Below are 57,671 nucleotides of genomic sequence, written 5' to 3'. Positions count from 1 at the left end.
GAGGGTGACGGGGATCCGGTTGGAGTTTTCGTAGGGACTCAGCCGTTCGAGCATCATTTCGGTGCCCACCGCCGCGCATTCGGTGCCGAAGAGGGCACGGATGCTCAGCAGTGCCGTGGAGAAGCAGCTGATGACGACGTCGGGGCGCAGCAGGGCGACCGCTGTTTCGGCCAGCATCGGCTCCCCGAGTTGGGTGAACTGCAGTCCCAGGGCGGCGGCGTCGCGCTCGAGTTGGCGTCCGGAGGCCGGGCCGGCTGAGGGGTGGGGTTTGAAGATCACCGTGGTGGCCCCACGGCGTTCGGCTTCGCGCAGCATTTCGCGATGCAGAATCCGTTCCTCCTCGTCGTCCATGAGCCCCAGGTGGGCGAGGTACTGGCCGAGGACCACCGCTGTTTTGGGTGCTCCGATCTCCGGCGCCGGCCGGGCCTGGGCGGGCAGTGGCAGCACCAGCTCGGCGGAGTGGGCGAGATCGTTGATGATCTCAGCCAACGGCTGCGGCGGTACCGGGCTGAGCTGCGGGGAGAATTCGCGCAAGAGCAGCGGCTTCAGACCGGGAACCAGATCGAGGTAGACCAACCCGTCGAGACGTTGATGGATCGACGCTGGAAGCAGGTTGCGGGTGGGACCGTAGGACATCAGCCCGTCCGAATGGACCAGGAACGGTGAGTCGTGGAAAATCCGCAGGATCGCCCGGCTCGGATTGGTTTGGATCGAATCGACAACCAGCTGCAGCTCCTCGTCACCGAGCCCGAAGCACTGCCGGAGGAGACGCTGCCACAGATACAGCTCCTCCTCGCGCGGATTGAATTGGGCGGGCCGGCGCGGCAACAGCAGTTCACCGAAATCCAGCACCCGGTCAAACCGCGCGGCGAGGTCCCCGAATCCGGGGGTGTCGGCGATGCTGCCGGTCAGTTCGGGCTGCTGGGAACCGTCAACGAGCAGCAGCACGCGTTCCCCCTCGGGTTTCGGCAGCGCTCCAGCATCGACCATGGCCGCCAGGGAGGCCACCTGGAACAGTGTTGAAGCGGTGAGCAGTTGGATCATCTGGTTCCTCCGGGGACCAGGTCTCGGTCCCGTCCCGTGGGGTTTTCGGGGTGTGTGGTGGTGGGGTACAAGGGCAGCAGGAGGCGCCGTCGTCGGGCATCGAGTCCTGCGAAGGCCGCCGCGAGGAAGGCCTCGGGTGCTGCCGCCAACGTGGTGGTGATCGCCGCCTGAAGCTCCGCTGTCACCGTCGCGGTCATCCCCGCGCTGCGGGAGAGGTGGTGGCAGGAAACCGCCATGAATTGGCGGATCACTTTCGGCCAGTACGTCGAGGCTTCGCGGTCGGCGGCCACGATTGCGAAGGCGAGGGCGAAGGCCCGCGCGAAATCGAGTTGCCGACGATCCTGGATCTGCGTCAGGGAGGTGGTCACGCCGCGCCGATAGAGCACTCCGGGGGCCTCCACGACGGCAAAGGACTCGGCCTGCAAATGCAATCTCCAGATCCAGGGGCGGTCCTCGGCGGTGAACAACCCATCGGGGAACTGCAGGAGGCCGGCGTCGGCCAACCGACGATGGAATATTCCTGCCCATGCATACGGGTAATCGATCAGGGTGGTTTCGGTCTGCGGGAGGATCGAGGCCCGCGGGTCCAGGACCGTATTCCTCCGGGCCTGTGGGGCCCGGTGGATCGATCGACGCCCTGCGGTGACCCTGACATGGTCCACCCGCAAAAAGTCCACATCCAGCCGGTCCCTCGCTTCCCAACAGGCCTGTAGATGCCCGGGAGCCAACCAGTCGTCGCCGTCCAAGAAGGCCAGTGTGGTGCCGGTGGCGGCTTCGAGGCCCTGGTTCCGGGCGGTGGCCAGGCCCCTGGCCTCCTCGTTGCGGAGGATCCTCAGGCCAGGGAGCCGGCCGGCGAAGGCCTCGACCAGCTCCCCGGTGCCGTCCCGGGAGCCGTCGTCGACGAAGATGACTTCCAGTGCGCGCGGATCCTCGAACTGGTGCGTCAGGCTCGTCATCGTGTCGCGGATGAAGGGTGCCTGATCCTTCGCCGGAACGACGATGCTGAGCAAGGGGGTGTTCATCTCGACGGGCCGGGACTATGCGTCGACGCGGCGCAGGCGGGACAGCGGGGCGAGCTCGCCGGGGAAGACCTTCTTCACGCCGTCGCCCATGGCTTCCTGCAGGATGCGGATGTCACGGATGAGCGATTCGAAGCCCTTCGGTTCCAAGGAGGACGCCTGGTCGGAACCCCACATGGTGCGGTCCAGGGTGATATGCCGTTCCACGGTCACGGCGCCGAGGGCGACAGCGGCCAAGGAGATCTGGAGGCCGCGCTCGTGTCCCGAATAGCCCACCGGGACGCCGTAGCGTTCCTGCAGCGTCGGGATCATGCGCAGGTTCGCTTCCTCAGGGGGCAGGGGGTACGTGGAGGTGGCGTGCATCAGGACCAGGTTCTCGGTGCCCAGCGTCTCCACTGCCGTGTCGATCTGTTCGATCGTGGACATACCCGTGGACAGGATGATCGGCTTGCCGGTCTCGCGCAGGGCACGCAGCAACTCCAGGTCGGTTACCGAGGCGGAGGCCACCTTATGGGTTGCTGCGCCTTGCTCCTCCATGAATTCGACCGAGGGGACATCCCATGGGGAGGCGAAGGCCTCCAGACCCTGGCTGCGGGCGTAGGAGATGATGTCGCGGTACTGTGCGGCATCGAATTCGACCTTGTACCGGTAGTCCAAATAGGTCATCTCGCCCCAGGGGGTCGAACGGATCTTATCGCGCATATCCTGCGGGGTGGAGATCTCGGGGGTCCGCTTCTGGAACTTCACGGCGTTGGCGCCGGCAGCTGCGGAGATGTCGATGAGCTGCTTGGCAACGTCGACATCACCGTTGTGGTTGATCCCGATTTCGCCGATGACGTAGACCGGCTGGCCGGTGCCGATCTTCTCGGTGCCGATGCTCACGGGGGCGTCCTGCTTAATCGCTTCGGTGGTCATGGTGTTTCCCTTTCGTTGGAGGTGTTTCAGGGGGTTGAGACCAACAGCCGTGCGGCCGTTGGACGGTTGGGGGTTTCGAGGATGCGTTCGCAGACCTCACGGACGGCTCCACTGCCGCCGGGCTTCTGGAGCACGATGCGGGCAGCGGCCAGGGCTTCGGGGCGGGCGTCGGCGACGGCGATCGGCCATCCGACGGAGTCCATGGCCGCCACATCGTTCACGTCGTTTCCGACGTAGGCCACTCGGGCCGGATCCAGGCCGTGTTCAGCGATCCAGGCGTCGAGCCGGCTGGCCTTGTCCTGCACACCGTGGGCGACGTCGACGCCGAGCTTGGCGGCCCGGGTGGCGACCACGGTGTTGGTTTCGGTGGAGAGGATCAGCATCGGCACTCCCGCCCGGCGCAGCCGGGCGACGCCCAGCCCATCGGAGCGGGAAACGGTGACGGATTCGGAACCGTCGGAGGCCAGCAGGGCCGCATCGTTGGTGTGGACGCCATCGAAGTCGGTGACCAGCGCGTCGACGTCAATGCCCGGCAGTGGCGGGCCAGGCGGCCGGCCCGCGCGGCGGGCCGCCAGCGCGCACACCAGCTCCAGGTCCTCGGGCGAATCGACTTCGGGGGCGTCGGAGGCCGGGACCACCTGGAACTTCAACCTGCCGAAGAACCGGTGGTTGGCTCGGCGGAAACCCGAGGTGCGCATGGCGTAGAAGGCACCGGTTTCACGGTATTGGGGGGCCCGGTCTTGGCGTCGTGGGCGGTACCCGGCATCGTGGCCCACGGCATGAACGGTCCCCTGATTCGCCGACCAGATGAATGAATGGTCCTCGGTGACGCTGAAGCAGACATCCGCCTCGTTCTGAAGCACGGCCCTGACGGCGGCCTCCACATGGGCCGGGTTGATGAAGGGGGAGGTGCATTGCAAGAGGACGACGACGGCGGGAAGGGACTCGAGGGTGCCCAGGGCGTGGCCGAGAGCCGATTCGCTGCTGGCCCCGTCGGAGGCCAATGCCGCCGGACGGTCGATGACCCGGGCACCCTGGGCGTGGGCCTCATTGCGGATCTGCGAATGGTCGGTGCTGACCACGACATCGGTGACCGACGGGGCGGCCAGGGCGGCGTCGATGCCGCGGGCCAACAGCGACTTGCCGCCCACCGGACGGAGGTTCTTCAACGGGAGGCCCTTCGATCCGCCACGGGCCGGGATGACGACCAGGACGGTTTCACTCTGTGGCTTCTGCATGTCTTCGACGCTAGGGAGCCGAGGTGTCGTCAGACCGACCAGTGGGTTAACGCAAAGTGTGGTGTGCAATACATCCGGGGGCGATCCTCGGTGCGGTCGCGCCGGATAGGCTGATTCCATGAGCGAGAAGCCCAGGCCCCCGGCCCGCCACGGAACGGACCGGGGATCCTCCACGTCCCGGGGGTCCCGCCGTGGGCCGCTGCGGATCACCGTACCCAGCCGCAATGATCCGTTGCTGCGCCGGCTGACCGAGGTCATGGGCGGCCCCTTGGGACGATTCAGCTCCCCGGGGCGGGTGTCTCCGGGATTCTTCACCATCGAACGGGTCCTCGTGGCCCTGACGATCGTCGCCGCCATCGTGGCCATCCTCGCCAAAAACATGTGCCGCACCCTCGGGTGGGGCGGCTCCAACGCCTATATTTGGGCCTGCTATTCGGATTGGTCGGCCCTCTTTACCGCCCGCGGCTTCGACACCAACGCCTTCGCCCCCTTCGCCGACGGCGCCCACTTCGAATACCCGGTGCTCATGTCGGCGGTCGCCTCTTTCGCGGCACTACTGGTGGTACCCGGGGATTATGACCGGACGCTGGCCTTCTTCGACGTGAACCTGCTGATGGTGGTGGTGCTCTGGTTCATCATCGTCATTGCCACGTCCCGAGCCGCGGGGCGACGGCCCTGGGATGCTGCCATGGTCGCCCTGGCCCCCGGAATGATCCTGGCCTCCACCATCAACTGGGATCTGTGGGCGGTCGCGTTCCTGGCCCTCGCATTGCTGGCCTTCGCCCGGGAGAAACCGCTGCTGGCCGGAATTCTCATTGGTTTGGGCGCCTCCATGAAGGTCTACCCGATCCTCTTTTTGGGCGTCGTGCTGGTGTTGGCCCTGCGCACCGGGCGATGGCGCCCCCTGCTGATCGTCAGCGCCGGTACCGCGGGTTCCTGGCTGCTGGTGAACCTGCCGTTCATGATCGCCAACTTCGGGGCCTGGAGCTACTTCCTGGAATTCACGCGTGATCGCGGGGCGGGGTTGTCCTCCCTCTGGCATGCCTGGAACGTCACGGCCACCGTGCTTCCCGGTGCCCCCACCTTCACCTCGGAGGTCATCAACTCGGCAGCCTTCTGGCTCTTTGCCGCCAGTTGCGCAGGCATCGCGGTGCTGGGGCTGCTGGCGTCCCGGCGGCCACGGGTGGCCTCACTGCTCTTCCTCGTGGTCGCTGCCTTCGTGCTCTTCAATAAGGTCTACTCGCCCCAATTCGTGGTCTGGCTCATCCCGCTGGCTGCCTTGGCCTGGCCGCGCTGGCGCGATTTCCTGATCTGGCAGCTCGTTGAGGCCCTGCACTTCTGGGCGATCTGGATGTATCTGTATACGGGCAGTACCAGCGTCAAGGAGCAAAACACCTTCCCCGAGGCGTTCTACGTCCTGGCGGTAGCCGCCCATATGCTGGCCACCGCGTACCTGATGTATCGGGTCGCGCGCAGCATCTGGGATCCGCAGACCGATCCGGTGCGACGGGTCGGCCAGGACGACCCGCAGGCAGGACCCTATGCGGGGGCAGAACGTGATCCGCTGCCGGCCTTCCGGTGGATCGGCAGGCCGCGGCGGAAGCGGGTCCACCAAACGGTTGAACCACCTGCCGCTCAATCGCCCTAGGCTGGGAACGTGAACGCACCGAATCAGCAGGCCAACCCACCGGGCTCCGAGGCCACCGCGCTGCCGGCGACCCCCGGTGGTGTCGTCCTGCGCGTGCTGCGGGTGTCCTTGCATGTGGGCTTCGCCTTGCTGCTCGGCGTGGGCGTCATCAGGGTCCTGGTCACCGATACCAGCGCCTCCACGCGCCTGGCTTCGATTCTGCTGGCTGGGGTCCTGGCCGCGATCTACCTCTGGGGCACCACCTGGGAAAACCGGTTCGCCCGCGGCCTCACCTCGGACCCCAACCGGTTTTCACGGAGCTGGCTGCTCATCGTCGTCGTCCTCTGGTTGGCGCTGATGGCCCTGCACCCGGATTTCAGCTGGCTCGCTTTCCCGCTGTTCTTCCTGCAGATGCACCTGCTGCGCACCCGCACCGCACTTTTCGCCATTATCGGGCTGACCCTGGTCGTCATCGGCGCCCAATGGGCGCACGCCGGGTCGGTCACGGTCGCCGGCATCCTCGGGCCGGTCTTCGGGGCAACGTTCTCCGTGGTCATGGGATTCGCCTACCAGGCCCTCTACACCGAGGGCGTCAACCAGCGCCGGGCCCTGGATGAACTGCGCCGCACCCGGGCAGCGTTGGCCGGTGAACAGCACCGGGCCGGCGTCCTGGCCGAACGCGAGCGACTCGCCCGCGATATCCACGACACCCTCGCCCAGGGGTTCTCCAGCATTGTGTTGGTCTCCCGGTCGGCCCGCGCCGCCCTGGACGCCGGGGATACGGAACTGGCAGGCCAACGCCTCGAAACGGTGGCCACGACGGCCTCCGATAACCTGGGTGAGGCCCGCGACTTCGTCCGTGGACTGTCCGCAGGAACCGCCGAAGCTGCCGCCGGGGCACTCGCCGGACGCTTCGCCCGGCTCTGCGCCTCCACCGAACGCACCGCACAGGCCTCCGGGGATGAGCTGGAATGCCGGTTCCGGGAGGATGGCGAGGCACAGGCCCTCAGCCCCGACGTCGCCGGCGCCCTGCTGCGGGCCGCCCAATCCTGTCTGGCCAACGTCCTGGCCCACGCCCGCGCCTCGCGGGCCATCCTCAGTCTGGGCTACCTGGCCGGGGAGGTCACCTTGGATGTGTACGACGACGGGGTCGGCTTTGATCCCGACACGCTGCCCGCCGCGCCGAGGAACGATGGGACGGGATTCGGGCTCAGCGGACTCAAGGCGCGGATCGGTGCCCTCAACGGAACCGTGGAGGTCGAATCGGCGCCCGGGGAGGGCACCGTGGTGGCCGTAAGGATCCCCTGCGCAACGGAGGATGGACATGGATGAACTAAATCTGCTGCTGGTGGACGACCACCCGGTCGTCCGGGCCGGGCTCAAGGCAGTCCTGACCGAACAGGCAGGACTACACGTCGTGGCAGAGGCCGCCGACGGTGCGGCGGCGATCGCCCAATTGAACCGGTTGGAAACCCTCGGCGAACACGTGGACGTGGTGCTGATGGACCTGCAGATGGACGGAATGGACGGTGTCGAGGCCACCGGCAGGATCCGCACGGCCGGCGGACCGCCCGTCCTCATCCTCACGACCTATGACTCAGATTCCGATATCCGGACCGCCCTCGACGCCGGGGCCGCCGGCTACCTGCTCAAGGATGCCCCGCTGGAACGGCTGACCGCTGCTGTCAGGGATGCGGCCCGCGGGCGTCGGGTCCTCTCCGAAGACGTGGCCGCCAGAATGGACCCCGCGGCCCGCAACGCGGCCACCGATTTGAGCCCGCGCGAACTCGAACTGCTCGGCCTGCTCTCCCGAGGGCTGGTCAACCGACAGATCGCCAAGGAATTGTTCATCTCCGAATCGACGGTCAAGACCCACCTCATCCACATTTACGCCAAACTCGGGGTGGATACGCGCACCGCCGCCATCGACCAGGCCCGCACGCTACGGCTCATCAGGTGAAACCTTGAGCGGCCGGTCCGGGGAACTGACGGGAGACGGGGCATCCTCCTGAAGTCGTACACCGCCACGGCCGAAGATCATCCGTAGGGGCGGCGACGGCACCGGCGCGGGTGCGTAGCGTGGAAGCATGATCCAGGCAACTTCTCTCGCCAAGAACTATGGCTCGAAACGCGCGGTGGACGACGTGTCCTTCACCGTCCAGCCCGGTAAGGTCACGGGCTTCCTCGGCCCCAACGGTGCCGGCAAATCCACGACGATGCGCATGATCGTGGGCCTCGACCGCCCCTCGGGCGGCGACGTCACCGTCAACGGCAAACGCTATGCGGAGCACGCCGCCCCGCTGCGTGAAGTCGGGGCGCTGCTCGAGGCCAAGGCGGTGCATAAATCGCGCTCCGCCCGCAACCACCTGCGCACCCTGGCCGCCACCCACGGGATCGGCAACCGCCGGGTCGACGAGGTCATCGAACTCACCGGGCTGGCGCCCGTGGCCCGCAAACGCGTCGGCGGGTTCTCCCTGGGGATGGGCCAACGCCTCGGCATCGCCGCCGCCCTGCTGGGGGACCCCCACACCCTGATCCTTGACGAGCCGGTCAACGGGCTGGACCCCGAAGGCGTCCTCTGGGTCAGGAACATGGCCAAAGGCCTGGCCGCCGAGGGCCGCACCGTCTTCCTCTCCTCACATTTGATGAGCGAAATGGCGCAGACCGCAGACCACCTGATCGTCATCGGGCGCGGCAAATTATTGGCCGACGCCCCCATGGCCGACGTCCTTTCCGGGGCCGGCGGGGCCCGCACCAGGGTGCGCACCGACACCCCCGACGAACTGGTCAGATCGCTGGCAGCACCGGAAGTCACGGTCACCACCACGGGCCCCGATGCCCTCGAAATCCAGGGCATCACCCCCCGCGACATCGCCCGCAGGGCGCTGGATACCAACGTGCTGGTCTATGAACTCACCCCGCTGCAGGCCTCCCTGGAGGACGTCTACATGGATATGACCCGCGACGACGTCGAATACCATTCGGGTCCCGTCACCGGGGCCGAGCCAGAACGTGAAACCGGAAGGCGGGCCAGCAAATGAGCACCGAAACCCACCAGGCACCCGCGGCCCAGCAGTCCAGGGCCACCGAGGGCAAGGGAACTTCCTTCGGCAGGGCCGTCCGCTCGGAGACCATCAAATTCACCTCGGTGCCCTCCTCCCTCATCCTGCTGCTGACCACCCTGGTCATCATGATCGGCATCGCCGCAGTGGCAGCCTGGGGCATCGGCTCCTCGCAGGAGGCCCTCAGCGGTGATCCCGAGGCCGCGGCGGCCATGGGAGATATGGAAGCGCTCGGCAACTCGATTGCCTCCTCGGGGATCATGTTCTCCCAGCTCATCGTCGGCTCCATCGGCGTGCTGGTCATGAGTTCGGAATTCACCACCGGCATGGCCCGGGCCACCTTCGCCGCCATCCCGAAACGGTTCCCTGTCGTCCTGGCCAAGACCCTGCTGGTCGCGGTGGTGTCCCTCGTGGTCACCGTGGTCTCGACGTTGCTGGCGGCCCTGGTGATCATGCCGATCCTGTCCAACTATTCGCTGGAACAGGACCTTTCCAGTGAGACGTTCCAGCGCTACCTCTGGATCGGCGCCGCCTATGTGGCCGTCATTGCCCTGCTCGGCATGTCGCTGGGTGGTCTGCTGCGTAACTCGGCAGGGGCGATCGTCACGCTCGTCGGCATCGTCTTCGTCCTGCCGAACGTGTTGATGATCTTTGCCAACGACTTCATCCAGGACGCCAGCCGTTTCCTGCCGGATGCCGCCTTCGGCAACCTCGTCGGCGCCACGCCAGCCGAGGGCGCCCTAGAGCAGTGGCAGTCAGGGGTGGTCCTGGGGCTGTGGGCGCTGGTTCCGGTGGTCGTCACGCTGCTGGTCATTCGGCGTCGCGACGTCTAGACCGACACCGCCGCCCGGGGTTTCCCCGGCCGGCGCCACGAACCACCGCGGGTGGTGGCGGAACGAACGGCCGCCACCATCCGCGGTTCTCGTGGGCCCACCCACCTGCTGCGACCGAAAGCTAAGCTGAGAACATGAGCACAGCACCGCTGGGGGAGGCCCAGGACGCACCGGCGCAGACCTTTGCCGAGCTCACCGAACAACGGCGAGGTCCAGCGCGTCGTTTCATGCGTTCACACCGCACGCTCATGGATGTCCTGCTGGCCGTCACCTACTTCCTGGTCACCGCCGCCTCGGGGCTGGAATCGGCGCTCAACGGCCGGTGGGTGCCGTGGGCCGGAGTGCTGCTCATTGCGGTTCTGCTCGTCGTCCGGCGGCGCTGGCCGATGGCCGTCTTGGGGGTCGTCTTCCTGATTGAAATCGGGATGCAACTCGTGGACCCCTACTTTTCGGCGACCAGCATCGCCGTTTGGCTCGTCCTCTATACAACGGCAACCCTATATACCGCTCGGCGTATGTTCACGATGGCTGCGCTGCTGAGTGCCATGCAGCTCCTCGTGCAGTTCGTCGTCGTCCTGCCGGCCTTCCAAGTCCCCGAGGCGGCCACCCGGTTCCTGGTCGAAGACACCCCTCCGGCGGAAACGTTCGTCTGGATGATGGCTGCGCTGACCGTCCTGTCGAATTTCTCCGTGGTGGGCATCGGCGCCGCCATCCGCAATAAGCGGCTCCACGAAGCCGAGCTGGCCAACTGGGGTTCCCGGGTCCAACGACTGGCCCAAGTGGCAGAACGCAACCGCATAGCCCGGGAAATGCACGACGTCGTCGCCCACTCACTGTCGGTGATGATCGCCCTCTCCGACGGGGCGCGGGTCGTCTTGCGTCGCGACCCCGAACGGGCCGCCGAGGTGCTGGACGAACTCTCCTCCACGGGCCGTAGCGCCCTGGCCGATATGCGCCGGGTCATCGGTGTGCTCCGCGATGGCTCCAATGCCCCCTTGGCGCCCCAACCGGCGTCGTCCTCACTGAGCGACATGCTCGAGGGGTTCCGGGTCGCCGGGCTCCCCCTGCAGATCACTCATACCGGCTCCGCCCTGCCGGTGGATGCCGCATTCCAGCTGACCGTGTACCGGATCGTGCAGGAATCGTTGACCAACGTGCTGCGCTACGGGCGAGCGGTGACCCGGGTCCACGTAGATCTCTCCCGCGATGAGGACACCGTGCGGATCAAGGTCACCGATAATGGCCAACTGTTGGGCGCCAAACGTGATGCCATCGGCAGCGGCCAGGGCCTCAAGGGCATGAGCGAACGTGCAGCCATCTACGACGGGTCCGTGTACGCCGGCCCCGGACCACGCGGAGGGTGGGTCGTCCACGCGATTCTGACCGTTCCCGAACAGGCCACCGAACACCAGCCATCCCAGGGGGAAGCCACACGATGAACGAGAGCCCCGGACCATCCGGCACCGAAAAACCACAGCCTCAAGCCCAGACGCCCGAGGGGGAGGTTCCCGAACGTCGACCCGGGGACCCCATCCGCATCCTGCTGGTCGATGACCAGCCGCTACTGCGCATGGGATTCCGGCTCATCCTCGAAGGCGAAGATGACCTCTTCATCACCGGGGAGGCCTCCGATGGGGAGGAGGGGGTGGCCCTCGCGCTGGAAACCACCCCCGACGTGGTGCTCATGGACGTGCGGATGCCCAAGGTGGACGGGATCGAGGCCACCCGTCGCATCGCCGAGCAGGTCCCGTGCGCGAAGATCATCATCCTGACCACCTTCGACCTGGACGAATATGCCTTTGCCGGTCTGCGGGCCGGCGCCTCGGCGTTCCTGCTCAAGGACGTGGCCCCCGCCGAACTGGTCAACGCCGTCCGGCTGGTGGCCAGCGGTGATGCCGTCGTGGCCCCGCGGATCACCGCCCGGCTGCTCGAAACCTATGTCAGACGTCCCGATGGTGCGCCGTCGGATGGCACGAAGCAGCACGGGGCGGGAACGGGGGCGACGTCCGCCGGACACCCCGAACGCGACCCCCTCCTGCAGGATCTGACCCCCCGCGAACTCGAGGTCCTCGGAGCCATCTCCGAGGGTCTTTCCAATGCGGAGATCGCCCACCGGTTCTTCCTCTCCGAAGCCACGGTGAAGACCCATGTGCGGCGGATCCTCACGAAACTGCATCTACGCGATCGCGTCCAGGCCGTCGTCTACGCCTACGAGACCGGCCTGGTGGTCCCGAGCCAGGGTCTGGACTACTAGAACATGAACATAGAATTCCTGCGCAATCCGTGGTTCATGCTGGCCGTGGTGCTCTTTGCTTCGGGGGCCTTCCTCGTCGCGGTACTCCACCAGCCGGTGGCCGGACCGGTCGTGATGGGCGTCGGCGTGGTGGCGGTGGCATTTGCCGTTTATCGTCACGGCGGGTGGAATGGCAGGAACCGCGGATGAGTTACGGAACACACAACACCTAAGGATGGGTATGGCCACGTCGGAAGCACAGGAACACGCCAAGGATCTGGGGGCGTTCGTCACGGCATCGCCGTCGAGCTTCCATGCCGCCGCCGAGGTCGCCCGCCGGCTGGCCGCCGCCGGGTTCAGTGCCCGGGCAGAGTCCGATACCTGGGACCACACCCCCGGCGGCTACTACACGGTGCGTGACGGTGCGGTCATCGCCTGGTTCATTCCCGCAGGAGCCACCGCCACCACCGGATTCCACATCCTGGGTTCCCATACCGACTCCCCCGGGTTCAAACTCAAACCGAAACCGACGACCGGACGTGAAGGCTGGCTGCAGGCAGGAGTCGAGATCTACGGTGGACCCCTGCTGAATTCCTGGCTCGATCGAGAACTGATCCTCTCCGGCCGGGTGGTCACCTCCGACGGCGCCGAACACCTGGTGCGGACCGGCCCCCTGCTGCGCTTCCCGCAGCTGGCCATTCATTTGGACCGGGCGGTCAACGACGGGCTCACCCTGGATAAGCAGCAACATATGAACCCCGTGTGGGGGCTCGGGGACCCGAGCCAAGTGGACCTGCTCGCCATCCTGGCAGCGGATGCGGGGGTCGACCCGGAAACGATCACCGGATACGACATCGTCACCACCATTGCCCAGGAACCCGCATTCTTCGGTGGCCGGGGCGAGTTCCTGGCCTCCCAGCGGTTGGACAACCTCTCCTCGGTGCACGCCTCACTGGTCGCACTGATCGACCATGCAGAACACCGTGGCTGGGGTCCTGAAGCCACGTCGGAGAACGACGACGACGCAGGACATATTGCGGTGATGGCCGCCTTCGACCACGAAGAGGTCGGTTCGGCCTCGCGTTCGGGGGCCAGCGGGCCCTTCCTGCAGGATGTGCTTGAACGCATCGTGGACGCTGCCGGCGGTGGGGTCCAAGAACGGGCCCGGGCCTTCGCCGACTCCGTCTGCATTTCTGCCGATGCCGGTCATGCGGTCCACCCGAACTACCCAGAACGCCATGACCCGGCCAACCGCCCGGTTCTGGGAGGCGGCCCGTTGCTGAAGATCAACGCCAATCAGCGGTACACCACCGATGCGGTAGGCGCCGGCCTCTGGGCTGCCCTCTGCCAAGCCGTGAACGTCCCCTATCAGGAGTTCGTCTCAAATAACGTCATGCCCTGCGGATCGACCATCGGACCGCTGACCGCGACCCGCTTGGGCATCCGCACCGTCGATGTCGGCATCGCCCTGCTCTCGATGCACTCGGCACGTGAAATGTGTGCCGTCGAGGATCCGCTGGCCTTGGCCCGCGTCACCCGGGGATTCTTCGCCGGCTAAGTAGACGTATCCTGATGGCCGTCCGGTGGACACCGGATGGTCACGCGCGGGCCATCCGGGGATGGTGTGCTCACGGGCATGAGTTCACCATCCGCCGGCCCCAGGTCGTACCTCCCGGAAATCCAGGCATTGCGTGCCCTGGCCGTCCTCGTGGTCGTTGCCTACCACTTCGAACCACGGGTGGTTCCGGGTGGGTTCGTCGGGGTCGACGTGTTCTTCGTGATTTCCGGTTTCCTGATCACCGGCCATCTACTGCGCGAAGCACGTCGGACCGGAAGGATCAGCCTGCCGGCCTTCTGGGCGGCACGCGTCCGACGCATCCTGCCGGCCGCCCTCGTCACCATCGCCGCCGTCGTCACGGCCACCCTGGTCTTCGGCCCAGTCACCTTGTGGGGGACCATCGGTACCCAGGCGCTGGCCTCGGTCTTCTCGGTGCAGAACTGGGTTTTGGCCGCCGATTCGGTGGACTACCTCGCCGCCGAAAACCCTGCCACCGCATTGCAGCACTTCTGGTCGCTGGCTGTGGAGGAACAGTTCTATCTGCTGTGGCCGTTGTTGGTTCTGGCGGCCCTGGCGCTGGTCCGCAAACCCCGCGGGCAGGGCCGTAGGGTGTCGAGGAGCAGGGACGTGGTCCCCCTGCTGCTCGTCTTTTTCGGCGTCGTCTCGGCGGGATCCCTGATCTACAGCATTGAGCTGACCGCCTCCGGGGACGCTTCAGCCTATTTCGTGACTCCCGCCAGGATGTGGGAACTGGGAGTCGGCGGGATACTCGCCGTCGTGATGGCTCCGCGCGCGAAATCCTACCCGTGGCGTGCGGTACCGGCCCTCACCTCCCCCTTGGCCCGTTCGCTGCTGGCTCTGGGCGGGCTGGCAGCCATCTGCTGCTCGGTCTTCGGGTACGACGCCGAAACCTCCTTCCCCGGCTATGCGGCGCTTGTGCCGGTGTTGGGGACCGCGGCGATCATCCTGGCGGGCAGGACCTCGGGACCCTTGAGCCTGAACCGTCTCAGCGACCACCCGGCGATCCAGGCGGTCGGAAATCTTTCCTACTCGCTCTATTTATGGCATTGGCCGGTCTTCATCTTCTTCGTTCTCATCACCGGGAAGGAGCCCCGCCCGCTGGAAAGTATCGGACTCCTGGGCCTGAGCCTCGCCGCCGCTTGGATCAGTTACCGGTATGTCGAAACCCCGGCTCGCGCGTGGCGCCCTGTGGCCCAGAACAACATCCGGGCCTTGCTGGTCGGTGCCACCGCAGTACTCCTGGCCACCGTGTTGTCGCTGGTTCCCAGCATCGGCCAACAGCAGGTCATGGCAGCCCAGGACGGCGAGGTCCAAGAACTCAGGAATTCACCGCCGAAGGGTTTCGGGGCGGCATCCATTGCCACCGGCGCGGCGTTCGCGTCCGGGAACCATCAGATCATTCCGGTACCCGCCACCGCGGGTCAGGACTTCCCTGATCTGGGGAGCTGCGTTGCCAGCCCGGCGGCCCGCACGTCGGGGTCTTGCGAATTCGGGGCAGGGCCGGAAGCCGACTTCACCATTGCCCTGGTGGGCGACTCACATGCCACCCAGTGGTGGGAGGCCCTGGAGCCGCTGGCACGGCAGCATAACTGGCGGATTATCACCCATTTGAAGAATTCCTGCGCCTTTACCGGAGCCGTTCGCACCGCACAGAAGGAGGGCTTCATCGACTGCGTCGATGCCAACGGAGCCCGGCTCAACGAACTGACCGGGCGCCAGGATATCGATGTGGTCCTCACCGCAGGATGGACCGGTGCCGAGTTCGCAGGAGGGACGGTGGCCGCCGAAAAGGGGGCCGCCGACTATTGGAGGCAGCTGGAAGACTCCGGCACGGAGGTCATCGCCATCCGGGACACCCCCACCCCAAGCCAGAACATCATGGCCAGGGACTGCGTTGCCAAGAACTGGGACCGGTTGCGCCACTGCGGCCGAGACCGAGACGATGCGCTGGCCGGCGACGATTGGTTCGGCGCAGCACGGCAACGAGAACCGCGGGTGGAACTGTTGGATTTCACCGACCAGTTCTGTACGAAAAAACTTTGCCCGGCGGTGGTCGGCAACGTGCTGGTCTACCGGGACCAGAACCACATCTCGGATACCTATATGGCGACCGTCGCTCCGGAGTTCGAACGGCAGTTGACCGCTACCCTGCGTCAAGATGGTTTGGCGGCCCGTGCTGGCCTCTGAGGGCAGCGCTCACCGCTGTGGCCCGATGACGGGAGGAGATGATGGCTTCCGGACACCGGCAGCGGTGGTCATCCACAGCCTGCAGGGGCCTTGTCCGCTGCGCCGCAGACCCGGGTTAGGGTGGTCGAACAGACATCGGGTAGGATGTGTCAGGCTGTTTGTGCCGTTTCTGACCCCTGAAACGCCTGCGGCCAACGCACAGAACCTCCTGTTACGGAAAGACCGTGACCGTTTAGCCCAAAGGAGGTGGGTTCACATGCGTGCATACGAACTGATGGTACTGATCGACCCCGAGGTCGACGAACGTACCGTGGAACCGACTCTTGGCAAGTTCCTTGACGTCGTCCGCAACGATGGTGGCACCGTCGACAATGTTGATATCTGGGGCCGCCGCCGGCTGGCCTACGAGATCAAGAAGAAGGCAGAAGCCATCTACGCGGTGGTTAACTTCACCGCAACCCCGGCTACTTCCGCGGAACTTGACCGCCAGCTCTCGCTCAATGAGACGATCCTGCGCACCAAGATCACCCGCCCGGAAGACCAGAAGGTCGTCGCAGAGTAATCTGCGCCGACTGTTCGTAGAAACCGACTCAAGGAGGCACCATGGCAGGCGAAACCGTCATCACGGTCATCGGAAATCTCACCGCTGACCCGGAATTGCGTTTCACCCCGTCAGGTTCTGCAGTGGCGAACTTCACCATTGCCTCGACCCCGCGGACCTTCGACCGCCAGACCAATGAGTGGAAGGACGGCGAAACGCTGTTCCTGCGCGCATCGGTATGGCGCGATGCTGCCGAAAATGTCGCCGAGACGCTGACCAAGGGCATGCGAGTAGTCGCCCAGGGTCGGTTGAAGTCGCGTTCCTTCGAAACCAAGGAAGGCGAGAAGCGCACCGTCATGGAGTTGGATGCCGACGAGATCGGCCCCTCGCTTCGTTACGCTTCCGCCAAGGTCACCCGCACCCAGCGCAATAACTCGGGTGGTGGCGGCTTCGGTGGCGGTAATGCCGGAGGAAACTTCGGTGGCGGAAACCAGGGCGGCAACGCTGGCTTCGGTGGGGGCAACCCCGGCGGAAACCAGGGCGGTACCTGGAATGCTCCAGCTGAGGACCCTTGGGCTTCCTCCTCCAACAGTGGGGGATGGGGCAACGCCGGCGGGTCCGACGAACCTCCCTTCTAACGCAACACCATTTATTCACCATCCCGCGGAAAAATTCTGCGGGCTCCACCAGATAAAGGAGCTCCACGATGGCTAAGGCTGAACTCCGTAAGCCCAAACCAAAGTCCAATCCCTTGAAGGCCGCTGACATCACTGTCATCGACTACAAGGACGTAGCATTGCTGCGCAAGTTCATTTCCGACCGCGGAAAGATCCGTGCCCGTCGCGTGACAGGCGTCTCCGTCCAGGAGCAGCGCAAGATCGCCCAGGCCATCAAGAACGCGCGTGAAGTTGCCCTGCTGCCTTACTCCGGCGCTGGCCGCGGCTAGGAAGGGATAACACCATGGCAAAGCTGATTCTGACCCACGAAGTAACCGGTCTTGGTACCGCTGGCGAGGTCGTCGAGGTAAAGGATGGTTACGCACGTAACTACCTGCTGCCCCGCGGTTTCGCGCTGCTCTGGAGCAAGGGTGGTGAGAAGCAGGTCGAGTCCATCAAGGCTGCCCGCACTGCTCGCGCCATCGCATCCCTCGAGGATGCCCAGGCACTGGCCAAGAGCTTGTCCGCCCAGGCGGTCAAGATCACGGTCAAGGCCGGCCAGGGTGGTCGCCTCTTCGGCACCGTCAAGACCGCCGATATCGCCAACGCAGTCGAGGCCGCAGGCCTTGGCTCGATCGACAAGCGCACGGTGGAAATCCCCGAGCACATCAAGTCGACTGGCAACTACCAGGCAACCGTCCGTCTGCACGAGGACGTCTCCGCGACCATCGACCTGCAGGTCGTCGCCGCGAAGAAGTAGCCACCACCGGTAGCCGGCTTCGTCCAGGGGACGTGCGCCGGCCACAGTGGAACCGAGGGGCCCCACGCGTCAGCGTGGGGCCCCTCGGGCGTTTAAGGGTGCCCCCGAGTTCGCTCGCTTGCCCCACCGGTCACTGCCGGGGATGGACCTTGCGAAATATTGCGGAGATCTTTGACCCCGTGTACCTACCGGCTCTAGCGTGGAACGTGAATCAAGAGCGCCACCTTCCAAGCCCTGGCTCGGTGGCCGGCAACCCTCTCACGGTAGTGGGGTGCTCCAGGTGATGATTCGGCCGTTCGGCTTCCCGAACGGCAAGTACCGCACGCCGTTTGGATTCTTTGGACCCATGGGGCGTGCCAAACGCCGGAAGCAGAGCAGATGACACTGTCCCATGATCTTCAACACGACGCACTCCGTCAGGCCTTCGCCCGCCACCCCTCGGGGATCGCTGCACTGTGTGCGATCATCGACGGCGAGCCGCAGGGCCTGGTCGCCTCCTCCTTCACCGTCGGGGTCTCCATGGACCCTCCGTTGGTGATGTTCGCTGTACAAAACACCTCCCGTACCTGGCCGATTGTTCGGGGCGCGGGACGGATCGGTGTTTCGGTCCTCGGGGAGGCCCATGAGCGGGTCTGTCGGCAGATCGCCTCCAAATCCGGTGACCGGTTCGCCGGATTGAGGCTGGATTCCACCGACGAGGGGGCGCTTTTCCTGCAGGAGGCAGCGCTGTGGTTGGACTGCAGCGTGGAACACGAAATCCCGGCCGGGGACCACCATGTGGTCCTGTTGCGCGTCCACGGGCATGCCACCCACGATGGGGCTAACGACCCCCTGGTCTTCCACGGTTCGGCCTTCCGTACCCTGCAGGCAGACGCCCTCGTCTAAGGCCCGATGGTGCGGTTACAGGCCGCGCAGGGAGTCCACGTACCGTTTCGCTTCGAGCAGACCCAGACCGGTGTCCTGTCGGATCTTACGGACCGCGGAGACGTAGTTTCCTTCATTGACCAGCTGCATCACGCGTTCAAAGTTAGGATTTCCGGGCCCCGGTGCCATCCCCTGGGGGTGCTCGTGGTCGAATCCGGTGCTCTGGCCGGTACGTCCGGGGGAGGTGCTGGCTGCCTGGGCGGCGCGGGCCGTCGTGGCCGCTCGAATCTTCTCAGCCTTCTGGGTATCGATTTGCTGTTGGTGGGCTGCGGCGGCGTTCAGTCGGGCGATGTATTGGTCGGCGTCGTTGGGGTGACCCGAAGGCCGTGTCTTGAAGACCCATGTCAAGGCGCCAAAAGCCGCGAATAGGACAACGATGGCGATGATCGTGGTGAGCAGTTCCGAACCGCTGATCTCAAACATGTCCCCTCCTGGGGTTCAGGTGCCGCCGCCCGGACGACGGTCTTGCGTCCATCATGGCACTTGCCCGCCCCCCATGCTTGTTCAGGGCTGGTGGAGTTCGGACATCACGGAGTGATGTCCAGTATCCATGAGGTCACGCAGGATGCCGAGGTCGACGCCGACCAAGGTACTGACGTAGCGGCAGGAGGCGCCGCGTCGGTGCTTGCCCAGTGCGCCGCAGAGGTCCGCGGACACGAGGGGGCCCGTCAGCCCATAGGGGGTCCATGACGAGGCCCGGGGAGAGGACCCGATGGCCGGGGCATCTTCTTCGCGCCCGGCGGCGTAACGGAAATGGCAGGCACCGAAGCCGATGATGCGCGGTCCCCACATCACCGCAGGGCTGCCGCTGGCTGTTGGCATGCAGTGTGTCTGCCAGGTCGGCTGATCCGCGGCATGAGGCGTCCGGCCTCGGCCGGATATCGCTCATGTCAAAGCAACCCACAGCAGGCGGCGTGTCTGTGGAGAACTAGTACCAACTTGTGGATAAGTCGCTAAGGCACACAGGCGTGCTGGTTGGCAACCTGCAAGTACAGGGTGAATGTTGACCAAAAACATATTTCCATCAAATGTTATCCACAGATAAAACTCCTAGTCAGACCGTATTAATCAAGAAAAATCAAATGTAATCCACAGGCTCATCCCCAGTCTGTGCACACAACACGCCGCGTCACCCACAGGTTCTCCACATGGGCTGTGGATAACTCCCTTTGGTTCTACGGGTTGGGAGCATAGGGTGACAGGGTCCCCGGCTCCAACCGGGTCGATTTCCCCGGTCTGCAACCACCCCCGCCACCCTTGTGTTGGGAGGGCGCATTCACTGGGATACTGAAGGGACGTGGCGGGGCCGTATCACCGGCGCCGCGTTGAGAGGGAAGGAACCGGACGTGACGCTCACGCACACCGAATCAGGGTCGTCGAATTCATCTGACATGGGGCGGACTCCGCCCCAGGACCTCGTGGCGGAGCAGAGCGTGCTCGGTGGCATGATGCTCTCGAAGGACGCCATTGCCGACTGTGTCGAAGTCCTGCGGGGTGTCGATTTCTACCGTCCGGCACATGAAGCGATCTACGAGGCCGTCGTCGACCTCTATGGTCGGGGTGAACCAGCAGATGCGGTGACGGTCTCGGACCACTTGACCAAACGCGGCGAGATCTCTCGTGTCGGCGGCCCCGCGTACCTGCACACGCTGATCCAGTCGGTGCCGACCGCGGCAAACGCCGGCTTCTACGCGGAGATCGTCCGTGAACGGGCGGTCCTGCGCCGCTTGGTTGAAGCCGGCACCAAGATTGTGCAGATGGGCTATAGCCAAGACGGCGAGGTCGACGCGATCGTCAACGACGCGCAGGCCCAGATCTACGCCGTGGCCGAACGCCGCACCTCCGAAGACTACGTCCCACTGCGCGACATCATCGAAGGCACCGTCGACGAGATCGAATCGGCGGGCCAGCGCGGGGAGGGGATGATCGGGGTGCCGACCGGTCTCTATGAACTCGACGAACTGACCCAGGGCCTCCACGGCGGCCAGATGATCGTCGTCGCGGCACGCCCTGCCGTGGGCAAGTCGGTCTTCGCCCTGGATATCGCCCGTTCGGCCTCCATCAAGAACAACATGACCACCGTGGTCTTCTCCTTGGAGATGGGCCGCAATGAGATCGCCATGCGTTTGCTCTCCGCCGAAGCGAGCATCGGTTTGCAGGACCTCCGCAAGGGCACCATCAAGGACGAGCAGTGGGGAAAGATCGCCACCACCATGGGGCGGTTGAACGAGGCCCCGTTGTACATCGACGACTCCCCGAACATGTCGCTCATGGAAATTCGCGCTAAATGCCGCCGTTTGAAGCAGCGCCACGACCTCAAGCTCGTGGTGTTGGACTACTTGCAGCTGATGAGCTCGGGCAAGAAGGTGGAATCGCGCCAGCAAGAGGTCTCGGAGTTCTCCCGTGCACTCAAGCTGCTGGCCAAGGAACTCGACGTCCCCGTCGTGGCCCTCTCACAGCTCAACCGTGGTTCCGAGCAACGTACCGATAAGAAGCCGATGGTTTCGGACCTGCGTGAATCCGGCTCCATCGAGCAGGACGCCGACCTGGTGATCCTGTTGCACCGCGAGGATATCTACGACAAGGAATCCGCCCGCGCCGGCGAAGCCGACATCATCGTGGCCAAGAACCGTAACGGTCCGACCAAGAACATCGTCGTTGCGTTCCAGGGCCACTACCAGCGCTTCAACAACATGGCCACCGAAGGCGGCGGAGGGTTCTAACCGACGGAGCGGACTCGCTATCGGCGGCGTCTTCCTACGGTTGATTCTCGCCGACGTGGGTGGAGTCCGCCCACGCGGGACTCGGGCTGGGCTCCTGGGGCGGGTTGCGCAGCCATCGGATGGCAGCGGCCACCATGAGGATCACGGCGATGCTCCAGGCCGGGACCGCGACCCAGACGGTCACGTGGCCGATCTGGTCGATGATCTCGATCGACTGCCCCTGGCCGAACATCATGGACGATGTGGCTAGCATGCCCAGGGGGAAGACGATGGACCACAGGGCCGTCTCATAGCGCATGTTGTGGTGGTGGACGACGTGACGCCAGATGCCGAAGAGGATCAGCAGCGGTACCCACCACAGGCCCAGGGACCAGAGGATGAAGCTGGAACCGCGGACGAAGGAACGCATCGCAGCGATGGCCTCGAAGGTATCCGGCAGCTTCAACAGGGCGCTGCCGGCTAAAACCGAAATTGCTGTCGCGCCCATAAAGATCCAATAGGTGGGGCTCAGGTCCGCGGGCCGGTTGGCGCGGGTGATCAATCGCAGGGTGATTAGCGTGCCGATGAGGAGATACAGCATGACTCCGATGCCCCAGAAGGCCGCTGCCAGGGTCGCCAGACCCCCGCTGTCATGCGCCCCTGCCGCGGCGGCGGCCGCGGAGGCCATGGACTGGGTGGCCACGACCCAGAGGAACCAGCTGCCGTTGGCCGAATTAAGGATGGGGGTGCTCTGCGGGCGCAGTAACAGCACGCCAGGGATCAGGTAGGTCAGGACCAGCCATGCTGTTGCCGCCACACCGCCTAGCGCCAGGGCGATACCGGGGCGTCCGGTCATGACGTAGTGGAGCCCGAGGACATTGAGACCCGCCACGAAGCTGAAGAACCCGAAGGTTTTCGCGGGGGAGATGATGTCAGCAGCGAACCGTCCCGGATACGCAATAGCTCGCCAAATCGTGGCGACGATTAGGAGTACCAGCGCTGAGATCGCCACCCAGAAAAGGATTTCCGCCGGAACAGCCCGACCAGATTTCAACAGAGCGGCCGAGACGATTCCAGTGGCCATGACGAAGGCGAAGCACGACGACGGGAGGTCGGCAATCACTGCCTGGAACCTTCCGGCGACCCCGGGTGGCGGCGTGTCGTGGGGACTGTGCCGGGTCGAAGAGTGTGGAGCGGCTGGCATGGTCTGGATCCCTTCGGGCTGCTGGCGGGTGATGTCAGCTTATCCTCGGCTGTCGGATTCAGCCTCCGGCGACCGACTGGATGATCAGCACGCTGGCCCCGTCCGGGACCACCGTGGCCAAACCTTCCAAGGCCCTGGCGTTCTCACCGTCGATGAACACGTTGACGTAGCGGCGGACCGCCCCGGTCTCGTCGCGGATGCGTCGGGCGAATCGTGGGTGTCCCTGTGCGGCCTGATCCAGGAAGTCGGCCAGGGGGGCTCCGGTATCGAATTCGATCACGGCCCGGCGTTGCTCTCCCCACAGCGGTGCCAACGTCCCGGGAACTTCAAGGCTGGCACTGGCCACGCCCTCACCCCACCGATCCGGCGCGCAGGCTGAGAACGTCAGGCAGCCGGGACGCCACCTGGTGGAAGGTGTTGCCCTCGTCGTTGCTGGCGTGTATCTCGCCTCCGCGGGTGCCCAGGTACAGTCCGGCCGAGCCCTCGGGGTCCGGTGCGTCAATATCGGCGGCGTCTCGCAGAACGACGTTGTATTCGTTATCCGGTAGACCGTGGTGCTGTTCGGTCCACGAGGCGCCAGCGTCGCTGGTCCGGTAGAGGCTGAGGCGTCCGCCGGCCGGTACGCGCTGGATATCGGCCACGAGCGGCAATGTCCATGCCGTGTCCGGGGTGCGGGGATGGGCCAGGAAGGTGAAGCCGAAATCGGAGGGGAGGCCGGCGGCGATATCGTTCCATTGTTCGCCCGCGTCGTCGGTGCGATACACGCCACCATGGTTCTGGGCATAGAGCCTGTCGGGGTTGGCCGCATCGGCGGTGATGCGGTGCACGCATTGGCCGAACTCAGGCTCCTCGTCGGGCATGAAGCCCGCAGAGATTCCCCGGTTCCGTGGTTGCCAGGTGGTGCCTCCGTCATGGCTGCAGTAGACCCCGCCGGTGCTCATCGCCACGTGCACCGTCTGTGGGTCGACGCGATGAGGAATGATCGTGTGGACGGCAGCGCCTCCGAATCCCGCGCCCCAGTCCGGGCGGTGCGGGTGGTCCCAGAGCCCTCGGTTCAGTTCAAAGCTCTCCCCGCCGTCGGTCGATTTCCAGACGGAGGTCGGCTCACAGCCAGCCCAGATGACGCCGGGACGCTCGTCGGTATCCGGTTGAAGATGCCAAACCCGCTCCAGGGCGGCCCCGGTATCGGCGGGAAAGGCGATGGCTCCGTCCTCGGGTTCGGACCAGGTGACGCCCAGGTCGTCAGAGTGGACAACCGTCGGACCCCAATGCCAGTCATTGATGCCGGCAAGAATACGCGGTCGGGGGCCGCGGTTGTCGATGGCGACGGACGGCACTTCCAAATTCAGGAAATGCGGCTCGCCCAGGGTGAAGTCACGACGGTTCTCGCTCGTGGCGATCCAGAGGCCCTTCTTCGTGCCGATGGCAATCACTGTGGTGGTCATGGGAGAAGTGCATCACCGGATTCGGGCTCGGGCAATACTTATGATGCGAAGAATGGAGAATCAATATTTCGTGAACGGATTGACAGCGTGGCTGTGACCGCGTTCACTGGATATTGCTCTGTGAGAAGAAACTTCCACATGGCGAGATTCAATATGAATTGTGTTGACCGCGGAATGTCACCCGTTCCGGACACGTCAGAGAGGCATGCATGAGTATCATCGACGATTCCCCGACCACCGCTGGATCCGATCCGGAGGAGACCGCCGAATGGCTGGAGTCCTTTGACGGTCTGGTGGAGGCCAGGGGGACGAGGCATGCCTCGGACATCATGGGTAGCCTCTGGGAGCGCGCCTCCAACCGCAGCGTGGATGTTCCGCGGCCACTGACCACCGACTACGTCAATACCATTGCCGTGGATCGCGAGCCGGAGTTCCCCGGTGACGAGGAGGTCGAACGCCGCTACCGTGCCTGGATGCGCTGGAATGCCGCCATCATGGTCCACCGCGGCCAGCACCCCGATATCGGGGTCGGCGGGCATATCTCCACCTATGCCGGCGCAGCAACCATGTATGAGGTCGGGTTCAACCACTTCTGGCGTGGAAAAGACCACCCCAGTGGTGGTGACCAGGTCTTCTTCCAGGGCCACGCCTCCCCCGGCATGTACGCCCGCGCCTTCATGGAAGGCCGGCTGACCGAAGAAGACCTCAACGGGTTCCGCCAGGAAAAATCCAAGAAGGGCCATGCCCTTCCCTCGTACCCGCACCCACGCTCCATGCCCGACTTCTGGGAATTTCCCACGGTCTCCATGGGTATCGGTCCGGCAAATGCGATCTACCAGGCCCAGTCGAACCGCTACCTGCAGAACCGTGGCATTAAGGACACCTCCGATCAGCACGTGTGGGCCTTCCTGGGCGATGGCGAGATGGACGAGCCGGAGTCGCGCGGCTTCCTCCAGCTGGCGGCCAATGAAAAGCTGGACAACCTCACCTTCGTGATCAACTGCAACCTGCAGCGCCTTGATGGACCGGTGCGGGGCAACGGGAAGATCATGCAGGAGCTCGAAGCCTTCTTCCGCGGTGCCGGCTGGAACGTCATCAAGGTGGTCTGGGGTCGCGAGTGGGATGACCTGCTCGAGAAGGACTCTGACGGCTCGTTGGTGGACATCATGAACACCACCCCCGACGGGGATTACCAGACCTATAAGGCCGAGTCCGGCGGGTTCGTGCGGGAACACTTCTTTGGGAAGACCCCGGCGACCAAGGAAATGGTTGCGGATCTGACCGACGATCAGATCTGGAACCTGAAGCGTGGCGGCCACGATTACCACAAGGTCTACGCTGCCTATCAGGCGGCGACCGAGTTCAAGGGCAAGCCCACGGTCATTCTCACCAAGACGGTCAAGGGCTACGGCCTGGGCACCAGCTTCGAGGGGCGCAACGCGACCCACCAGATGAAGAAGCTCACGGCAGACAACCTGAAGGCCTTCCGTGATCTGCTGCGGATCCCGATCACCGATGAGCAGCTCGAAGCCGACCCGTACTCCCCGCCGTACTACCACCCGGGGATGGACGCCCCCGAGATCAAGTACATGATGGAACGTCGTGCGGCTTTGGGCGGAGCGGTCCCCGAACGTCGGACCAAGCATGAAGAACTCCACCTTCCCGAAGACAAGTCCTACGAGGTCGCCAAACGCGGCTCCGGCAAGCAACAGGCGGCCACCACGATGGCTTTCGTCCGCCTACTCAAGGACTTGATGCGGGATAAGAAATTCGGCAACCGCGTGGTGCCGATCGTTCCCGATGAGTCGCGGACCTTCGGGATGGATGCCTTCTTCCCCACGGCAAAGATCTACAACCCCGGCGGACAGGAATATCTGTCGGTGGACCGCGATCTGGTCCTGGCCTATAAGGAATCCCCGCAGGGCCAGCTGATCCACCCCGGCATCAACGAGGCCGGGGCGGTGGCTGCCTTCACCGCGGCAGGGACCTCCTATGCCACACATGGTGAGCCGTTGATCCCGGTGTACGTGTTCTACTCGATGTTCGGGTTCCAGCGCACCGGTGACGCCTTCTGGGCCGCCGGCGACCAAATGGCCCGCGGCTTCATCATCGGAGCAACCGCCGGTCGGACGACCTTGACCGGTGAAGGCCTGCAGCACGCGGACGGGCATTCCCCGATCCTTGCTTCCACCAACCCCGCAGTGGTGACCTACGATCCGGCCTACGGCTACGAGATCGGGCATATCATCAGGGACGGTTTGGAGCGCATGTATGGGGGCGAGCATGAAGACCCCAACGTCATGTACTACCTGACCGTTTACAACGAGGCCATTGCCCAGCCTGCAGAGCCCGAGGGCCTGGACGTGGAGGGACTGCTCAAGGGCATCTACCTGCTGTCGCCCGCTCAGAGCGAAGGCCCCAAGGCCCAGCTCTTGGCCTCCGGCGTTTCGGTTCCGTGGGCTCTGGAAGCCCAGCAGATCCTCGCCGAGGAGTGGGGCGTCTCGGCAGATGTCTGGTCGGTGACCAGCTGGAACGAGCTGCGCCGCGACGGCGTCGCCGCAGAGCGGGACGCCTTCCTGCACCCGGAAAAGGGAGTGCGGCAGGCCTACGTCACCGAGAAGCTCGCCGACGCCCAGGGGCCGGTGATCGCGGTGAGCGACTACGCCAGCCAGGTCCCTGACCAGATCCGCCAGTTCGTCCCGAACGACTTCGCGACCCTGGGCGCCGATGGTTTCGGTTTCTCGGACACCCGCCCGGCTGCCCGACGCTTCTTCGGGATTGATGCCCAGTCGGTGGTGGTGCGGACACTGCAGATGCTCGCGCGTCGCGGGGACGTCGAGGCCTCGGCGGCCCGCCAGGCCCACGAGCGTTACGGCTTCGGCCAGACCGCTCGGTAGATCACGTAGCTGTCCGCCGTCCATCCCCTGCCGGGGGCGGACGGCGGATTCATGTGGGGTGTCATGCGCAGGGGTGGGACATCGAATGCGCCAATATCAGCCCGGGTCCCGGAGGGCGGCTGTTGAGGCGGATCCCGAGGGCCGCAGGGTCTTCCGATGTGTCGCTGTGGACTTCCTGTCCGCAACGTTGCGGCAGCGGAACGCTGGGCCCGTCCCCGGAATCGCAAAAGCGCTGGACAGGGCCACATGCTCCCCGGCCAGCGCTGTGCTGTCCTGATTATTCTCTTGTGCCGCTCGGTCCCTGACGCGGGAGCACTCTGCCGTGCCAGTCATCCGCGGTCGGTTTGGAGCGTCTGGGAGCCCTGCTGAGGGCCCTTGCATCTCCTAGCGAAGAGTGGTGACCCGGCGCCAGCCGGCACCCAGGCGGGAGAAGAGCCCCGGCTTATTGGGAGTGTGCAACGGAGGGGCAAAGTCGGGATCCAAGCCCCCGACGGCGTAGAAGGGCTCGGTGCACGGACGTGGCGACGAGTGGCTGACCCGTGGCTGGTGCCCGGTGTCGTCCCGGCGATCCTGATCTGTGGTCATGCGGTCCTCCTCGATATACGAATTTCCGTCTGTCGGAAAAATACTTTTGGAATATGGAATAAGTATGGACGTGATTCACTGGGCTGGCAAGGGGTCCTGGGATTTTTTTGCTCCCAACAGAGGAGTGCCTCATGACAACCGCTCTACCGGCGAGTCAGAGAAGTGAAGAATCGCCACTCGGCGTCTTGACAATCGATATGTGAGCGGGGTTACAGTAGATAACGAAATAAAAATTCCACCATACAGAAACATCGAGTCAACTTGAGGGCTAGCCCTCGACGGTAAGGGTGTTCAGCGCCAAGGTGGATGCAGTCTGACTGTGAAAGAGCTGACACCAATGGATCTCCAGGACTTCAACAATGCCTCTGCCGATCAGGCCGTTGCCACGTTGCGCCCCTGCGCCGACATCGACCGCTGGATCCAGGGCGTCGTTGATCACCGGCCGTATGCCGGGGTCGAGGACCTCTTCTCACGCGCCGAACTGGAGGCCAACCCCTTCACTGCCGCGGAAGTTGATGCAGCCCTAGCCCACCACCCTCGTATCGGTGAGAAGGCAGAGGGCCAGTCGGCCGAAGCCACGCTCAGTCGCGACGAACAGTCGGCGGTTGATGCGCAGTCGGATACGGCACGCAAAATCCTGGAGGGAAATAAGGAGTACGAGCAGAAATTCGGTCGAGTGTTCCTCATCCGTGCTGCGGGACGCAGTGCGGAAGAGATCTTGGCCGAGTTGGAACGCCGGCAGGCGAATTCCGAGGAGGCCGAGAGCGCCGAGGTTGCCGTGCAATTGCGCGAGATCGCACTGCTCCGCCTACGCGGACTCTTCGCCACCACCTAAGCATTGGCGCCGGGCCCGGAGTCATTGGCCCCGCCCCGCACCTAGCGACCCATCCCAAGGAGTAATTCGATGAGCGCAGCAGCGTCCGAACGCAGTCACATCACTACCCACATTCTCGACACCGGGACCGGGAGGCCCGCCTCCGGTGTCAAGGCCACGCTGGAGGCCAAGCAGGCATCCGGCTGGCAAGAAATCGGCTCAGGAAGTACCGACCAGGATGGTCGGATCAACAATCTGGGGCCGGTCGCGGTTGAAGTAGGGCAGTACCGGATCACTTTTGATACCGGGGCCTACTTCGGGAAGACGGGAACGGAAACCTTCTTCCCCGAGGTCGCGCTGGGATTCGTCGTCGCCGACGAAACGCAGCACTACCACGTACCTCTTCTTATCAGCCCGTTTGCATATTCCACATACCGAGGGAGCTAGACATGACTACCACCGCTTCTCAGCCCAGTACCAAGATCGTCCTGGCCAAGAACCAATACGGCAAGGCCGAGGTCCGCCTGGTCAAGATCACCCGCGACACGGCTCGCCACGAGATCGAGGACCTGAACGTCTCCTCGCAGTTGCACGGCGACTTCGAAGCCGCCCACACCGAAGGCGACAACGGTCATGTCGTCCCGACCGACACGCAGAAGAACACCGTCTACGGCTTCGCCCGTGACGGAGTCGGTTCCCCGGAGAAGTTCATCAAGCGCCTCGGCGATCACTTCGTCTCCGAGTTCGACTGGGTAACCGGCGGACGTTGGGCGGCAGAACAGTACTTCTGGGACCGTATCCAGGACCACGATCACTCCTTCTCCCGCAATAAGAGCGAAGTTCGCACCGCGGTTTTGGAGATCGCAGACGGGAAGAAGAGCATCCTGGCCGGCATTTCCGGACTGACCGTGCTCAAGTCCACCGGCAGCGAATTCCACGGCTTCCCGGTCGATAAGTACACGACCCTGAAGGAAACTTCCGAGCGTGTTCTCGCCACGGACGTCAACACTCGTTGGCGCTACAACACCGAGGCTTCGACCTCGGAGGACACCGACTTCAACGGCATCTACGCCTCCGTGCGTGAATTGCTGCTGAAGGCCTTCGCCGAGACACACTCGATGGCTCTGCAGCAGACGATGTACGAAATGGGTCGCCTGGCTCTCGAGGCACACCCCGAGATCGAGGAGATCCGCTTCTCGCTGCCGAACAGCCACCACTTCCTGGTTGACCTGTCGCCGTTTGGCCAGGACAACCCCAATGAGGTCTTCTTCGCGGCGGATCGCCCGTACGGACTCATCGAAGCAACCATCCAGCGTGAAGGCGTTTCGCCCACGCACCCGATCTGGGAAAATGCCGCAGGCTTCTGCTAATCGGTAGTACGCGCCGGGCGTCCGCAGTATTGCGGGCGCCCGGCCTTCACGGAAGTGCACAAGGAGGTCAGCCGTGAAAGCCAAGCAACATCGAAGCGCCACAGCAGTAGTCCGTCCCGAAGACGAGAAACTGCCACTGGGACGCACCCTCGCCTACGGCTTGCAGCATGTGCTCACCATGTACGGCGGCATCATCGCTCCGCCCCTGATCATTGGTGCAGCTGCAGGCATGGACAGCACCGATCTAGCTCTGCTGGTCGCATCCTGTTTGTTCATCGGCGGCCTAGCCACGATCCTGCAGACGGTCGGAGTTCCCTTCTTCGGCGCACAGCTGCCCCTCGTTCAAGGCACGTCCTTCGCCTCTGTCGCGACGCTGGTCACGATCGTCAAGGGTGACGGTGGTATCCAAGCGGTCTTTGGCGCCGTCATGGTCGCCGCGGCCATCGGCTTCCTCATCGCCCCATTCTTTGCCCGCATCATCAGATTCTTCCCGCCGGTGGTCACCGGCGTGGTCATCACCATGATCGGTCTTTCGCTGACCCCCGTGGCGGCGAACTGGTCCATGGGTGGCAACGACTCGTCGGATGACTACGGTTCCTTGGCCAATATCGGCTTGGCCGCATTGACGCTGCTCATCGTGCTGCTGCTGAGCAAGGTCGGCAATGCCGCCATCTCACGCCTGTCCATCTTGTTGGCCATCGTCATCGGGACCCTGGTGGCCTGGGCCGTCGGCATCGCCGACTTCTCCACGGTCGGTGACGGTGCCATCTTCGAAATTCCGAAGCCGCTGGCCTTCGGCATGCCGGTCTTCGAGATCGGGGGCATCATCTCCATGACGATCGTGGTGCTGGTGATCCTGACCGAAACGACGGCCGACATCCTGGCCGTCGGAGAAATCGCCAAAACGCGTGTCGACTCCAAGCGCATCGGAGACGGCCTGCGGGCCGACATGATCTCCAGTTTCATTGCCCCCTTCTTCAACACGTTCACGCAGAGTGCCTTCGCCCAGAACGTTGGGCTGGTCGCCATCACCGGGGTCAAGAGCCGCTTCGTGGTCACTGCCGGCGGCGGCATCCTGGTGGTCCTGGGTCTGCTGCCCATCCTGGGGCGCGTCGTGGCAGCCATCCCGCTGCCAGTCCTCGGTGGAGCCGGCATCGTGCTCTTTGGCACGGTGGCAGCCAGTGGCATCCGCACCCTGTCGAAGGTCAACTACGACAAGGGGATGAACATGATCATCGTCTCCGCGTCGCTGGCTTTCGGCCTGATCCCCGTGGTCAAGGCAGACTTCTACGATGCCTTCCCCACCTGGCTGGCAACGATCCTGGATTCCGGGATCAGCTCCGCGGCCCTGATGGCCGTGCTGTTGAATATCTTGTTCAACGAACTCAAGCTGGGCAACCCGTCCAAGAACGCCTCGGTCTTCGCGGCCTCGCCGCCGCGTATGGTCCGCGAGGACCAGGTGCACAGCCTGCAGGACGGTGACCACTACGAGTCAGGCAAGCTGATCTCCGCCGACGGCGACGAGATCCCGGTGGTCAGCGTCGACGAGTACACCGTCGTCATGGCTGAGCACGTCAAGGCCTGTGAAGCGGAAGGCGTCCCTGCCGCCCTGCCAGATGGCATGGAACCGGAGGAGGTCAAACGACAAGCCGAAAACGTCAAGGCAGAGCGTGTGAACGGTGTTGCCGAAACGACGGCAGCTCAGCCGGAAGCAGCTGGCCAGGAACTGCGCGCCGACGCCCTGCGCGAGAACGATGACGCCGAACGCGAGGAAGGCTCCCCGGAACACGGAGCCCATCGGGCCTAGGGTCCGAACCTGCCAGCAACATCAACAGCCCGCCTCCCACCAGATTTCTGGGGGAAGGCGGGCTGTTTGGTTTCTCCGAAGACCGTGGTGCTGGTCCGCGGTCTCGGAGATGCGGTGTCATCCTGCCGTGGTGGAGGACTCCGCTGCCGGGCGCCGAGCGCCCGACTGCGGTCCCCAAGGGGCAGAGCGGCAGAGGGAGGGGCCGATGGCGACGCTGGTTCGCCTAGGAGCTCGTGGAGCCGCGCAGGGCGGTAGCGATGGCGTCGGCCACCCGCTGAAGTGCCGGGACGGCGCGGTCGCCGAAATCAAGATCGACCCGGGTGGTCGGTCCGGAAATGGAAACGGCCATGGGTGTCGGAGCGCCGGGTACTGCCATGGCAAAGCAACGCACTCCCAGTTCCTGCTCCTGTTCATCGACCGAATATCCTGCTGCGCGAATCCGGTCGAGCTCGGCATGGAGTTCCTTCAGGGTCCCGATGCTGTACGGCGTGGGGGTGGGCATCCCCGCCTGGCTGACCAGGCGGTCGACCCGTTCGCTGTCCATGACCGAGAGGATCGCCTTGCCAGCGCCGGTGTCGTGCAGATTGGCCCGGCGGCCCACTTCGGTGAACATCCGCACGCTGTGCGGGGAGGGGACCTGATTGATGTAGGTGATCATGTCGCCGTCGAGCACGGAAAGGTTCGCCGATTCACCCAGCTCATTGACGAGCGTCTTCAACAGCGGGGCGGCAACCGATCCCAGCTGGCGGTTTGCGACCTCCCCCAACCTGATCAGCCGAGGGCCCAGCGCATAGCGGCGGTTCGGCAGTTGGCGCACGTGCCCGATACCGACCAACGTGCGGAGCAGCCGGTGGATGGTCGGCAGCGGCATCGGGGTCTCGGCAGCTAATTCACTCAGGGTGCATTCGCCGCCGGCCCTGGCGATGAGTTCGAGCAAGTCGAAGGCGCGCTCCACGGATTGGACACCGGTGGCTGGCTTGGTGGGCATGGTTTCTCCTTGAAACATGGTTGCCGGCCGAAGACGTTGCACGGGGTGGCCGGATATGGAGCGGCATTTCGCTCCAGAGTACTTGAAGTATGAAAACTTTTTCCGTTGGTCGAGAAAGTTGCTCCGCAGTACGAGGAACAAATCTCAGGACTGACCTTGATTTTCCGTAGTACAAATAATATTATCCACTATACGGAAATTAATTTTATGACTGGTACTGCAACTGCAGGCCGATCGTCACTTCTAGTAGGAGGAATTCATGGCGAATCCCAGCCCCGGATATTCAATGACCCTGCGGGTCGAGGCACCGGCCAGCTTCACGGCCACGAGCGATCTTGCCGCAGCCGTCAGCGCTGCAGGCGGTGCGATCACGGCGCTGGACGTCACTGAGTCAACGCACAGCATCATGGTGATCGACGTCAGCTGCAATACGACGGATGCCGAGCATGGCGAACGCATCCGCGAAGCACTCGACGCCCTCGACGACGTCACGGTGCGCAATGTCAGCGACCGTACGTTCCTCATGCACCTCGGTGGCAAGCTCGAGGTGGTTCCGAAGGTGGCCCTGCGCAACCGCGACGACCTGTCCCGCGCCTACACGCCCGGCGTCGCCCGGGTTTGCCAGGCCATCGCCGATGACCGCTCAAAGGCGCGCAACCTGACGATCAAGCGCAACACCATCGCCGTGGTCACCGACGGCTCCGCAGTGCTGGGGCTGGGCAATATCGGCCCCGAAGCATCCCTGCCGGTTATGGAGGGCAAGGCAGCCCTGTTCAAGCAATTCGCCGACGTCGACGCCTGGCCGGTGTGCCTGGATACCCAGGACACCGATGAGATCGTCAACATCGTCAAGGCTCTCGCCCCGGTCTACGGTGGCGTGAACCTCGAGGACATTGCCGCACCGCGCTGCTTCGAAATCGAAGCCCGTCTGCGCGAGGAACTGGACATCCCGGTCTTCCACGACGACCAGCACGGCACCGCCATCGTCACCCTCGCTGCCCTGCAGAATGCGCTGCGTGTGGTGGATAAGAAGATCGAGGACGTGCGCATCGTCGTCTCGGGCGTCGGCGCTGCCGGTAACGCCATCGTCCAGCTGCTTCTGGCCCGCGGGGCGAAGAATGTCATCGCCTGCGGACGCAACGGTGCCATCGACCGCAACACCGAGTACACCGATTCGCACCGCGTCTGGTTGGCCGAGAACACCAACCCGGAGAACTTCAGCGGCACGCTCCACGAGGCCATGGTCGGATCCGATGTCTTCATCGGCGTCTCGGCCCCGAATATCCTCGAGGAGAAGCACATCGAGTCCATGAACGCCGACTCGATCGTCTTCGCGATGGCCAACCCCGACCCCGAGGTCGACCCGGTCGTCGCCGGTCGCCACGCAGCAGTGGTCGCCACCGGTCGCAGCGACTACCCGAACCAAATCAACAACGTTCTGGCGTTCCCGGGCTTCTTCCGTGGCCTGCTCGACGCCCACGCTGTTGATATCATCCCGGAAATGCTGGTTGCCGCAGCCGACGCGATTGCCGCGCGGGTTGACAGCAACGAGCTGAACTCCGGATTTATCATTCCCAGCGTGTTCGACCCGCACGTCGCCGGAGACGTGGCCGACGCCGTCGTCGCCGCAGCACGCGCCAGCAAGTAGGAGGATCATCATGAGCATTTCACTGACACACGTTCCCGACGTCAACGGGGCCCAGGAAGTTCTGAGCGACGAAGCTCTGGCCTTTGTGGAGAAGCTGCAGCACCGCTTCGCGGCGACTCGCGACGAGCTGTTGACGGCACGCGAGACGGCTCAGAAGGCTGCCTCCGAGAAGGGGTCCATCGATTTCCTTCCAGAGACCGCAGAGGTACGCGCCGGAGACTGGAAGGTCGCCGAAGCTCCCGAGAAGCTGCGTGACCGTCGGGTAGAAATCACCGGACCCGCCTCCCCGGCCAAGATGGCCATCAACGCATTGAACTCCGGCGCGAAGGTTTGGCTGGCTGACCTGGAGGACGCCTCGACCCCCACCTGGCATAACGTCGTCGACGCGCTGGTGAACTTGGGTGAGGTAGCTCGTGGAACCCTGTCGTTCCGCTCGCCCGAAGGTAAGGAATACAACCTCCGCAGCGATGCCGACCTAGCCACCGTCGTGGTGCGCCCCCGTGGCTGGCACCTGCCGGAGGCCAACGTCCTCGTTGACGGTGCTCCGACCGTGGGGGCCCTGGTCGATTTCGGTCTGCACTTCTTCCACAACGCGAAGGAACTCGCCGCCAAGGGCGACGGCCCGTTCTACTACCTGCCCAAGATGGAATCCCACCTTGAGGCACGGCTCTGGAACGATGTCTTCACCTTCGCCCAGGAGGAACTGGGCATCGAACACGGGACCATCCGTGCCACGGTGCTCATCGAGACGATCCCGGCAGCCTTTGAAATGGATGAGATCCTCTACGAACTGCGCGATCACGCCTCGGGCTTGAACGCCGGCCGCTGGGACTACTTGTTCAGCATCATCAAGTACTTCCGCTCCTCCGGCGATAAGTTCATCATGCCCGACCGTGCCGATGTCGCGATGACGGCACCGATGATGCGCGCCTACACCGACTTGCTGGTGCAGACCTGCCATAAGCGGGGAGCGTTCGCCATGGGCGGCATGGCCGCATTCATTCCGAACCGGCGCGAACCGGAAACGACGGAGGCGGCCTTCAAGAAGGTCCGGGCCGATAAGACCCGCGAAGCCGGCGACGGCTTTGACGGCTCCTGGGTGGCGCACCCTGATCTGGTCGAGGTCTGTGCAGAGGTCTTCGGTTCGGTGCTGGGCGATCGCCCCAACCAGCTGGATAAGCAGCGCCCGGAGGTCTCGGTCAGCGCTGAGGACCTGCTCGATGTCCCCTCGGCCCCCGGCCAGGTCACCGAGAAGGGCGTGCATGCGAACCTGTACGTCGCTGTCGCGTACACCGCCGTCTGGCTTTCTGGTAACGGCGCCGTGGCGATCCACAACCTGATGGAGGACGCGGCCACCGCCGAGATCTCCCGGTCACAGGTGTGGCAGCAGATCCGTAACGGAGTGGTCGCCGACGACACCGGAAACACCATCACCGCCGAACTGGTTCAGGCCGCACTGGCAGAGGAAATCGAACGCCTGCGTAACGAGGTCGCCGATCAGGAGGTCTTCGAGAACTACTACGTCCCGGCGGGTGAGCTTATTGGCCGTCTGGTCTCCGGTCGCGACGAGGACTTCGAAGAGTTCCTCACGCTGCCGGCGTACCGTCTGCTCTCCACCGAGCTGGTGAAACGATGAGCGTGAGCCCGGTGCTGGACGAGACCATCCTGAAGACGGTCGAAACCCGCCTCGCGGCCACCGATAAGCTCTTGGAACGCTCCTACCCGGGAGACAGCGGGGCCCGCCAGCCGGTGCATACCGCCTATGTTCCGGCGGATAAGTTCACCGCCGAAGTGGCCGGGCAATGGGGTCAGCAGGCCCTGGCCGCGGCCCGGGACTTCGGTGGGCTGGCCGTGCTGGCCCGCGCCGTGGGACTCGACGCCGAAGGTGGCGCCGACGCCAGTGGAGGTTCTCGCGCAGATCTGCTCGCCGAGCTCGTGGCGCAGAAGCTGGAACGGGAACCGATCGAGGATCTGCGCATCGACTTCGAAGACGGGCTGGGACACCGGCCCGACGACGAGGAAGATGCGCACGCCATCCGCACCGCCCAGGAAGTGAACCGTGCCGTCGCGGCGGGCATCGCCCCGCCCTTCATCGGGATCCGCTTCAAGTGCTTCGAGGTTCCCACCCGCAAGCGTGCGCTGCGCACCCTGGACCTGTTCATCGCCTCGCTGGTGGAGAGCGGGGGACTACCCGACGGGCTCGTGTTGACCCTGCCCAAGGTCAGCACGGTGGCGCAGGTCGAAGCCATGGTCTTCGTCTGCGAGAAGATGGAAGCCGCCCACGGGCTGCCCGCACGGCGGCTGCGCTTCGAGGTCCAGATGGAAACCCCGCAGCTGATCCTCTCCGCCGAAGGCACGGTGCCCTCGGCCCAGCTGATCCACGCCGGGCGGGGCAGGGTCTCCTCCCTGCACTACGGAACCTACGACTACTCCGCCTCCTTGGGCATCTCAGCCGAGTACCAGTCGATGGAGCACCCAGCGGCCGACCACGCCAAGAACGTGCTGCAGGTGGCCGTGGCCGGAACGGGGGTCCACCTCTCGGACGGGTCGACGAACATCCTGCCGATTGGTGAATCCGAGCATGTCAGCAAGGCCTTCGCCTTGCATGCCCGTCTGGTACGCCGCCATTTGGAACGTGGGATCTATCAGGGCTGGGATCTGCATCCCGCACAACTGGCGACCCGCTACCTGGCCACCTACGCCTTCTACCGCGACGGCTTCGATGCCGCTGCGAACCGGCTGCGCAACTACGTGCACCAGGTCGAGTCGTCCATCATGGACGAGCCGGCCACCGCGCGTGCCCTGGCCATGTTCATCTACCGCGGTCTGGTGTGCGGCGCGCTGACGGCCGGCGAGGTCGAGAACGGCGTCGAAATCACCCAGGAGCATCTGAGGGCCTTGGCCCTGGGGCGCCCCGCGATCAACGCAAAGGAATCCCATGTCTAAGACCAGCACCACTTCCGTGGAGGCCCCCTACTACACCGCGCAGGGTGGACACCCGCCTCAGACCGACCTGCTGACCGACCGGGCAGTGGTCACCGAGGCCTACACGGTCATCCCGCGCGGCGTGCTGCGCGATATCGTGACTTCGGTCCTTCCCGAGTGGACAGGGACCCGGTCCTGGGTGCTCAACCGCCCGGTCTCCGGAGGGGCGACGACGTTTTCGCAGACCATCGTCGAAGTCTCCCCGGGCGGGGGTTCGGAGAGCCCCGAGCCGCAGGCCGAGGTTGAGGGTTTCCTCTTCCTCATGCAGGGTTCCCTGCGCGTGGTCATCGACGGCGCGACGCACGAGCTGACCGCGGGTGCCTTCGCGTTCATCCCGGCGGGCACGGCGTACAGCGTCCACAATGACGGCGTGGAAGCCGCCAGCTTCCACTGGTTCCGTAAGCGCTACCAGCCGCTGGAAGGGCATACACCCCGCCCGGTGGTCGGCAACGAGCGCGATCTGGAGCCCAAGGCCATGCCGGGCACCGATAACAAGTGGCGGACCACGCGCATGCTCGATCCCGAGGATCTGGCCTTCGACATGCACGTGAACATCGTGACGTTCGAACCGGGCGCCTCGATCCCGTTCGCAGAAACCCACACCATGGAGCACGGGCTCTACGTCCTGGAAGGCAAGGCCGTCTACCGGCTGAACGCCGACTGGGTCGAGGTGCAGGAGGGCGACTACATGTCCCTCCGGGCCTTCTGCCCGCAGGCTTGCTACGCGGGTGGACCGGCGAACTTCCGCTACCTGCTCTATAAGGACGTCAATCGCCAGATTGCGCTGTAGTCAGGCTGGAGTAAAACAGTGATCTAGCCGGTCGGCGGGGAATCTTCCCCGCCGGCCGGTTTTTTCGTGTGGAACCGGTCTGGAAGGGGCAGCACGATTGGCTGCCACCGCCGGACCGAGCGCAAGGGAGGTAGCCGCCCGCTCGAATCACCGTGCCGATCGGCGATGGAATGCGCCGTGGCACCGGCAGAAGGCGCCGATCACGTTCCCCGGGGCAGCCTCGGTGCTCCCAGGAAGTCAGCTTTCCTTGACCGACGGAGGAAAGCGCATCCCTCATCAGTGTCGACGATGAAGTCTTGACAGGTGATGCGGGCCTCACCTAATGTTTTCAGTAGGCAGAAGTAAACTTCCACAATCTGGAAATAACCGTTCCGAAAGGAATCCACATGGCTTACACCGTCAACTGCTCCATCCTGCTGACCGAGCTTCCCTTGCTGGAACGCCCGGCGGCAGCGAAGAAGGCCGGTTTCGACAACGTCGAGTTCTGGTGGCCCTTCGCCGAGGCCGTTCCGGCCGACGCCGAGGTGGAAAAGTTCGTCAGCTCGCTCTCCGACGCAGGCGTCCAGCTGACCGGACTGAATTTCCTGGCCGGCGAAATGCCGGCCGGTGCCCGCGGGATCGTTTCTTGGGTCGGCCGCGAGAAGGAGTTCGCCGATAACATCGACGTCATCGCCGCCATCGGACAGGCCACGGGTTGCCGTGGCTTCAACGCCCTGTACGGCAATCGCCAGGACGGCCAGTCGGCCGCCGAGCAGGACGAGCTGGCCCTGACCAACCTCGTCGCCGCCGCCCGGGGAGTCGCCAAGATCGACGGCACGGTCCTGCTGGAGCCCGTTTCCGGCACCGAGGCCTACCCGCTGAAGACCGCCGCCGACGCCTTGGGCGTCATCGCGAAGACCCAGGAAGCCGGCGTGGACAACGTCAAGCTGCTGGCCGACTTCTACCACATGGCCGTCAACGGCGATGATGTCGCCGACGTCGTGAACAAGCATGCTGCCGACTTCGGGCACATCCAGATCGCTGACAACCCCGGACGTGGGGCCCCCGGAACCGGGAACCTGCCGCTGGGTGAGTGGATCGAGAGCAGTCGGGCCAAGGGCTACACCGGACCGATCGGTCTGGAATACAAGGCCTCCTCCGATTCCGCCTTCGACTGGTTGATTCGCCAGGGCGCCTAGGCCCCGACCGGTACGCATCACTAAGACTTCAAGGAGAACAACATGAGCGAAAACAAGAACGTTGCCTTCATCGGCCTGGGCATCATGGGACTGCCCATGGCCAAGAACCTGGTCAAGGCCGGCTTCCAGGTGACCGGTTACAACCGCAGCCCCGAAAAGGCCAAGGACCTCGCATCCGCCGGCGGCACCGCCGCAGCCAGCGTGGCCGAAGCCGTCGCCAATGCCGACGTCGTCATCACCATGGTCCCGGATTCCCCGGACGTGGAAGCAGTCGTGGGCGGGGCGGACGGTGTCTTCGCCAACGCCAAGAAGGGCGCCCTGTGGATCGATAACTCGACCATCCGCCCCGATGTCGCCGTGGTCCTGGCCGATGACGCCCGCGCCGCCGGCCTGCGCCCGCTCGACGGTCCGGTCTCCGGTGGCGAAGCAGGAGCCATTGATGGGGTGCTCTCCATCATGGTCGGTGGCGAGAAGGCCGATTTCGACGATGCCGAAACCGTGCTCAACGCCATTGGCAAGACCATCGTCCACGTCGGACCCTCAGGATCCGGCCAGACGGTCAAGGCAGCCAACCAGCTGATCGTGGCCTCCAACATCCAGGCACTCTCGGAGGCCGTGGTCTTCCTGGAGGCCTACGGCGTCGACACCCAGGCCGCGCTAGCGGTCCTCGGCGGCGGTCTAGCCGGCTCCAAGGTCCTGGATCAGAAGGGCCAGAAGATCCTGGACCGCAACTTCGACCCGGGATTCCGCCTGGCCCTGCACCACAAGGACATGGGCATCGTCACCTCCGCAGCCCGCGAAGCCGGAGTCGTCCTGCCGCTGGGAGCCCTCGTGGCCCAGCTAGTGGCCTCCACCGTCGCGACCGGCGATGGTTCGCTGGACCACTCGGGTCTGTTCCGCGGCGTCGAGCGCCTCTCCGGAAGCTCCGACAACAAGTAAGTAGTCCGGGGCCCTTGAAGGAGCCCCGCGACTGACCTGTCAGCCTCATGGCGTCCAGTGGATGTCATGCACTGGCCGGCTTCCGCCCCGCAAGAGGCGGTCCCCACAACCCGGCCGCCGGTACCTATGTTCGGTTCGTATCGGCGGCCGCTCCAACTTCACTATTTTCCGGCCCCGTCTCGGGGCCCTCCACCAAGGAGAACACCATGACCAAGATGCGCACCGTGGACGCGATCGTCCTCATCCTCGAGAAGGAGAACGCCACCGAGGCCTTCGGCCTTCCGGGGGCGGCCATCAACCCGCTGTACTCGGCCATCAAGGCCCACGGCGGCATCCGGCACACCCTCGCCCGCCACGTCGAAGGCGCCTCGCATATGGCCGACGGCTACTCGCGTGCCGCAGCCGGCAATATCGGCGTTTGCCTCGGCACCTCGGGCCCCGCCGGCACCGACATGATCACCGGGCTGTACGCAGCCCAGGCCGACTCCATCCCGATGCTGTGCATCACCGGACAGGCCCCGGTCGCCAAGCTGCATAAGGAAGACTTCCAGGCAGTGGACATCGAGTCCATCGCCAAGCCGCTGTGCAAGCTGGCCTCCACCGTCCTGGAGCCGGGCCAGATCCCGGGAACCTTCCAGAAGGCCTTCCAGCTCATGCGCTCCAGCCGCCCCGGCCCGGTGCTCATCGACCTGCCGATCGACGTCCAGATGGCACAGATCGAATTCGATATCGACGCGTACGAGCCCCTCGGTGTGGAAAAGCCCAAGGCCAGCCGCAAGCAGGCAGGAAAGATCCTGGACATGCTCTTCGCCTCGGAGCACCCGGTGATCATCGCCGGCGGTGGCATCATCAACGCCGACGCCTCCGATGACCTGGTTCGCCTGGCAGAGCTGCTCAACGTTCCCGTCCAGCCCACGCTCATGGGCTGGGGTGCCATCCCCGATGACCACCGCCTGATGGCCGGCATGGTGGGCCTGCAGACCCACCACCGCTACGGCAACGTGAACTACCTGGATTCGGACTTCGTGCTCGGCGTCGGCAACCGTTGGGCGAACCGCCACACCGGGGGCCTGGAAACCTACACCGCCGGACGCAAGTTCGTGCACGTGGACATCGAGCCCACTCAGATCGGCCGCGTGTTCTCTCCGGACCTCGGCGTCGTCTCCGACGCCGGTGAGGCCCTGCGGGTGCTGATTGAGGTGGCTACCGAGCGTCGTGACGCCGGCACGTTGCCTGACTACTCCGCGTGGGCGCAGACCACCGCCGACCGCAAGGGCGAGGGACACCGCAAGACCAACTTCGACAACGTCCCGGTCAAGCCGCAGCGTGTCTACCAGGAGATGAACTCGGCCTTCGGCCCGGAAACCACCTACGTTTCCACCATCGGCCTGAGCCAGATCCAGGGTGCACAGATGCTGCACGTCTTCGGTCCGCGTCGCTGGATCAACGCCGGACAGGCAGGCCCGTTGGGCTGGACCGGCCCGGCAGCACTCGGCGTCGTCCGCGGCAAGCCCGGCAAGCCGGTCGTCGCCCTCTCCGGTGACTACGACTTCCAGTTCATGATCGAGGAACTGGCTGTCGGCGCGCAGTTCAAGCTGCCGTACATCCACGTGGTCGTGAACAACTCCTACCTGGGCCTGATTCGTCAGTCGCAGCGCGGGTTCGAGATGGATTACCACGTGTCCCTGGCGTTTGAGAACATCAACTCCCCCGAGACCGACGGCTACGGCGTGGACCACGTCAAGGTCGCCGAAGGACTGGGCTGCAAGGCCGTACGCGTCAAGGACCCGAAGGACCTGGCCAAGGGCTTCGCGGAGGCCAAGAGCCTCATGGAGGAGCACTCGGTGCCGGTCGTCGTCGAGGTCATCCTCGAGCGTGTCACGAACATCTCGATGGGTACCGAGCTGAACAACGTCACCGAATTCGAGGATCTGGCCGAGACCGTGGCCGACGCCCCGACGGCTCTCGTTCCGCTGAAGCCTGCCCGCGAGGCGGCAACGGCTGGCGCCTAGCCACCTCAAGCGAAACGGCGGACGGAACCAGGAGCAGTGCTCCGGAGGGTCCGTCCGCCGTTCCGCGTGCACCGGCCGGTAGGACGCAGCTCCACGGCCGGTCCCACCCTCGCGCAAACGAGGGCGGATAATTGATAGGGAAGACATCGGGCACCACAGGGCCCAACAGCCAGGATTCGAGGAGGAATCGGCAGATGAGCAACGAGAACGGCACGGCAGCGGCAGGAAACGAACAGGAATTCGACTTGGTGGTCCGAGGCGAACGCGTCCTGACCGGCGAAGGTATCGCCGCGCACGAGGTCGGCATCCGTGATGGACGGATTGCGGCGATTGAGCCGCTGGGTCACGGCCTGGTGGGACGCAAGAGCATCGAGCTGAAGACCGAGGAAGTGATGATCCCCGGCCTGGTGGACTCACACGTCCACGTCAACGAGCCCGGGCGCACCGAATGGGAGGGCTTCGACTCCGCCACCCGTGCCGCCGCTGCCGGCGGCGTGACCACCATCATCGACATGCCACTGAACTCGATCCCTCCGACGGTGGACGTCGAGGCCCTGGCGCTCAAGCGCGAGGTCGCCGGCCGCAAGGCCTACATCGACGTCGGTTTCTGGGGCGGTGCCGTTCCGGGAAACCGTGAGGAGCTGCGCAAACTCCACGACGAGGGTGTTTATGGCTTCAAGTGCTTCCTCCTGCATTCGGGGGTGGATGAATTCCCCGCCCTGGAGCCGGAGGAGATGGAGGCCGACATGGCCGAACTCGCTACCTTCGATTCGCTGATGATCGTGCACGCCGAAGATGCGCACACCATCGAGGAGGCACCGCAGATCGGTGGCCGGGAATACTCCAACTTCCTGGCTTCACGTCCGCGTGTGGCCGAGAACCTGGCCATCCAGCGCGTCATCGACGCAGCACGTCGCACCGGGGGGCGGGCACATATCCTTCACCTGTCCTCCTCTGATTCGCTATCGGTGATCGCCGCGGCGAAGGCCGAAGGCGTTCGTCTGACCGTGGAAACCTGCCCGCACTACCTGACCCTGCTCGCCGAAGAGATCCCCGACGGGGCCACGGCGTTCAAATGCTGCCCGCCGATCCGTGAGGATGCCAACCGCGAGCTGCTCTGGCAGGGGCTCATCGATGGCACCATCGACTTCATCGTCTCCGACCACTCCCCGTCCACGGTGGAGCTGAAGTATCCAGAAGGCGGAGACTTCGGCACTGCGTGGGGCGGAGTCGCTTCCTTGCAGTTGGGTCTGTCGTTGATCTGGACCGAAGCGAAAAAACGGGGCATCGCCCTCGAACAGGTACTGGCCTGGATGTCCTCGGGGCCGGCAAAACTTGCCGGTTTGGAACGCAAGGGGCAGCTGGCGCCGGGATCCGACGCCGACTTTGCCATCTTCTCCCCGGAGGAAGACTTCGTGGTGGATGTTGCCAAGCTTCAGCACCGCAACCCGGTCTCAGCCTATGACGGTAAGACCCTGGACGGCGTCGTGGCAGGGACCTGGCTGCGCGGCGAAAAGGTCGACTTCACGACCCCGCGGGGCCAATTGCTGCGCCGCGGCGAATCCTAGGCCCTCCGATACCGCTCGATGCTCGTTGCGGTGCCGGTAGACTCCCGGGCCAACGAGCTCCTACCTCGCAGCCCGGGTCATCGCCCCGGACGGGATGGTCGATCCTTCCGGGGTGAGCATGACGGTGCCCCCTTCACCACTCTTCCCGATGGAGGGGGCACCGCGCTTTAAGGCCAGTGCCGGTCAGCCCAGCGGCGGAAAATACGGGCGTGCACCGAAGGGTGGTGGAGGGCCGGCGCGATGTGCCGCAGAAATAAAGTGGTCCAGCTCGGCAGCCTGCTGACCGCGCAGGAAGATTCCGAGCATGCTCAACAGTCCCTCGAAGACCTCGTCTCGGTGGGCGGTGGAGTCCAACAGTCGCCGGGCAGCGGGCTGATTGCCCTCGCGGATGGCTTGGAAGAGGGTGATCGCCTCGAGCCAGATGCCGTCTTTGTGCATAGGGCATCTCCTTTCGTCTTATTCGAACATCCTAATGTTAGGTGGTTCGAACTTTCAAGTACGGTAGTCCGTAAGCAAGGTGGATATCGCCCCTGAGGCGTGTGGTCTCTGGCGCCCGACCTTGCCGACACAACGTCTTGAAAGGACCCCCATCCATGACCAAGAACATCTCCGTCATCGTCGGCAGCCTGCGACGCGCTTCCTATGCACGCAAGATCGCCCTCAAGACCCTCGACCTCTTCCCGGTCGACTACCAGGCGCAGATCGTCGAAATCCGCGACCTGCCGCTCTATGATTTCGACTATGACACCCCCGAGGTCACCGATAAGCCCCGGCCCGAGGGGTATGCCCGTTTCCGTGCCACGATCAAGGCTTCAGATGGAGTCCTCTTCGTGACCCCGGAGAATAATCGCACCATCCCGGCCTGCCTGAAGAACGCGGTGGACATCGGCTCCAAGCCCCATGCCGACGTCGCGTGGAAGGACCTGCCGGCAGGGATTATCAGCCACTCGGTCGGGCGTATGGGCGGGTATAGCTCACAGAAGAACCTGCGGCTCGCGCTGTCCTACTTCGACATGCCGACCCCGGGACAACCGGAGGTGTTCCTCTCCCAGTCACCGGGGCTGATCGATGAGAAGGGAGAAATCCGTCAGGAGTCCACGCTGGATTTCCTGCAGGACTACATCAATCGCTTTGCCGAGTTGGTGGCCACGCGGCCCCGCCCCACGTCCTGAGCCTTGATATCCGACCGGCCCGAGGGCGGGCCGACGCTGCCACGAGTAATGCCCATGGGGACCGAAGTCCCCATGGGCATTGACGCGGAAGGTGCCTCGAGCTTGAGCGGGGCACCGCGGGCGGGAGTCTAGACCCCGAGCTCTTCGCGCAGACGGGCGACGTGACCCTGGGCGTCGACGTTGTATTCGGCGGACTTCACGGTGCCGTCGGGGTTGACCACGATCGTGGAGCGCAGGGTGCCGGTGATGATCTTTCCGCCGAGATCCTTGTCGCCGTAGGCGCCGTAGGCCTTGGCGATCGAGTGGTCCGGATCGGAGAGCAGCGGGAACGTCAGCGACTGGTCGTCGGCGAAGGACTGCAGCGACTCCTGGCCGTCCGAGGAGATGCCCACGACGTCGTAGCCGGCGCCGGCCAGGGAGTTCAGGTTGTCACGGAAATCGCAGGCCTCCGTGGTGCAGCCCGGGGTGGCGGCCTTGGGGTAGAAGTAGACGACGACCGAGCGGCCTGCGTAGTCGGCCAGGCTGACGGCGGAGCCTGCGGCGTCCTTCAGCGTGAAAGCAGGTGCGCGATCGCCGACGTTGAGCTGGGTGATGGCCTCTGACATGTGGGTCTCCTAGGTTTCTCGCAGAATGGTATTCCATTCCCATTATACGGATGTTGCGATCGTTGGACAGGGGCGAGGGCAAAATCATCCTGCTGCGGGATTGAAAGCTCCGAATCACCGAGTAAAGTTGCCAGTGCCCCGAACGGTCACAGCCGTCCGGGCCATCACCTGCCGACGCGAACCAGCCCCCGGTGTGGTTGTCCAGAAAGTCGCCCTGCATGCTCCTGCGCCTGATCCTCAAGTACTCCAAGCCTTATCTGCCGTGGATCATCGCGGTGCTGGTCTTCCAGCTGGGCACGACCATGGCCACCTTGTTCCTGCCGAGCCTGAACGCGCGCATTATTGATGAAGGCGTGACCCAGGGCGATACGGATTTCATCTGGCGCACCGGCGGGGTGATGCTGGCGGTGGCCTTCATCCAGGTCCTCACCGCGGTCGCCGCCGTCTACTTCGGGGCGAAGACCTCGATGGCCGTGGGCCGGGACATTCGCCGTGGTGTCTTCCACTCGGTCGCCGGCTTCTCGGCACGCGAGGTCAACGAGTTCGGTGCCCCGACCCTGATCACCCGGGGCACCAATGACGTCCAGCAGGTGCAGATGCTGGTGCTGATGGGTCTGAACTTCATGGTCTCCGCCCCGATCATGTGCGTGGGTGGGATCATCATGGCGCTGCGTGAGGATGCCGGACTGTCCTGGCTGGTGTGGGTCTCCGTGCCGCTGCTGGTGGTGATTGTCGGTTTCCTGATTCGGCTGCTGATGCCGCTGTTCCGCTTGATGCAGGAACGCATCGACTCCATCAACGGTGTCCTGCGCGAACAGATCATCGGCATTCGTGTGGTGCGCGCCTTCGTCCGGGAACCCTATGAAACCGAGCGTTTCCATACGGCCAACGAACGCCTGACCGATGTGGGGCTGCGGGTCGGACAGCTGTTCGTGCTGATGTTCCCGCTGATCGGGATGATCCTGCATCTGGCCACCGCTGCGGTGCTGTGGTTCGGAGGCCACCGGGTGGCCGACGGGAACATGGAGGTCGGCTCGTTGACCGCCTTCCTGCAGTACCTGCTGCAGATCCTCATGGCCGTGATGATGGGAACGTTCATGGCCATGATGATCCCGCGCGCGGCCGTCTGCGCCGAACGGATCGACGAGGTCCTGCAGGTCAAACCCTCGCTCAGGGACCCGGAAACCACCACGGCGGATGCCCCGCTGCACGGCACCGTCGAATTCCGCAACGTCTCTTTCGGCTACCCGGGCGCCGAGGAGCCGGTGCTCAAGAACCTGGACTTCACCGCCGAACCCGGGCGCATGACCGCGATCATCGGATCCACCGGTTCCGGTAAATCCACCCTGCTCAACCTCATCCCGCGCCTGTACGACGCCGATGCCGGGCAGGTGCTCATCGACGGGGTTCCCGTTGCGGCACTGACCCGCGAACAACTCTCCGAGCGGATCGCTGCCGTGCCCCAACGTCCCTACCTCTTCTCGGGCACCGTCGCCTCCAACCTGCGTTACGGCAACCGGGACGCGACGGATGCCCAACTGTGGGAAGCCCTGCGGATCGCCCAGGCCGAGGACTTCGTTTCCGAGAAGGAGGACGGACTGGAATCGGGGATCGCCCAGGGCGGCACGAACGTCTCCGGCGGACAACGCCAGCGCCTGTGCATCGCCCGCGCCCTGGCCGCCAACCCCAAGGTCTACCTTTTCGATGATTCGTTCTCCGCCCTCGATGTCACCACCGACTCCCGGCTGCGGGCGGCGTTGCAGGACACTACGCGTGAGGCCACGGTGATTGTCGTGGCCCAGCGGGTGTCCACCATCGTCGGGGCCGACCAGATCCTGGTGCTCGACGACGGCGAAATCGTCGATCGCGGCACCCATGAGCAGCTGTTGGAGAGCTCGGCGACCTACCAGGAAATCGTCGAATCCCAGATCAGCGCGGAGGAGGTGGCCTAGATGGCCGAGAAGAAACCGGCCGCCCAGGTCGAGGATCTCGAGGATTTCGCGGTCTCCGTGGATGACGGATTCGGTGACCAGATGCCGGTGCGCAAGGCCAAGGCGTTCTGGCCGGCAACCAAACGCCTCATGGGGCTCATGGCACCCGAAAAGGCGGGGATCGCCGTCGTCCTCTTCTTCGTGGCCGTCGGCGTGGTGCTCACCGTCATCGCCCCCAAGATCCTGGGCAAGGCCATGGACGTCATTTTCTCGGGAGTCATCGGTTCACAAATGGCCCCGGGCACCTCCAAGGCGGAGGCCGTCTCCGGACTGCGGGCGCAGGGCAAAAGCAATCTGGCCGATATGCTCGAGCGGATGGACCTGGTCCCCGGGACCGGCATCGACTTCCACCAGCTCGGGGTCATCATCTCCTTCGTCCTGGTCATGTATTTCGTGGCCAACGTTTTCATCTGGGGTCAGGGCTACTTGCTGAATAAGCTGGTCATGCGCGTGGTGTACCGGCTGCGCAAGGACGTGGAAGACAAGCTCAATGAGCTGCCACTGAACTACTTCGACACCCGTCAACGCGGGGACCTGCTCTCGCGGGTCACCAACGATGTGGACAACATCCAGACAGCCCTTCAGCAGGCGTTCTCACAATTGCTCCAGGCGCTGCTGACCGTCATCGGCATCGTGATCATGATGTTCATCGTCTCCTGGCAGCTGGCACTGATCGCCTTGATCGCCCTGCCGCTTTCCGGGGTGGCTGCCGCCCTCATCGGCACCAAGGCCCAGGGCCTGTTTGCCGCCCAGTGGAAATCCACGGGTTCACTGAACGGACAGATCGAGGAGTCCTTCTCCGGCCACGACCTCATGAAGGTCTTCGGCCGCGAAGAGGAATCGGTGGCCCGCTTCGACGAACGCAACGAGGAACTGTTCAGGGCTTCCTTCGGCGCCCAATTCGTCTCGGGAACCATCTTCCCGGTCATGCAATTCATCTCCTACCTGGCCTATGTGGGCATCGCCGTCGTCGGCGGCCTGCGGGTGGCCTCAGGCCAGATGAGCCTGGGTGATGCCACCGCATTCATCCAGTACTCGCGGGAATTCACGCAGCCGCTGGGCCAGATCGCCGGAATGGCGAACCAGGTCCAGTCGGGTGTCGCCTCCGCCGAGCGGACCTTCGAACTGCTGGACGCCGAGGAACAGGAGGCGGAAACGCCCACCGCCCATCTGGCGGCCCGCACCGAAGGCCACGTCCAGTTCAACGGCGTCACCTTCTCCTATGACCCGGCCACACCGTTGATCGACGATTTATCCTTCGAGGCGCATCCGGGCCATACGGTGGCGATCGTCGGGCCGACGGGGGCCGGGAAGACGACACTGGTGAACCTGGTGATGCGTTTCTATGAGCTCGACGGCGGGGCCATCACCCTGGACGGGGTCGACGTCACGGCACTGTCCCGGGCCGAACTGCGCTCCAAGGTCGGCATGGTGCTCCAGGACGCCTGGTTGTTCAACGGCTCGATCATCGAAAACATTCGGTACGGCCGGCTCGACGCCACCGACGAGGAAGTCCACCAAGCGGCCACCGCCACCTACGTCGACCGTTTCGTGAAGGCATTGCCCGAAGGCTACGACACCATCATCGACGACGAGGGCACCAACGTCTCGGCCGGCGAAAAACAGTTGATCACCATCGCCCGGGCCTTCTTGGCCAACCCCTCGCTACTCATCCTCGACGAGGCAACGTCCTCGGTCGATACCCGTACCGAAGTGCTGGTCCAGCACGCCATGGCAGCGTTGCGCACCGATCGGACGAGCTTCGTGATCGCCCACCGGCTTTCGACCATCCGTGACGCCGACACCATCCTGGTGATGGAATCGGGCAGGATCGTCGAACAAGGCAACCACGAAGTGCTGTTGGCGGCCCGGGGAGCGTACTACCGGTTGTACATGTCCCAGTTCGCCGGGCCCGCCGAAGACCCCGACACCGTGTCCGACGTCGGGGACGGGGCCGGCTCCGCGCCGGTTTCGGACCTCTGAGCCGGCCCCGGTAGTCTCGGCCCATGAACCAGACACCCGCTGAACCCCGACCGCCCAGGCTTCCCTCCTTCAACGCGGTGGAGAACCGCCCGTCGGGTGACCTCACGGGGCTGGATCTGGACGGACGCAGCGAGGGGCTGCTCTTCGATTCCGATGACGCCGATGGCCAGGACCTTGAAGACACCGTCTTCACCGACTGCACCTTCCGGCGGGTCTCGTTGATGGGGGCAGAACTGAACCGGGCCAGTTTCGGGAACTGCGATTTCACCGATCTGAGTGCCGCCGCCCTGCGCGCCCCGGACAGTGGGTGGTGGAACACCCGGCTGGCCCGTACCCGCATCGGCTCCGCAGAGCTCCATGGGGCGAGCCTGCGTGCGGTGCTCCTGGACGGCGGCAAGGTCGATCTGGTGAACCTGCGCGGAGCGAAGCTCAAGGACGTCATCTTCCGCTCGATGATCATCGACGAGCTCGATCTCGGAGCGGTCCAGGCCGAACGCGTGGCGTTCCAGGACTGCCGGATCGGCATGCTGTCCCTGCACGGGGCCAAGCTCAAGGACGTGGACCTGCGGGGGGCCGCGCTCGCTGGCCTGTCCGGGGTGGGTGGTTTGCGGGGAGCGACCATCGGGGAACTGCAGCTGCAGGACCTGGCCCCGCTGCTCGCCTCCGAGGCGGGGCTACGAGTGCTGTGAACCGGGGGACCGACACAAACGCAATGAGCAACTTTGATTACTAGACATAGTGAACGCTCATAAGCGATCATAGGGGGAGACCAATACCGAAGCCCGCCATGCGGAGCCACCCCAGGAGAGTATCGATGACCACGAACGCATCACTTGGCCACCACATGGACGAAGAGCTGCGCAGCCAGCCCGACGTCTGGCAGCGCGCCGTCGCCCAGGCGGGTTCCGAGGACCTGCTGCCCGCCCACGGGGCCCGCGTGGCCGTCGTTGGCTGTGGCACCTCCTGGTTCATGGCGGAGTCCTACGCCGCGGCCCGTGAGGCCGCAGGACATGGCGTGACCGACGCCTTCGCCGCCTCAGAGGCCCGCATCGCCGGCCGCGGCTACGACGCAGTCGTGGCCATCACCCGTTCGGGCACCACCTCCGAGGTCCTGACGCTGCTCAAGGGCCTCGAGCCAGGCATCGCCACCGTCGCACTCATCGGGGATACCTCTTCCCCGATCGTCGAACTCGTGGACCGCGTCGTGGAACTGCCCTACGCCGACGAACAATCCGTCGTGCAGACCCGCTTTGCCACCACGGCGCTGGCCTACCTGCTCTCCAGCGTGGGCCTGGACCTGAGCGAGGCCATCGAAGAGGCGCGCACCGCCGTCGACCAGGAAACCGGGACCGATCTGCTCGAGGCCGAACAGTTCACCTTCCTCGGCCAGGGCTGGACCGTCGGGCTCGCCCACGAGGCGGCCCTGAAGATGCGCGAAGCCGTCCAGGGCTGGACCGAGGCCTACCCGGCCATGGACTACCGCCACGGCCCCATCGCCATCGCCGCCCCGGGCCGCGTGACCTGGTCCTTCGGGCCGGCCCCCGAAGGGCTGGCCGCCGACGTCGAACGCACCGGTGCCCTCTACCTCGAGTCGGGACGCCACCCACTGGCCGAACTGGCTCGCCTGCACCGCGTGACCCTGGACCGGGCCCGCCACCGCGGCCTGGACCCGGACGCCCCGCGCAACCTGTCGCGTTCGGTGATCCTCGAGGAGCAGGCCTAGGCCCCGCCCCGGCCTGGCACACCCCACCATGGAACCGGCATACCTGCTCTTCGATATCGGCGGCACGGACATCAAGGCCGCGCTGGCCGCAGTCGATGGCACCCTCCACACGGTGCTGCGGTCCCCGACGCCGCAGGCCGGGGACCCGGGGGCCGGCGCCGTCCTGGCCGAACTCGACGTGTTGCGCGGGCGGCTACAAGCCGAACACCCGTCGCTGACACCGGTCGCTGCCGGTGTCGTGGTGTGCGGAACCGTTGATGAGCACGCAGGAACCGGGGTTTTCTCCTCGAACCTGGGCTGGCGTAATGTGCCCTTCCGCAGGCTGTGCACCGAACGTTTCGGAATCCCCACCGGTTTCGGCCACGACGTCGGTACCGCAGGAGAAGCCGAACTCGCCCTGGGGGCTGGCCGGTTGCTGGGGGAACAGGCGCGCAACACGGCGGTCCTCGTCATCGGCACCGGCATTGCCGGGGCACTCTTTGTTGATGGTCGTCGGCTCGAAGCCGGGGGATTCGCCGGGGAGATCGGACACGCTGCCGTGCCTGGCGGGGGCGACTGTCCCTGCGGTGCCCACGGCTGCCTCGAAACGGTGGGCTCCGCAGCGGCCATCGCCCGGAACTATGCGCGGGCCACGGGAACGCAGGTCAACGGTGCGCGCGAGGTGCTCGAACGCCTCCATGCGGGAGATGCGGAGGCCCAGCGCTGCTGGAATGAGGCCATCGAAGCCCTTTCCTTCTCCATCGCCCAGCTGTGTGCCTCCGTGGGCCCCGAAGCAGTCATTATCGGCGGCGGGCTCGCCCAGGCGGGGGAAGATCTCCTGGCCCCGCTCCGCGCCGCAGTGGAGGCCCGGTTGTCTTTCCACCGCAAACCACGGATTCTCGCCGCCGAACTCGGTCAGGACGCCGGACTACGCGGGGCCTACCTGCGTGCCGAGGCCGCCCGGACCGCCGGAACTGAGGAGACCCCGTGATCCTGACCATCACCCCCAATCCAGCACTGGATGAAACCTACGACGTCGACCATCTTGCGGTGGGCGGAACCAACCGGGTGCCGGCCCCGAGCGTCAGGGCCGGAGGCAAGGGGCTGAACGTCGCTCGGGTCCTGCACGCTGAAGGCCGGCCCGTCGATGCCATCGCGACCTGTGGAGGCGGGGCGGGGGAGACCTTCGCCGCCGAACTGGCCGCCTCGGGGATCGAGAACACGCTGGTCCCCGTGGGGCCATCCACCCGGCGCAGCTTTGCGTTGGTGGACCGCAGCACGGGGGAGACGACGATCTTCAACGAACATGGTGGGGGGCTGGAGGCCGCCGAATGGAATGCCCTGCAACGTGCCGTCCAGGAGGCGCTCCACGATGCCGACGTCGTCGTGGGATCCGGTTCGCTGCCCGGCGGGGCCGCCGGGCCGGAGGGCGCGGCGGTCGACGAAGGGGCAGGGCATGGTCCGGGCTTCTACCCGTGGCTGGTCAGTGCCGCCCAGTCAGCAGGGGTTCCGTGCGTTATTGACACCTCGGGGGCCGGCCTGTTGGCCGCCGCGCGGGCCGGAGCCGACGTACTCAAACCCAATCATCATGAACTTCTCGAGGCCACCGGGACATCCGATATTGCCCGCGGTGCCGCCGTCCTGTTGGAGCTGGGTGCGCGCCGCGTCGTCGTCAGCTCCGGAGAGGAGGGCCTGAGTCTCTTCGACGGTGCGACCCCGGGGTCGCAGGTGTCGGCCCGACTGCCGGAACCCCTTGAGGGTAACCCCACGGGGGCCGGCGATGCCTGCGTGGCAGCCCTGGCCTCGGGCCTGGCCGAAGGCCTCGACGCCGAGGCGCTGGTCTGCCGTGCCGCGGCATGGTCCGCCTCGGCCGTGCTGATGCCAGCGGCAGGAGAACTGCACCCCAGCCACCCGCAGCTGGCCCACCGTCTGCTCGTCACCCGGCACTAGAAACCGCAAAGACCCAGCCCAACCCCCAACTGAAAGCCGGATCCGCCATGGCCTTGAGCACTACCCGCGAACTGATGACCACTGCAGCCGATGCTTCACGAGGGCAGGGCGCCTTCAATGTCATTCACCTGGAAACCGCAGAGGCGCTCGTGGCCGGGGCCGAGCAGGCGGGGCTGCCGGTGATCTTGCAGATCTCCGAGAACTGCGTCGCCTACCACGGTGCACTGGAGCCGATCGGCCTGGCCTGCCTGGCTATCGCCCGTCGGGCTTCCGTTCCGGTTTCGGTGCATCTGGACCACGCGGAAAGCGAGGATCTGGCCTTGGAAGCCGTGGATCTGGGCTTCGGCTCGGTCATGTACGACGGCGCCCATCTGGACTACGACGAGAATGTTGCCGCCACGGCCCGGGTGGCCCGTTACGCGCATGACCGGGGGGTCTACATCGAGGCCGAATTGGGCAAGGTCGGTGGCAAAGGTGGCGCCCACGCCCCGGGGGTGCGCACCGACCCCGCCGAGGCGGCTGCCTTCGTCGCCGCCACGGGGGTCGACGCCCTGGCGGTCGCCGTCGGCTCCTCCCATGCGATGACCAGCAGGTCAGCCGAGTTGGACGTGGAGTTGATCTACCGGCTTGCGGCAGCCGTTGGGGTGCCCCTGGTTTTACATGGGTCCTCGGGGGTCTCCGATGAGAACATCGTGGCGGCCATTCGAGCGGGGATGCGCAAAATCAACGTCTCCACCCATCTCAACGGTTTCTTCACCGCAGGCATCCGCGACTATTTGCGCGCGGACGAGGCGGTCGTGGACTCCCGTAAATACGTCGGAGCCGGCCGCAGCCGGATGGCGGCCGAAGCCGGCCGCATGCTCGGGCTGTTTGCCCTGCAGCAGGGGCCAAGCAGCTCGCACTAGCCGTATGTGGGCGTTTCCTCACCCCCCGACAAAGGGGTTGAAAGCAGTTGACAAGGAGACTTGACGACGAGACCTCGGTCACATTACTGTCATAATCATGTTCTTTATTGATCGACTTACGGTCAATTAGAGCATTTTCAGTTAGGAATTAGCTTCGGGTCACTCGCCGACGCATACCTTTGAGATGGGGAATCATGCAGAAACGTTCACTACGCGCAACACTGCTGGCCGGCGTGGCCGCCGGTTCGCTGGTCCTGACCGGCTGCGGCTTCGGCGGCGGCGATGATGGCAGCGATGCGTCCGGCGACACCACGACCTTGAGCATGTTGGTGCCCAGCTACTCCGATGGCACCAAGGCACTCTGGCAAGACGTGATCGAAGGCTTCGAGAAGGAGAACCCCGACGTCAAGGTGGATCTGGAGATCCAGTCCTGGGAGAACATCGAAAGTGTTCTGAAGACCAAGCTGCAGGGCGATAAGGCCCCGGATATCTACGGTGGCGGCGCCTTCGCCGGCTTCGCCGAGGAGGAACTGCTGGCCCCGGCCGAGGATATCGCCTCCGCCGAGACGCTGGAGAACTTCCAGACGTCCTTTGCCGATAACGAGAAATTCGATGGCACCCAGTACGGTCTGCCGCTGATCGCCTCGGCCCGCGCCCTGGCCTATAACGAAGACCTCATGAAGGAGGCCGGCGTCAAGGAGGTGCCCAAGACCTGGGATGAACTGCTGACCGCCTCCAAGGCCATTAGCAAGGACACCAAGGCCGACGGCTACGGTATGCCCCTGGGGTCCGAGGAAGCCCAGGGCGAATCGCTGATCTGGTTCGCCGGCAACGGCGGAAACTTGGGCGATGAGAAGTCCATCGAGGTCGACACCCCGAAGAACGTCGAAGCCGCCGAGTTCATGCAGAAGATGATCAAGGACGGCGCAACGCAGAAGAACCCGGGTTCCACCCAGCGCACCCCGATGTTGAACACCTTCATCCAGGGCAAGCTCGGTTTCGCCTACGTGTTGCCGCAGACCGTCGGCCAGATTGAGAAGGAAAACCCCGATCTGAAGTATGGGATCGCCCCCGTGGCCACCAACACCGGCGAGCCGGCAACGCTGGGCGTTGCCGACCGGATGCTCTCCTTCAAGAACGATGGCAGCAAGACCGAATCGGTCAAGAAGTTCATGGACTACTTCTTCACCGACGAGGTCTACAGCAACTGGGTGCAGACCGAAGGCTTCCTGCCCACCACCACCTCGGTGTCCGAGGAGATGTCTTCCGACGAAACGCTGAAGCCGTTCCTGGAACTGCTGCCCAACGCCGTCTTCTACCCGACGACGAACCCTGCCTGGAACGCCACCGATGGTGCCTTCAAATCGCTGATGGGTCAGATCGGCACCGGTAAGTCCGCCTCAGACGTACTGGCCGAGATTCAGAAGAAGGCCGACGCGGCCAAGTAGCCCGCGCTCGACCCCGTCGTGCGCGGCGGGTAGCCCCACCGACTCCGCGGCCCGCTGGCATCAGCCGGCGGGCCGCGGAGCCTCGTCGGGGCCCGGAATAGACGAAGATCAGGTCAGGAGACCAGTATGAGCACCACCGCACCGGCCCGGACCGGGGTGGCCGAGCCCCCCGAGACTCCGAAACGCCGCGGCTCCAAGCGGCGCACTGCGGCTGAAGGGTCCTCCTTCACCTCCGCCCTTCCCTGGATTTCCCCGGCACTGATCCTGATCCTGGTGATCGTGGTGTTCCCCGCCGGATACATGATCTATAACTCCACCCGCAAAATCAGCCAGATCGGCACCGATCTGGGTTCGGTGGGGATGGCGAACTTCGCCCAGGTCTTCAGCGACCCGAACATCCCCAAGATCATGCTGAACTCGGTGCTCTGGGTGGTGGTCGTGGTGTTCTTCACCGTGCTGATCTCCCTGGGTCTCGCCCAGTTCCTGTCCAAGCCCTTCCCTGGCCGCACGCTCGTTCGCATGGCGGTGATCGTCCCCTGGGCGGCCAGCGTCGTGATGACGACCACGCTGTTCTACTACTCGATGGACCCGAACTACGGGATCTTCAATAAGTTCCTCGCCGATATCGGCTTGCTGGACTCCCCCTACGGGTTCACCCAAAACGCCAGCTCGGCGCTGATGGTGGCCATGGCGGTGGCCGTTTTCGTGTCCATCCCCTTCACGACCTATACGATCCTGGCCGGTATCCAGGCCATCCCCGGAGACACGCTGGAGGCAGCAAAGGTCGACGGCGCCGGACGCTGGCGGACCTACCTCTTCGTCATCCTTCCGCAGCTGCGTGGCGCCCTGGCGGTTTCGGTGCTGATCAACATCATCAACGTTTTCAACAACCTGCCGATCCTCAAGGTCATGACCGGTTCGATCCCCGGCTACGGCGCCGACACCCTGATGACCTACATTTTCAAGGTCCTGCAGTTCGACCGCCAGATCGACATCGCCAGCGCGCTATCGGTGGTCAACTTCGGCATCGTCATCGTCATCGTCGCGATTTACGTGTGGGCGGTCAAGCCCATGAAGGAGGTCTAGACCGTGGCACTACTAGCTACCGAAGACCACGCGAGTCGACGGGTAGTCATCGGCCGGATGACGGTCGGACTCGTCGTGGCCGCCGTGTTCCTCATCCCCTATGCCGTGATGTTCATCGGGTCCTTGAAGACCCGGTCGGAGATTCTCTCGGTCCCGCCGGACTACCTGCCGCGCGACGGTGCCCAGTGGTCGAACTACCTGACCATGTGGGACACCCCCGAGACCCCGGTGGCCTACAACCTGATCTCCACGGTCGTGATCGCCGTCGCGGCGACCCTGCTGGTGCTCCTGGTGGCCATGCCCGCCGCCTACTACAGCGCCCGGTTCAAATACCGCGGAAAAATGGCCTTCATGTTCCTGGTCATCGTGACCCAGATGCTCCAACCGGCGATCCTCACGGTCGGACTCTTCAAGGAAATGCTGGTCTTCAACCTCTACGACACCTGGTTGGCGATGATCCTGATCAACGCGGCCTTCAACCTGGCCTTCGCCGTGTGGATCATGCACACCTTCTTCGCGGGGGTCCCCAAGGAGGTCGACGAAGCGGCCCAACTCGACGGTGCCGGCAAACTCAGGGTGCTGTTCACGATCAACCTCCCGCTGGTCTGGCCGGGGATCGTCACCGCGTTGATCTTCACCTTCGTCGCCTGCTGGAACGAATTCGCCGCCTCCCTGGTCATCCTCTCCACCGCGGAGAACCAGCCGTTGTCGGTGGCCTTGACCCGCTTCGTCGGCCAGTACTCCACCGCCTGGCAGTACGTCTTCGGTGTCTCGATCGTCGCCATCGTGCCGGTGATCATCCTGTTCATGCTCATCGAGAAGCGTCTCATCGGCGGTTTGGCCGCCGGGGCAACGAAGTAGTGCCGGCATGACGCGCAATGAGCGGCTCAGTTCGATCCTGGCCCTGCTGGCCGAGGATGGCCAAGTGGAAGTCGACGAAATCGTTGACAAGTTGGGGGTTTCCCCGGCCACGGCCCGCAGGGACCTGGACTCGTTGGACTCCCAACGGCTGCTGACCCGCACCCACGGTGGGGCCACGACCAACGCGCTGGCCTATGACCTGCCCGGGAAATACAACAGGGATCCGGCAGCCACGCGAAAACGGTGGATTGGTGCCTACGCGGCAGCCCTGGTCGAACCCGATATGAGCATCGGGCTCTCCGGGGGGACGACCAGTTCGGCGATCGCCACGGCACTGGGTCTGCGGGCGGACCTGCAACAGGAACCGGCCCGCCCGACCCTGACGGTGGTGACGAATGCCGTGAATATCGCCTCGGCC

General features: G+C 64.7%; 54 protein-coding genes and 1 riboswitch (2 of these 55 running past the window's edge). Of the genes, 41 read left to right on the top strand and 13 right to left on the bottom strand.

All coding sequences use genetic code 11. The annotated features are described in order from the left end of the window. The 4 genes in view from CIK75_RS14415 to CIK75_RS14400 are tightly spaced (at most 26 nt apart) and all read right to left on the bottom strand, a layout consistent with a single transcriptional unit that may run on beyond the window. Positions 1-1,044 carry the 5' portion of a polysialyltransferase family glycosyltransferase gene (locus CIK75_RS14415; RefSeq protein WP_096224545.1) on the bottom strand. It extends 366 nt beyond the left edge of the window, so only the first 1,044 of its 1,410 coding nucleotides appear in the window; the start codon lies at positions 1,042-1,044; its stop codon lies off the left edge, out of view. After that, the gene (locus CIK75_RS14410) at positions 1,041-2,066 is read right to left on the bottom strand and encodes a glycosyltransferase family 2 protein (protein WP_086994917.1); all 1,026 of its coding nucleotides are present in this window, start codon (positions 2,064-2,066) and stop codon (positions 1,041-1,043) included. Before CIK75_RS14410 ends, CIK75_RS14415 begins: the two co-directional genes overlap by 4 nt. A gap of 15 nt (positions 2,067-2,081) precedes the next feature. Next, complete coding sequence (locus CIK75_RS14405; RefSeq protein ID WP_096224544.1) at positions 2,082-2,978, bottom strand: N-acetylneuraminate synthase family protein; 897 nt, start codon at positions 2,976-2,978, stop codon at positions 2,082-2,084. Between the two features lie 26 nt (positions 2,979-3,004). Continuing rightward, entirely contained in the window at positions 3,005-4,216 is a 1,212-nt protein-coding gene (locus tag CIK75_RS14400) for an acylneuraminate cytidylyltransferase (RefSeq protein ID WP_096224543.1), read from the bottom strand. 118 nt (positions 4,217-4,334) lie between these two features. On the opposite strand from CIK75_RS14400, the gene CIK75_RS14395 reads away from it, so the two are divergent. The 15 genes from CIK75_RS14395 (at position 4,335) to CIK75_RS14325 (ending at position 18,579) form a co-directional block, all read left to right on the top strand. Continuing rightward, the gene (locus CIK75_RS14395; protein WP_096224542.1) at positions 4,335-5,864 is read left to right on the top strand and encodes a glycosyltransferase 87 family protein; all 1,530 of its coding nucleotides are present in this window, start codon (positions 4,335-4,337) and stop codon (positions 5,862-5,864) included. Between the two features lie 9 nt (positions 5,865-5,873). Then, positions 5,874-7,175: a sensor histidine kinase gene (locus CIK75_RS14390; RefSeq protein ID WP_343251906.1), complete on the top strand. Its 1,302-nt coding sequence runs from the start codon at positions 5,874-5,876 to the stop codon at positions 7,173-7,175. Beyond that, positions 7,168-7,803: a response regulator transcription factor gene (locus tag CIK75_RS14385; protein ID WP_086994991.1), complete on the top strand. Its 636-nt coding sequence runs from the start codon at positions 7,168-7,170 to the stop codon at positions 7,801-7,803. The genes CIK75_RS14390 and CIK75_RS14385 overlap by 8 nt, the downstream gene beginning before the upstream one ends. Positions 7,804-7,930: 127 nt before the next feature. Beyond that, positions 7,931-8,884, top strand: a complete 954-nt coding sequence (locus CIK75_RS14380; RefSeq protein WP_086994929.1) for an ABC transporter ATP-binding protein — start codon at positions 7,931-7,933, stop codon at positions 8,882-8,884. Continuing rightward, positions 8,881-9,738: an ABC transporter permease gene (locus CIK75_RS14375; protein WP_096224541.1), complete on the top strand. Its 858-nt coding sequence runs from the start codon at positions 8,881-8,883 to the stop codon at positions 9,736-9,738. Before CIK75_RS14380 ends, CIK75_RS14375 begins: the two co-directional genes overlap by 4 nt. Before the next feature lie 134 nt (positions 9,739-9,872). Further along, the gene (locus CIK75_RS14370; protein ID WP_096224540.1) at positions 9,873-11,177 is read left to right on the top strand and encodes a sensor histidine kinase; all 1,305 of its coding nucleotides are present in this window, start codon (positions 9,873-9,875) and stop codon (positions 11,175-11,177) included. Further along, complete coding sequence (locus CIK75_RS14365; RefSeq protein ID WP_086994937.1) at positions 11,174-11,992, top strand: response regulator transcription factor; 819 nt, start codon at positions 11,174-11,176, stop codon at positions 11,990-11,992. The genes CIK75_RS14370 and CIK75_RS14365 overlap by 4 nt, the downstream gene beginning before the upstream one ends. 3 nt (positions 11,993-11,995) lie before the next feature. Beyond that, positions 11,996-12,181 carry a hypothetical protein gene (locus CIK75_RS14360; RefSeq protein ID WP_086994940.1) on the top strand — a complete coding sequence of 62 codons (186 nt, stop codon included), beginning with the start codon at positions 11,996-11,998 and terminating at the stop codon, positions 12,179-12,181. Between the two features lie 31 nt (positions 12,182-12,212). Beyond that, positions 12,213-13,529 carry a M18 family aminopeptidase gene (locus CIK75_RS14355; RefSeq protein ID WP_096224539.1) on the top strand — a complete coding sequence of 439 codons (1,317 nt, stop codon included), beginning with the start codon at positions 12,213-12,215 and terminating at the stop codon, positions 13,527-13,529. Between the two features lie 78 nt (positions 13,530-13,607). After that, positions 13,608-15,737, top strand: coding sequence for an acyltransferase family protein (locus CIK75_RS14350; RefSeq protein ID WP_096224538.1), 2,130 nt, complete (start codon positions 13,608-13,610; stop codon positions 15,735-15,737). 256 nt (positions 15,738-15,993) lie between these two features. Then, positions 15,994-16,299, top strand: a complete 306-nt coding sequence (gene rpsF / locus CIK75_RS14345; RefSeq protein ID WP_086994949.1) for a 30S ribosomal protein S6 — start codon at positions 15,994-15,996, stop codon at positions 16,297-16,299. A gap of 41 nt (positions 16,300-16,340) precedes the next feature. Further along, on the top strand, positions 16,341-16,916 hold the full coding sequence (locus CIK75_RS14340; RefSeq protein ID WP_086994952.1) for a single-stranded DNA-binding protein: 576 nt from the start codon (positions 16,341-16,343) through the stop codon (positions 16,914-16,916). A gap of 68 nt (positions 16,917-16,984) precedes the next feature. After that, the gene (rpsR, locus tag CIK75_RS14335) at positions 16,985-17,224 is read left to right on the top strand and encodes a 30S ribosomal protein S18 (protein ID WP_007269381.1); all 240 of its coding nucleotides are present in this window, start codon (positions 16,985-16,987) and stop codon (positions 17,222-17,224) included. Positions 17,225-17,238: 14 nt separating this feature from the next. Continuing rightward, entirely contained in the window at positions 17,239-17,694 is a 456-nt protein-coding gene (gene rplI / locus CIK75_RS14330; protein ID WP_086994955.1) for a 50S ribosomal protein L9, read from the top strand. A gap of 209 nt (positions 17,695-17,903) precedes the next feature. After that, positions 17,904-18,018: riboswitch (SAM riboswitch) on the top strand. Between the two features lie 54 nt (positions 18,019-18,072). Next, a complete protein-coding gene (locus CIK75_RS14325; protein WP_096224537.1) occupies positions 18,073-18,579 on the top strand; it encodes a flavin reductase family protein in 507 nt (168 codons plus the stop codon). A 15-nt stretch (positions 18,580-18,594) separates the two neighbouring features. Here the strand turns inward: CIK75_RS14325 and CIK75_RS14320 are convergent, their stop codons facing one another. Both CIK75_RS14320 and CIK75_RS14315 read right to left on the bottom strand, forming a co-directional pair. After that, complete coding sequence (locus CIK75_RS14320) at positions 18,595-19,041, bottom strand: hypothetical protein (RefSeq protein WP_086994961.1); 447 nt, start codon at positions 19,039-19,041, stop codon at positions 18,595-18,597. Positions 19,042-19,122: 81 nt separating this feature from the next. Beyond that, positions 19,123-19,440, bottom strand: coding sequence for a DUF1801 domain-containing protein (locus tag CIK75_RS14315; RefSeq protein WP_143413356.1), 318 nt, complete (start codon positions 19,438-19,440; stop codon positions 19,123-19,125). A gap of 524 nt (positions 19,441-19,964) precedes the next feature. Between CIK75_RS14315 and dnaB the strand changes: the two genes are divergently transcribed. Next, positions 19,965-21,341, top strand: coding sequence for a replicative DNA helicase (gene dnaB / locus CIK75_RS14310; protein WP_086994966.1), 1,377 nt, complete (start codon positions 19,965-19,967; stop codon positions 21,339-21,341). Between the two features lie 34 nt (positions 21,342-21,375). On the opposite strand, the gene CIK75_RS14305 is transcribed toward dnaB, so the two are convergent. The 3 genes from CIK75_RS14305 to CIK75_RS14295 form a co-directional block, all read right to left on the bottom strand. Next, a complete protein-coding gene (locus tag CIK75_RS14305; protein ID WP_158225977.1) occupies positions 21,376-22,443 on the bottom strand; it encodes a tellurite resistance/C4-dicarboxylate transporter family protein in 1,068 nt (355 codons plus the stop codon). 139 nt (positions 22,444-22,582) lie between these two features. Next, complete coding sequence (locus tag CIK75_RS14300) at positions 22,583-22,870, bottom strand: MoaD/ThiS family protein (protein ID WP_198962456.1); 288 nt, start codon at positions 22,868-22,870, stop codon at positions 22,583-22,585. Between the two features lie 4 nt (positions 22,871-22,874). Continuing rightward, on the bottom strand, positions 22,875-23,969 hold the full coding sequence (locus CIK75_RS14295; RefSeq protein WP_086994972.1) for a glycosyl hydrolase: 1,095 nt from the start codon (positions 23,967-23,969) through the stop codon (positions 22,875-22,877). Positions 23,970-24,178: 209 nt separating this feature from the next. Between CIK75_RS14295 and aceE the strand changes: the two genes are divergently transcribed. Then, a complete protein-coding gene (gene aceE / locus CIK75_RS14290; protein WP_086994975.1) occupies positions 24,179-26,866 on the top strand; it encodes a pyruvate dehydrogenase (acetyl-transferring), homodimeric type in 2,688 nt (895 codons plus the stop codon). A gap of 384 nt (positions 26,867-27,250) precedes the next feature. Here the strand turns inward: aceE and CIK75_RS14285 are convergent, their stop codons facing one another. Continuing rightward, the gene (locus CIK75_RS14285) at positions 27,251-27,451 is read right to left on the bottom strand and encodes a hypothetical protein (protein ID WP_086994978.1); all 201 of its coding nucleotides are present in this window, start codon (positions 27,449-27,451) and stop codon (positions 27,251-27,253) included. A gap of 337 nt (positions 27,452-27,788) precedes the next feature. Here CIK75_RS14285 and uraD point away from each other — a divergent pair, with 337 nt between their 5' ends. From uraD to CIK75_RS14265, 4 genes are all read left to right on the top strand, one after another. Then, positions 27,789-28,286: a 2-oxo-4-hydroxy-4-carboxy-5-ureidoimidazoline decarboxylase gene (uraD, locus tag CIK75_RS14280; protein ID WP_086993898.1), complete on the top strand. Its 498-nt coding sequence runs from the start codon at positions 27,789-27,791 to the stop codon at positions 28,284-28,286. A gap of 69 nt (positions 28,287-28,355) precedes the next feature. Beyond that, a complete protein-coding gene (gene uraH, locus CIK75_RS14275) occupies positions 28,356-28,712 on the top strand; it encodes a hydroxyisourate hydrolase (RefSeq protein WP_086993901.1) in 357 nt (118 codons plus the stop codon). 2 nt (positions 28,713-28,714) lie between these two features. Continuing rightward, positions 28,715-29,635, top strand: coding sequence for a factor-independent urate hydroxylase (pucL, locus tag CIK75_RS14270; RefSeq protein ID WP_086993903.1), 921 nt, complete (start codon positions 28,715-28,717; stop codon positions 29,633-29,635). Positions 29,636-29,708: 73 nt separating this feature from the next. Next, on the top strand, positions 29,709-31,442 hold the full coding sequence (locus CIK75_RS14265; RefSeq protein ID WP_241895473.1) for a nucleobase:cation symporter-2 family protein: 1,734 nt from the start codon (positions 29,709-29,711) through the stop codon (positions 31,440-31,442). Positions 31,443-31,665: 223 nt separating this feature from the next. On the opposite strand, the gene CIK75_RS14260 is transcribed toward CIK75_RS14265, so the two are convergent. Further along, positions 31,666-32,430: an IclR family transcriptional regulator gene (locus tag CIK75_RS14260; RefSeq protein ID WP_086993906.1), complete on the bottom strand. Its 765-nt coding sequence runs from the start codon at positions 32,428-32,430 to the stop codon at positions 31,666-31,668. Positions 32,431-32,689: 259 nt separating this feature from the next. Between CIK75_RS14260 and CIK75_RS14255 the strand changes: the two genes are divergently transcribed. The 8 genes from CIK75_RS14255 to allB all read left to right on the top strand — a co-directional run bounded on the left by CIK75_RS14255 (position 32,690) and on the right by allB (position 43,550). Next, entirely contained in the window at positions 32,690-34,078 is a 1,389-nt protein-coding gene (locus tag CIK75_RS14255) for an NAD-dependent malic enzyme (protein WP_086993909.1), read from the top strand. A 10-nt stretch (positions 34,079-34,088) separates the two neighbouring features. Continuing rightward, a complete protein-coding gene (gene aceB / locus CIK75_RS14250; RefSeq protein ID WP_086993912.1) occupies positions 34,089-35,714 on the top strand; it encodes a malate synthase A in 1,626 nt (541 codons plus the stop codon). Further along, positions 35,711-37,024 carry an aldolase/citrate lyase family protein gene (locus tag CIK75_RS14245; RefSeq protein ID WP_198962455.1) on the top strand — a complete coding sequence of 438 codons (1,314 nt, stop codon included), beginning with the start codon at positions 35,711-35,713 and terminating at the stop codon, positions 37,022-37,024. Before aceB ends, CIK75_RS14245 begins: the two co-directional genes overlap by 4 nt. Next, on the top strand, positions 37,017-37,853 hold the full coding sequence (locus CIK75_RS14240) for a bifunctional allantoicase/(S)-ureidoglycine aminohydrolase (protein WP_086993915.1): 837 nt from the start codon (positions 37,017-37,019) through the stop codon (positions 37,851-37,853). Before CIK75_RS14245 ends, CIK75_RS14240 begins: the two co-directional genes overlap by 8 nt. 386 nt (positions 37,854-38,239) lie before the next feature. Continuing rightward, on the top strand, positions 38,240-39,031 hold the full coding sequence (locus tag CIK75_RS14235) for a TIM barrel protein (protein ID WP_096224535.1): 792 nt from the start codon (positions 38,240-38,242) through the stop codon (positions 39,029-39,031). A 42-nt stretch (positions 39,032-39,073) separates the two neighbouring features. Further along, entirely contained in the window at positions 39,074-39,970 is an 897-nt protein-coding gene (locus tag CIK75_RS14230) for a 2-hydroxy-3-oxopropionate reductase (RefSeq protein ID WP_096224534.1), read from the top strand. A gap of 206 nt (positions 39,971-40,176) precedes the next feature. Next, on the top strand, positions 40,177-41,982 hold the full coding sequence (gcl, locus tag CIK75_RS14225) for a glyoxylate carboligase (RefSeq protein ID WP_096224533.1): 1,806 nt from the start codon (positions 40,177-40,179) through the stop codon (positions 41,980-41,982). A 194-nt stretch (positions 41,983-42,176) separates the two neighbouring features. Continuing rightward, positions 42,177-43,550: an allantoinase AllB gene (gene allB, locus CIK75_RS14220; protein WP_096224532.1), complete on the top strand. Its 1,374-nt coding sequence runs from the start codon at positions 42,177-42,179 to the stop codon at positions 43,548-43,550. A gap of 183 nt (positions 43,551-43,733) precedes the next feature. Here allB and CIK75_RS14215 read toward each other — a convergent pair whose 3' ends face one another. Beyond that, positions 43,734-43,988, bottom strand: coding sequence for a hypothetical protein (locus CIK75_RS14215; protein WP_096224531.1), 255 nt, complete (start codon positions 43,986-43,988; stop codon positions 43,734-43,736). 155 nt (positions 43,989-44,143) lie between these two features. On the opposite strand from CIK75_RS14215, the gene CIK75_RS14210 reads away from it, so the two are divergent. Next, complete coding sequence (locus tag CIK75_RS14210; RefSeq protein WP_096224530.1) at positions 44,144-44,722, top strand: NADPH-dependent FMN reductase; 579 nt, start codon at positions 44,144-44,146, stop codon at positions 44,720-44,722. A gap of 128 nt (positions 44,723-44,850) precedes the next feature. On the opposite strand, the gene bcp is transcribed toward CIK75_RS14210, so the two are convergent. Next, complete coding sequence (gene bcp, locus CIK75_RS14205) at positions 44,851-45,327, bottom strand: thioredoxin-dependent thiol peroxidase (RefSeq protein WP_096224529.1); 477 nt, start codon at positions 45,325-45,327, stop codon at positions 44,851-44,853. A gap of 218 nt (positions 45,328-45,545) precedes the next feature. On the opposite strand from bcp, the gene CIK75_RS16380 reads away from it, so the two are divergent. From CIK75_RS16380 to CIK75_RS14155, 11 genes are all read left to right on the top strand, one after another. After that, positions 45,546-47,279 (top strand): ABC transporter ATP-binding protein, encoded by a 1,734-nt coding sequence (locus CIK75_RS16380; RefSeq protein ID WP_198962454.1) that lies wholly within the window; start codon positions 45,546-45,548, stop codon positions 47,277-47,279. Continuing rightward, positions 47,280-49,301, top strand: a complete 2,022-nt coding sequence (locus tag CIK75_RS16375) for an ABC transporter ATP-binding protein (RefSeq protein WP_087000866.1) — start codon at positions 47,280-47,282, stop codon at positions 49,299-49,301. A 23-nt stretch (positions 49,302-49,324) separates the two neighbouring features. Further along, positions 49,325-49,990 carry a pentapeptide repeat-containing protein gene (locus CIK75_RS14195; RefSeq protein WP_087000868.1) on the top strand — a complete coding sequence of 222 codons (666 nt, stop codon included), beginning with the start codon at positions 49,325-49,327 and terminating at the stop codon, positions 49,988-49,990. A 125-nt stretch (positions 49,991-50,115) separates the two neighbouring features. Then, positions 50,116-51,024, top strand: a complete 909-nt coding sequence (locus CIK75_RS14190; RefSeq protein WP_087000870.1) for a sugar isomerase — start codon at positions 50,116-50,118, stop codon at positions 51,022-51,024. Between the two features lie 28 nt (positions 51,025-51,052). Further along, positions 51,053-51,994: an ROK family protein gene (locus CIK75_RS14185; RefSeq protein ID WP_087000872.1), complete on the top strand. Its 942-nt coding sequence runs from the start codon at positions 51,053-51,055 to the stop codon at positions 51,992-51,994. After that, positions 51,991-52,953, top strand: coding sequence for a hexose kinase (locus CIK75_RS14180; RefSeq protein ID WP_096224528.1), 963 nt, complete (start codon positions 51,991-51,993; stop codon positions 52,951-52,953). The genes CIK75_RS14185 and CIK75_RS14180 overlap by 4 nt, the downstream gene beginning before the upstream one ends. A 47-nt stretch (positions 52,954-53,000) precedes the next feature. Next, a complete protein-coding gene (locus tag CIK75_RS14175; RefSeq protein ID WP_096224527.1) occupies positions 53,001-53,858 on the top strand; it encodes a class II fructose-bisphosphate aldolase in 858 nt (285 codons plus the stop codon). 194 nt (positions 53,859-54,052) lie between these two features. Continuing rightward, the gene (locus CIK75_RS14170; protein WP_096224526.1) at positions 54,053-55,306 is read left to right on the top strand and encodes an extracellular solute-binding protein; all 1,254 of its coding nucleotides are present in this window, start codon (positions 54,053-54,055) and stop codon (positions 55,304-55,306) included. 126 nt (positions 55,307-55,432) lie between these two features. After that, positions 55,433-56,392, top strand: coding sequence for a sugar ABC transporter permease (locus CIK75_RS14165; RefSeq protein WP_096224525.1), 960 nt, complete (start codon positions 55,433-55,435; stop codon positions 56,390-56,392). Between the two features lie 3 nt (positions 56,393-56,395). Then, positions 56,396-57,253: a carbohydrate ABC transporter permease gene (locus tag CIK75_RS14160; RefSeq protein ID WP_241895472.1), complete on the top strand. Its 858-nt coding sequence runs from the start codon at positions 56,396-56,398 to the stop codon at positions 57,251-57,253. 7 nt (positions 57,254-57,260) lie between these two features. Then, positions 57,261-57,671: the 5' portion of a DeoR/GlpR family DNA-binding transcription regulator gene (locus tag CIK75_RS14155; RefSeq protein WP_096224524.1), read on the top strand. 381 nt of this gene lie beyond the right edge of the window; only the first 411 of its 792 coding nucleotides appear in the window; its start codon is at positions 57,261-57,263; its stop codon lies off the right edge, out of view.

The organism is Glutamicibacter sp. BW78, assembly GCF_002332245.1.
GTDB lineage: Bacteria > Actinomycetota > Actinomycetes > Actinomycetales > Micrococcaceae > Arthrobacter_H > Arthrobacter_H rhombi_A.
The sequence above is the reverse complement of the archived record's forward strand: the minus strand, read 5'-3'. Positions and strand labels throughout refer to the sequence as shown.

Coding starts and splice junctions, on each gene's coding strand:
- CIK75_RS14410 (WP_086994917.1), bottom strand. CDS start 2,066: ATGAACACCCCCTTGCTCAGCATCGTCGTTCCGGCGAAGGATCAGGCA.
- CIK75_RS14405 (WP_096224544.1), bottom strand. CDS start 2,978: ATGACCACCGAAGCGATTAAGCAGGACGCCCCCGTGAGCATCGGCACC.
- CIK75_RS14400 (WP_096224543.1), bottom strand. CDS start 4,216: ATGCAGAAGCCACAGAGTGAAACCGTCCTGGTCGTCATCCCGGCCCGT.
- CIK75_RS14395 (WP_096224542.1), top strand. CDS start 4,335: ATGAGCGAGAAGCCCAGGCCCCCGGCCCGCCACGGAACGGACCGGGGA.
- CIK75_RS14385 (WP_086994991.1), top strand. CDS start 7,168: ATGGATGAACTAAATCTGCTGCTGGTGGACGACCACCCGGTCGTCCGG.
- CIK75_RS14380 (WP_086994929.1), top strand. CDS start 7,931: ATGATCCAGGCAACTTCTCTCGCCAAGAACTATGGCTCGAAACGCGCG.
- CIK75_RS14375 (WP_096224541.1), top strand. CDS start 8,881: ATGAGCACCGAAACCCACCAGGCACCCGCGGCCCAGCAGTCCAGGGCC.
- CIK75_RS14370 (WP_096224540.1), top strand. CDS start 9,873: ATGAGCACAGCACCGCTGGGGGAGGCCCAGGACGCACCGGCGCAGACC.
- CIK75_RS14365 (WP_086994937.1), top strand. CDS start 11,174: ATGAACGAGAGCCCCGGACCATCCGGCACCGAAAAACCACAGCCTCAA.
- CIK75_RS14360 (WP_086994940.1), top strand. CDS start 11,996: ATGAACATAGAATTCCTGCGCAATCCGTGGTTCATGCTGGCCGTGGTG.
- CIK75_RS14355 (WP_096224539.1), top strand. CDS start 12,213: ATGGCCACGTCGGAAGCACAGGAACACGCCAAGGATCTGGGGGCGTTC.
- CIK75_RS14350 (WP_096224538.1), top strand. CDS start 13,608: ATGAGTTCACCATCCGCCGGCCCCAGGTCGTACCTCCCGGAAATCCAG.
- rpsF (WP_086994949.1), top strand. CDS start 15,994: ATGCGTGCATACGAACTGATGGTACTGATCGACCCCGAGGTCGACGAA.
- CIK75_RS14340 (WP_086994952.1), top strand. CDS start 16,341: ATGGCAGGCGAAACCGTCATCACGGTCATCGGAAATCTCACCGCTGAC.
- rpsR (WP_007269381.1), top strand. CDS start 16,985: ATGGCTAAGGCTGAACTCCGTAAGCCCAAACCAAAGTCCAATCCCTTG.
- rplI (WP_086994955.1), top strand. CDS start 17,239: ATGGCAAAGCTGATTCTGACCCACGAAGTAACCGGTCTTGGTACCGCT.
- CIK75_RS14325 (WP_096224537.1), top strand. CDS start 18,073: ATGACACTGTCCCATGATCTTCAACACGACGCACTCCGTCAGGCCTTC.
- CIK75_RS14320 (WP_086994961.1), bottom strand. CDS start 19,041: ATGTTTGAGATCAGCGGTTCGGAACTGCTCACCACGATCATCGCCATC.
- CIK75_RS14315 (WP_143413356.1), bottom strand. CDS start 19,440: ATGCCAACAGCCAGCGGCAGCCCTGCGGTGATGTGGGGACCGCGCATC.
- CIK75_RS14295 (WP_086994972.1), bottom strand. CDS start 23,969: ATGACCACCACAGTGATTGCCATCGGCACGAAGAAGGGCCTCTGGATC.
- aceE (WP_086994975.1), top strand. CDS start 24,179: ATGAGTATCATCGACGATTCCCCGACCACCGCTGGATCCGATCCGGAG.
- CIK75_RS14285 (WP_086994978.1), bottom strand. CDS start 27,451: ATGACCACAGATCAGGATCGCCGGGACGACACCGGGCACCAGCCACGG.
- uraD (WP_086993898.1), top strand. CDS start 27,789: ATGGATCTCCAGGACTTCAACAATGCCTCTGCCGATCAGGCCGTTGCC.
- uraH (WP_086993901.1), top strand. CDS start 28,356: ATGAGCGCAGCAGCGTCCGAACGCAGTCACATCACTACCCACATTCTC.
- pucL (WP_086993903.1), top strand. CDS start 28,715: ATGACTACCACCGCTTCTCAGCCCAGTACCAAGATCGTCCTGGCCAAG.
- CIK75_RS14260 (WP_086993906.1), bottom strand. CDS start 32,430: ATGCCCACCAAGCCAGCCACCGGTGTCCAATCCGTGGAGCGCGCCTTC.
- CIK75_RS14255 (WP_086993909.1), top strand. CDS start 32,690: ATGGCGAATCCCAGCCCCGGATATTCAATGACCCTGCGGGTCGAGGCA.
- aceB (WP_086993912.1), top strand. CDS start 34,089: ATGAGCATTTCACTGACACACGTTCCCGACGTCAACGGGGCCCAGGAA.
- CIK75_RS14245 (WP_198962455.1), top strand. CDS start 35,711: ATGAGCGTGAGCCCGGTGCTGGACGAGACCATCCTGAAGACGGTCGAA.
- CIK75_RS14240 (WP_086993915.1), top strand. CDS start 37,017: ATGTCTAAGACCAGCACCACTTCCGTGGAGGCCCCCTACTACACCGCG.
- CIK75_RS14235 (WP_096224535.1), top strand. CDS start 38,240: ATGGCTTACACCGTCAACTGCTCCATCCTGCTGACCGAGCTTCCCTTG.
- CIK75_RS14230 (WP_096224534.1), top strand. CDS start 39,074: ATGAGCGAAAACAAGAACGTTGCCTTCATCGGCCTGGGCATCATGGGA.
- gcl (WP_096224533.1), top strand. CDS start 40,177: ATGACCAAGATGCGCACCGTGGACGCGATCGTCCTCATCCTCGAGAAG.
- allB (WP_096224532.1), top strand. CDS start 42,177: ATGAGCAACGAGAACGGCACGGCAGCGGCAGGAAACGAACAGGAATTC.
- CIK75_RS14215 (WP_096224531.1), bottom strand. CDS start 43,988: ATGCACAAAGACGGCATCTGGCTCGAGGCGATCACCCTCTTCCAAGCC.
- CIK75_RS14210 (WP_096224530.1), top strand. CDS start 44,144: ATGACCAAGAACATCTCCGTCATCGTCGGCAGCCTGCGACGCGCTTCC.
- bcp (WP_096224529.1), bottom strand. CDS start 45,327: ATGTCAGAGGCCATCACCCAGCTCAACGTCGGCGATCGCGCACCTGCT.
- CIK75_RS16380 (WP_198962454.1), top strand. CDS start 45,546: ATGCTCCTGCGCCTGATCCTCAAGTACTCCAAGCCTTATCTGCCGTGG.
- CIK75_RS16375 (WP_087000866.1), top strand. CDS start 47,280: ATGGCCGAGAAGAAACCGGCCGCCCAGGTCGAGGATCTCGAGGATTTC.
- CIK75_RS14195 (WP_087000868.1), top strand. CDS start 49,325: ATGAACCAGACACCCGCTGAACCCCGACCGCCCAGGCTTCCCTCCTTC.
- CIK75_RS14190 (WP_087000870.1), top strand. CDS start 50,116: ATGACCACGAACGCATCACTTGGCCACCACATGGACGAAGAGCTGCGC.
- CIK75_RS14185 (WP_087000872.1), top strand. CDS start 51,053: ATGGAACCGGCATACCTGCTCTTCGATATCGGCGGCACGGACATCAAG.
- CIK75_RS14175 (WP_096224527.1), top strand. CDS start 53,001: ATGGCCTTGAGCACTACCCGCGAACTGATGACCACTGCAGCCGATGCT.
- CIK75_RS14170 (WP_096224526.1), top strand. CDS start 54,053: ATGCAGAAACGTTCACTACGCGCAACACTGCTGGCCGGCGTGGCCGCC.
- CIK75_RS14165 (WP_096224525.1), top strand. CDS start 55,433: ATGAGCACCACCGCACCGGCCCGGACCGGGGTGGCCGAGCCCCCCGAG.